51 protein-coding genes and 1 pseudogene (2 of these 52 only partly in view) are annotated in these 56,523 nt (G+C 71.5%); 20 read left to right on the top strand and 32 right to left on the bottom strand.

Translation table 11 applies throughout. The annotated features are described in order from the left end of the window. Window positions 1-483: the beginning of a protoporphyrinogen oxidase gene (gene hemG / locus ACIQMV_RS09580; RefSeq protein WP_402592198.1), read on the bottom strand. It extends 972 nt beyond the left edge of the window; 483 of the gene's 1,455 nt are visible here — the first part of the coding sequence; it begins with the start codon at window positions 481-483; the stop codon falls past the left edge of the window. 160 nt (window positions 484-643) lie between these two features. On the opposite strand from hemG, the gene ACIQMV_RS09575 reads away from it, so the two are divergent. After that, complete coding sequence (locus ACIQMV_RS09575) at window positions 644-1,648, top strand: DUF4349 domain-containing protein (RefSeq protein WP_402592197.1); 1,005 nt, start codon at window positions 644-646, stop codon at window positions 1,646-1,648. A 78-nt stretch (window positions 1,649-1,726) separates the two neighbouring features. Beyond that, entirely contained in the window at window positions 1,727-3,136 is a 1,410-nt protein-coding gene (locus ACIQMV_RS09570; RefSeq protein WP_402592196.1) for an FAD-dependent oxidoreductase, read from the top strand. Between the two features lie 3 nt (window positions 3,137-3,139). Here ACIQMV_RS09570 and ACIQMV_RS09565 read toward each other — a convergent pair whose 3' ends face one another. Next, on the bottom strand, window positions 3,140-3,436 hold the full coding sequence (locus ACIQMV_RS09565; RefSeq protein ID WP_141357224.1) for a hypothetical protein: 297 nt from the start codon (window positions 3,434-3,436) through the stop codon (window positions 3,140-3,142). Window positions 3,437-3,561: 125 nt separating this feature from the next. Between ACIQMV_RS09565 and ACIQMV_RS09560 the strand changes: the two genes are divergently transcribed. Further along, window positions 3,562-4,380 (top strand): rhomboid family intramembrane serine protease, encoded by an 819-nt coding sequence (locus ACIQMV_RS09560; protein WP_402592195.1) that lies wholly within the window; start codon window positions 3,562-3,564, stop codon window positions 4,378-4,380. A 61-nt stretch (window positions 4,381-4,441) separates the two neighbouring features. Here ACIQMV_RS09560 and ACIQMV_RS09555 read toward each other — a convergent pair whose 3' ends face one another. Next, window positions 4,442-4,879, bottom strand: a complete 438-nt coding sequence (locus ACIQMV_RS09555) for a cytidine deaminase (RefSeq protein ID WP_141357228.1) — start codon at window positions 4,877-4,879, stop codon at window positions 4,442-4,444. A gap of 183 nt (window positions 4,880-5,062) precedes the next feature. Here ACIQMV_RS09555 and ACIQMV_RS09550 point away from each other — a divergent pair, with 183 nt between their 5' ends. Then, the gene (locus tag ACIQMV_RS09550) at window positions 5,063-6,553 is read left to right on the top strand and encodes a catalase (RefSeq protein ID WP_402592194.1); all 1,491 of its coding nucleotides are present in this window, start codon (window positions 5,063-5,065) and stop codon (window positions 6,551-6,553) included. 64 nt (window positions 6,554-6,617) lie between these two features. Here ACIQMV_RS09550 and ACIQMV_RS09545 read toward each other — a convergent pair whose 3' ends face one another. Continuing rightward, entirely contained in the window at window positions 6,618-8,165 is a 1,548-nt protein-coding gene (locus ACIQMV_RS09545) for a sensor histidine kinase (RefSeq protein ID WP_402592193.1), read from the bottom strand. Between ACIQMV_RS09545 and ACIQMV_RS09540 the strand changes: the two are divergent. Then, window positions 8,122-8,244: pseudogene (locus tag ACIQMV_RS09540) on the top strand (antibiotic acetyltransferase); the annotation flags it as partial. The gene ACIQMV_RS09545 and the pseudogene ACIQMV_RS09540 sit on opposite strands and share 44 nt — an antisense overlap. 55 nt (window positions 8,245-8,299) lie before the next feature. On the opposite strand, the gene ACIQMV_RS09535 reads toward ACIQMV_RS09540, so the two are convergent. From ACIQMV_RS09535 to ACIQMV_RS09505, 7 genes are all read right to left on the bottom strand, one after another. Next, the gene (locus tag ACIQMV_RS09535) at window positions 8,300-9,274 is read right to left on the bottom strand and encodes a PDR/VanB family oxidoreductase (protein ID WP_402592192.1); all 975 of its coding nucleotides are present in this window, start codon (window positions 9,272-9,274) and stop codon (window positions 8,300-8,302) included. Next, window positions 9,274-9,774, bottom strand: coding sequence for a hypothetical protein (locus ACIQMV_RS09530; protein ID WP_402592191.1), 501 nt, complete (start codon window positions 9,772-9,774; stop codon window positions 9,274-9,276). The genes ACIQMV_RS09535 and ACIQMV_RS09530 overlap by 1 nt, the downstream gene beginning before the upstream one ends. Window positions 9,775-9,859: 85 nt before the next feature. After that, entirely contained in the window at window positions 9,860-10,648 is a 789-nt protein-coding gene (locus ACIQMV_RS09525) for an amino acid ABC transporter ATP-binding protein (RefSeq protein ID WP_281154323.1), read from the bottom strand. Further along, a complete protein-coding gene (locus tag ACIQMV_RS09520; protein WP_402592190.1) occupies window positions 10,645-11,586 on the bottom strand; it encodes an amino acid ABC transporter permease in 942 nt (313 codons plus the stop codon). Before ACIQMV_RS09520 ends, ACIQMV_RS09525 begins: the two co-directional genes overlap by 4 nt. 1 nt (window position 11,587) lies before the next feature. After that, complete coding sequence (locus tag ACIQMV_RS09515) at window positions 11,588-12,505, bottom strand: ABC transporter substrate-binding protein (protein ID WP_402592189.1); 918 nt, start codon at window positions 12,503-12,505, stop codon at window positions 11,588-11,590. A gap of 81 nt (window positions 12,506-12,586) precedes the next feature. Continuing rightward, window positions 12,587-13,600, bottom strand: a complete 1,014-nt coding sequence (locus ACIQMV_RS09510; protein ID WP_402592188.1) for a succinylglutamate desuccinylase/aspartoacylase family protein — start codon at window positions 13,598-13,600, stop codon at window positions 12,587-12,589. Window positions 13,601-13,605: 5 nt separating this feature from the next. Continuing rightward, complete coding sequence (locus tag ACIQMV_RS09505; RefSeq protein WP_402592187.1) at window positions 13,606-14,631, bottom strand: Rieske 2Fe-2S domain-containing protein; 1,026 nt, start codon at window positions 14,629-14,631, stop codon at window positions 13,606-13,608. A 191-nt stretch (window positions 14,632-14,822) separates the two neighbouring features. On the opposite strand from ACIQMV_RS09505, the gene ACIQMV_RS09500 reads away from it, so the two are divergent. Next, entirely contained in the window at window positions 14,823-15,479 is a 657-nt protein-coding gene (locus ACIQMV_RS09500; RefSeq protein ID WP_402592186.1) for a GntR family transcriptional regulator, read from the top strand. A 12-nt stretch (window positions 15,480-15,491) separates the two neighbouring features. Here ACIQMV_RS09500 and ACIQMV_RS09495 read toward each other — a convergent pair whose 3' ends face one another. After that, entirely contained in the window at window positions 15,492-15,959 is a 468-nt protein-coding gene (locus tag ACIQMV_RS09495) for an ATP-binding protein (protein WP_402592185.1), read from the bottom strand. Window positions 15,960-16,118: 159 nt separating this feature from the next. On the opposite strand from ACIQMV_RS09495, the gene ACIQMV_RS09490 reads away from it, so the two are divergent. Next, complete coding sequence (locus ACIQMV_RS09490) at window positions 16,119-16,964, top strand: Scr1 family TA system antitoxin-like transcriptional regulator (RefSeq protein WP_402592184.1); 846 nt, start codon at window positions 16,119-16,121, stop codon at window positions 16,962-16,964. Beyond that, window positions 16,961-17,164, top strand: a complete 204-nt coding sequence (locus ACIQMV_RS09485) for a DUF397 domain-containing protein (protein WP_402592183.1) — start codon at window positions 16,961-16,963, stop codon at window positions 17,162-17,164. Before ACIQMV_RS09490 ends, ACIQMV_RS09485 begins: the two co-directional genes overlap by 4 nt. A 55-nt stretch (window positions 17,165-17,219) precedes the next feature. On the opposite strand, the gene ACIQMV_RS09480 is transcribed toward ACIQMV_RS09485, so the two are convergent. Next, window positions 17,220-17,399 (bottom strand): hypothetical protein, encoded by a 180-nt coding sequence (locus tag ACIQMV_RS09480; RefSeq protein WP_402592182.1) that lies wholly within the window; start codon window positions 17,397-17,399, stop codon window positions 17,220-17,222. Window positions 17,400-17,512: 113 nt separating this feature from the next. Between ACIQMV_RS09480 and ACIQMV_RS09475 the strand changes: the two genes are divergently transcribed. Further along, window positions 17,513-18,385 (top strand): endo alpha-1,4 polygalactosaminidase, encoded by an 873-nt coding sequence (locus ACIQMV_RS09475; protein WP_402592181.1) that lies wholly within the window; start codon window positions 17,513-17,515, stop codon window positions 18,383-18,385. 31 nt (window positions 18,386-18,416) lie between these two features. On the opposite strand, the gene ACIQMV_RS09470 is transcribed toward ACIQMV_RS09475, so the two are convergent. Beyond that, the gene (locus tag ACIQMV_RS09470; RefSeq protein ID WP_402592180.1) at window positions 18,417-19,775 is read right to left on the bottom strand and encodes an APC family permease; all 1,359 of its coding nucleotides are present in this window, start codon (window positions 19,773-19,775) and stop codon (window positions 18,417-18,419) included. A gap of 94 nt (window positions 19,776-19,869) precedes the next feature. Beyond that, entirely contained in the window at window positions 19,870-20,751 is an 882-nt protein-coding gene (locus tag ACIQMV_RS09465; protein ID WP_402592179.1) for a carbon-nitrogen hydrolase family protein, read from the bottom strand. Window positions 20,752-20,834: 83 nt separating this feature from the next. Here ACIQMV_RS09465 and ACIQMV_RS09460 point away from each other — a divergent pair, with 83 nt between their 5' ends. Together ACIQMV_RS09460 and ACIQMV_RS09455 are read left to right on the top strand one after the other, a co-directional pair. Then, window positions 20,835-21,629 (top strand): FadR/GntR family transcriptional regulator, encoded by a 795-nt coding sequence (locus ACIQMV_RS09460; RefSeq protein WP_402592178.1) that lies wholly within the window; start codon window positions 20,835-20,837, stop codon window positions 21,627-21,629. A 222-nt stretch (window positions 21,630-21,851) separates the two neighbouring features. Next, window positions 21,852-23,198 carry a glutamine synthetase family protein gene (locus ACIQMV_RS09455; protein WP_402592177.1) on the top strand — a complete coding sequence of 449 codons (1,347 nt, stop codon included), beginning with the start codon at window positions 21,852-21,854 and terminating at the stop codon, window positions 23,196-23,198. A gap of 80 nt (window positions 23,199-23,278) precedes the next feature. Here the strand turns inward: ACIQMV_RS09455 and hemE are convergent, their stop codons facing one another. Then, window positions 23,279-24,349 carry a uroporphyrinogen decarboxylase gene (hemE, locus tag ACIQMV_RS09450; protein WP_401779582.1) on the bottom strand — a complete coding sequence of 357 codons (1,071 nt, stop codon included), beginning with the start codon at window positions 24,347-24,349 and terminating at the stop codon, window positions 23,279-23,281. A 125-nt stretch (window positions 24,350-24,474) separates the two neighbouring features. Here hemE and ACIQMV_RS09445 point away from each other — a divergent pair, with 125 nt between their 5' ends. The 3 genes from ACIQMV_RS09445 to ACIQMV_RS09435 all read left to right on the top strand — a co-directional run bounded on the left by ACIQMV_RS09445 (window position 24,475) and on the right by ACIQMV_RS09435 (window position 27,732). Next, window positions 24,475-25,158 (top strand): DUF3000 domain-containing protein, encoded by a 684-nt coding sequence (locus ACIQMV_RS09445; protein WP_141357274.1) that lies wholly within the window; start codon window positions 24,475-24,477, stop codon window positions 25,156-25,158. A gap of 347 nt (window positions 25,159-25,505) precedes the next feature. Next, complete coding sequence (locus ACIQMV_RS09440) at window positions 25,506-26,168, top strand: response regulator transcription factor (protein WP_100572546.1); 663 nt, start codon at window positions 25,506-25,508, stop codon at window positions 26,166-26,168. A 274-nt stretch (window positions 26,169-26,442) separates the two neighbouring features. Further along, window positions 26,443-27,732: a ribonuclease D gene (locus tag ACIQMV_RS09435; protein ID WP_402592176.1), complete on the top strand. Its 1,290-nt coding sequence runs from the start codon at window positions 26,443-26,445 to the stop codon at window positions 27,730-27,732. 90 nt (window positions 27,733-27,822) lie between these two features. On the opposite strand, the gene ACIQMV_RS09430 is transcribed toward ACIQMV_RS09435, so the two are convergent. The 3 genes from ACIQMV_RS09430 to ACIQMV_RS09420 are packed head-to-tail and all read right to left on the bottom strand — an operon-like array spanning window position 27,823 to window position 30,895. Beyond that, a complete protein-coding gene (locus ACIQMV_RS09430; RefSeq protein ID WP_141357278.1) occupies window positions 27,823-28,653 on the bottom strand; it encodes a carbohydrate ABC transporter permease in 831 nt (276 codons plus the stop codon). Next, a complete protein-coding gene (locus ACIQMV_RS09425; RefSeq protein WP_401779573.1) occupies window positions 28,650-29,585 on the bottom strand; it encodes a carbohydrate ABC transporter permease in 936 nt (311 codons plus the stop codon). The genes ACIQMV_RS09430 and ACIQMV_RS09425 overlap by 4 nt, the downstream gene beginning before the upstream one ends. Beyond that, on the bottom strand, window positions 29,585-30,895 hold the full coding sequence (locus ACIQMV_RS09420; RefSeq protein ID WP_402592175.1) for an ABC transporter substrate-binding protein: 1,311 nt from the start codon (window positions 30,893-30,895) through the stop codon (window positions 29,585-29,587). Before ACIQMV_RS09420 ends, ACIQMV_RS09425 begins: the two co-directional genes overlap by 1 nt. Window positions 30,896-31,064: 169 nt before the next feature. On the opposite strand from ACIQMV_RS09420, the gene ACIQMV_RS09415 reads away from it, so the two are divergent. From ACIQMV_RS09415 to ACIQMV_RS09400, 4 genes are all read left to right on the top strand, one after another. Continuing rightward, window positions 31,065-33,530, top strand: coding sequence for a glycoside hydrolase family 2 protein (locus ACIQMV_RS09415; protein WP_402592174.1), 2,466 nt, complete (start codon window positions 31,065-31,067; stop codon window positions 33,528-33,530). Then, complete coding sequence (locus ACIQMV_RS09410; RefSeq protein ID WP_402592173.1) at window positions 33,527-34,555, top strand: LacI family DNA-binding transcriptional regulator; 1,029 nt, start codon at window positions 33,527-33,529, stop codon at window positions 34,553-34,555. Before ACIQMV_RS09415 ends, ACIQMV_RS09410 begins: the two co-directional genes overlap by 4 nt. A 118-nt stretch (window positions 34,556-34,673) precedes the next feature. After that, entirely contained in the window at window positions 34,674-35,891 is a 1,218-nt protein-coding gene (locus ACIQMV_RS09405; RefSeq protein ID WP_402592172.1) for a thiolase family protein, read from the top strand. Further along, a complete protein-coding gene (locus tag ACIQMV_RS09400) occupies window positions 35,888-38,014 on the top strand; it encodes a 3-hydroxyacyl-CoA dehydrogenase NAD-binding domain-containing protein (RefSeq protein ID WP_402592171.1) in 2,127 nt (708 codons plus the stop codon). The genes ACIQMV_RS09405 and ACIQMV_RS09400 overlap by 4 nt, the downstream gene beginning before the upstream one ends. 104 nt (window positions 38,015-38,118) lie before the next feature. On the opposite strand, the gene ACIQMV_RS09395 is transcribed toward ACIQMV_RS09400, so the two are convergent. From ACIQMV_RS09395 to ACIQMV_RS09370, 6 genes are all read right to left on the bottom strand, one after another. Beyond that, complete coding sequence (locus ACIQMV_RS09395; protein ID WP_402592170.1) at window positions 38,119-39,507, bottom strand: GDSL-type esterase/lipase family protein; 1,389 nt, start codon at window positions 39,505-39,507, stop codon at window positions 38,119-38,121. 41 nt (window positions 39,508-39,548) lie between these two features. After that, window positions 39,549-41,552: a PIG-L family deacetylase gene (locus ACIQMV_RS09390; RefSeq protein WP_402592169.1), complete on the bottom strand. Its 2,004-nt coding sequence runs from the start codon at window positions 41,550-41,552 to the stop codon at window positions 39,549-39,551. 65 nt (window positions 41,553-41,617) lie between these two features. Beyond that, window positions 41,618-44,494, bottom strand: coding sequence for a stealth conserved region 3 domain-containing protein (locus tag ACIQMV_RS09385; RefSeq protein ID WP_402592168.1), 2,877 nt, complete (start codon window positions 44,492-44,494; stop codon window positions 41,618-41,620). Continuing rightward, the gene (locus ACIQMV_RS09380) at window positions 44,494-45,465 is read right to left on the bottom strand and encodes a hypothetical protein (RefSeq protein WP_141357298.1); all 972 of its coding nucleotides are present in this window, start codon (window positions 45,463-45,465) and stop codon (window positions 44,494-44,496) included. Before ACIQMV_RS09380 ends, ACIQMV_RS09385 begins: the two co-directional genes overlap by 1 nt. After that, the gene (locus ACIQMV_RS09375; protein ID WP_402592455.1) at window positions 45,462-47,177 is read right to left on the bottom strand and encodes a stealth family protein; all 1,716 of its coding nucleotides are present in this window, start codon (window positions 47,175-47,177) and stop codon (window positions 45,462-45,464) included. The genes ACIQMV_RS09380 and ACIQMV_RS09375 overlap by 4 nt, the downstream gene beginning before the upstream one ends. Before the next feature lie 323 nt (window positions 47,178-47,500). Then, window positions 47,501-48,541: a hypothetical protein gene (locus ACIQMV_RS09370; RefSeq protein WP_401779555.1), complete on the bottom strand. Its 1,041-nt coding sequence runs from the start codon at window positions 48,539-48,541 to the stop codon at window positions 47,501-47,503. A gap of 340 nt (window positions 48,542-48,881) precedes the next feature. On the opposite strand from ACIQMV_RS09370, the gene ACIQMV_RS09365 reads away from it, so the two are divergent. After that, the gene (locus tag ACIQMV_RS09365; RefSeq protein WP_402592167.1) at window positions 48,882-49,961 is read left to right on the top strand and encodes an LCP family protein; all 1,080 of its coding nucleotides are present in this window, start codon (window positions 48,882-48,884) and stop codon (window positions 49,959-49,961) included. A 134-nt stretch (window positions 49,962-50,095) separates the two neighbouring features. Next, window positions 50,096-50,497, top strand: a complete 402-nt coding sequence (locus ACIQMV_RS09360) for an NTP pyrophosphohydrolase (protein WP_402592166.1) — start codon at window positions 50,096-50,098, stop codon at window positions 50,495-50,497. Between the two features lie 42 nt (window positions 50,498-50,539). Here the strand turns inward: ACIQMV_RS09360 and ACIQMV_RS09355 are convergent, their stop codons facing one another. From ACIQMV_RS09355 to ACIQMV_RS09325, 7 genes are all read right to left on the bottom strand, one after another. Further along, window positions 50,540-51,268 carry a sulfite exporter TauE/SafE family protein gene (locus ACIQMV_RS09355; protein ID WP_402592165.1) on the bottom strand — a complete coding sequence of 243 codons (729 nt, stop codon included), beginning with the start codon at window positions 51,266-51,268 and terminating at the stop codon, window positions 50,540-50,542. 123 nt (window positions 51,269-51,391) lie between these two features. After that, entirely contained in the window at window positions 51,392-52,150 is a 759-nt protein-coding gene (locus tag ACIQMV_RS09350) for a GntR family transcriptional regulator (protein WP_141357308.1), read from the bottom strand. A gap of 110 nt (window positions 52,151-52,260) precedes the next feature. Then, on the bottom strand, window positions 52,261-52,974 hold the full coding sequence (gene deoC / locus ACIQMV_RS09345) for a deoxyribose-phosphate aldolase (protein WP_402592164.1): 714 nt from the start codon (window positions 52,972-52,974) through the stop codon (window positions 52,261-52,263). A gap of 116 nt (window positions 52,975-53,090) precedes the next feature. Continuing rightward, window positions 53,091-53,546, bottom strand: a complete 456-nt coding sequence (gene rbsD / locus ACIQMV_RS09340) for a D-ribose pyranase (protein WP_384177145.1) — start codon at window positions 53,544-53,546, stop codon at window positions 53,091-53,093. Window positions 53,547-53,591: 45 nt separating this feature from the next. After that, window positions 53,592-55,157 carry a sugar ABC transporter ATP-binding protein gene (locus tag ACIQMV_RS09335; protein ID WP_402592163.1) on the bottom strand — a complete coding sequence of 522 codons (1,566 nt, stop codon included), beginning with the start codon at window positions 55,155-55,157 and terminating at the stop codon, window positions 53,592-53,594. After that, window positions 55,157-56,188, bottom strand: a complete 1,032-nt coding sequence (locus ACIQMV_RS09330; protein WP_402592162.1) for a sugar ABC transporter substrate-binding protein — start codon at window positions 56,186-56,188, stop codon at window positions 55,157-55,159. Before ACIQMV_RS09330 ends, ACIQMV_RS09335 begins: the two co-directional genes overlap by 1 nt. Window positions 56,189-56,250: 62 nt before the next feature. Then, on the bottom strand, window positions 56,251-56,523 hold the end of the coding sequence (locus ACIQMV_RS09325) for an ABC transporter permease (protein WP_141357318.1). Its footprint extends 765 nt past the window's final position; 273 of the gene's 1,038 nt are visible here — the last part of the coding sequence; its start codon lies off the right edge, out of view; its stop codon occupies window positions 56,251-56,253.

Below are 56,523 nucleotides of genomic sequence, written 5' to 3'. Positions count from 1 at the left end.
GTCGACGACCTCGCGGCCCAGGCGTGCGGCCACGTACTCGCCGACCGCCACGTCGTCGCCGACCTCCGTGCGGGGCAGCTCGGCGTCGCGCTCGATGCGGGCCAGGCCCTCCTCGGACAGCACGCCGGCCAGCGCGGAGGCGGTGCCGGGCACGCCCATGACGTGTCCCTTGGGCATGGGCCGCAGGGCGCCGCGGGTCCAGAGGGAGGCGCTCGCCGTGGCGGGCGGCTGGAGGCGGCCGGCGAGTCCCGTCTCGCGCGCAAGGGTCACGGCCTCGGGCCGGCGGGCCAGCATCGACTCGGCGCCCAGGTCGACGCGGACGCCCGCGATCTCGCCCGGCAGCAGCTTGCCGCCGACCCGTTCCGCCGCCTCCAGCACGGTCACCCGCGCCCCGCGCTGCAACAGCCGGTGCGCGGCCGCAAGCCCCGCGATCCCGGCCCCGATCACGACGACATGGCCCGTGCCCGTACCCGTTGCGCTCATGAGCCCACTCTCTCAGACCTCTCCGGCGCTCCTCCCGCGCCCCGGTGTCCGCCCCGAGTCATGAACGTGACCGCATCGGAACCGTTTCCGGCCAACGTCTCGCACCGCCCGGGAGTCGAAGAAGCGTCAGTGGTCACGAGGACCCTCGGGGGTATGCCACATGCGCACACGACGTTCCGTCCGGCCCGCTTCCGCCCTGGCCGGGCTCCTGCTCGCCGCCGCCCTCGCGCTCACCGGGTGCGGCGCGGGCGACAGCGGCGGCGGCAGCACTGCCGACGCCAAGTCCGCCGCGGACGCGGCCGGCGGAGAGGCCCGGAAGGGCGCGCCGGACACCGGCGGCGGCCAGGCCTCCGAGGCGAGGGCCACCACGCCGCCCCGGGTCGCCGCGAGCCACATCATCCGCACCGCCTCGCTCACCGTGCAGGTCAAGGACGTGCCGAAGGCCCTCGACGAGGCCCGCACCACCGTCGAGAACGCCGGGGGCTACATCGGCGACGAGAGCACCAGCCGCGACGAGGACGGCCACGAGCGCACCCGCGTGGTGCTGCGCGTGCCCGCCGACAGGTACGCCGAGGTCCTCGGTGGCCTGGAGGGCACCGGCAAGCTGATCGAGCGCACGGCGAAGGCGCAGGACGTCACCGACCAGGTCGTCGACGTGGACAGCCGCATCAGGTCGCAGCGCGTGAGTGTGGCGCGGGTGCGTGAGCTGATGGACCGGGCGACCCAGCTCAGCGACGTGGTCAGCCTGGAGGGTGAGCTGAGCCGCCGCGAGTCCGACCTGGAGTCGCTGCTGGCCCAGCAGGCGTCGCTGAAGGACCGCACGAGCCTGGCCACCATCACCCTGTCCCTGTCCCGGACACCGGCGCCCGAGCCGGCGGTCGCCAAGGATGATCAGCCCGGGTTCATGGACGCGCTGGCGGGCGGCTGGCACGTGTTCGTCACCGTGCTCCGCTGGATCGCCCTGGCCATCGGTGCGATCCTCCCGTTCGCCGCGGCGGCGGCTCTCCTCGCGGCGCTGTGGCTGCGGGTCGTACGGCCCCGGCTGCCCGGGCGCCCCGCCGAAGCGACGCCCACCATGACCACGCTGGGAGCGGTGCCGGACTCCCGGCGGGCGCCCGCGCCCCCGGCCCAGAAGCCCGGCGGCGAACCGGACCCCCAGGACTGAGACGACCTCAGGACCGGGACGACCCCAGGACCGGGACAACCCCAGGACCGGGACGGCCCGTCCCCGTAGCGTGTTCGCATGGACATGAGCGCTGCGCGGGATGCCCGGGGTACGAAGGAACGCCTTGTCGTGATCGGCGGCGACGCCGCGGGGATGTCCGCGGCGTCGCAGGCACGACGGCTGCGCGGGCCGGACGAGCTGGAGATCGTGGCGTTCGAACGCGGCCACTTCACCTCGTTCTCGGCGTGCGGCATCCCCTACTGGGTGGGCGGCGACGTCGGCGAGCGGGACCTGCTGATCGCCCGTACGCCCGAGGAACACCGCGCGCGGGACATCGACCTGCGGATGCGCACCGAGGTGACGGAGATCGACGTGGCCGCCGGCCGCGTGCGCGCGCGGGACGTGGATTCCGGTACGGAGTCCTGGACGTCGTACGACAAGCTCGTGATCGCGACCGGGGCCCGCCCCGTCCGGCCCGACATGCCCGGCGCCGACGCGCCCGGCGTGCACGGGGTGCAGACCCTCGACGACGGTCAGGCCCTGCTGGACAGCCTGGCACGCGCGCGTGGCCGCCGGGCGGTGGTGATCGGGGCGGGCTACATCGGGGTGGAGATGGCCGAGTCGCTCATCAAGCGCGGCTACGAGGTGACGGTCGTCAACCGCGGCCGGGAGCCGATGTCCACGCTCGACCCCGACATGGGCCGTCTGGTGCACCGGGCCATGTCGGGCCTGGGCATCACCATGGTCGACGACGCCGAGGTGACCAAGGTGCTCACCGACGACGACGGCCGGGTCCGGGCGGTGGCCACCGCGGACGCCGAGTACCCGGCGGACGTGGTCGTGCTGGGCATCGGGGTGCGCCCCGAGACCGCGCTCGCGCGGGCGGCCGGGCTTCCGCTCGGCACACGCGGCGGGCTGCTCACCGACCGGGCGATGCGGGTGCGCGGCCACGAGAACATCTGGGCGGGCGGCGACTGCGTGGAGGTCCTGGACCTGGTCTCCGGACAGCTGCGCCACGTGCCGCTGGGCACTCACGCCAACAAGCACGGCCAGATCATCGGCACCAACGCGGCCGGCGGCTACGCCACCTTCCCGGGTGTGGTCGGCACCGCGGTGAGCAAGGTGTGCGACCTGGAGATCGCGCGCACAGGGCTGCGCGAGAAGGACGCCCGCCGGGTGGGCCTGAAGTTCGAGACGGTCACCATCGAGTCGACCAGCCGCGCGGGCTACTACCCCGGCGCCTCCCCGATGACCGTCAAGATGATCGCCGAACGCCGTACCGGCCGCCTGCTGGGCGTGCAGATCGTCGGCCGTGAGGGCGCGGCGAAGCGGGTCGACATCGCCGCGGTCGCCCTCACGGCCGGCCTGACGGTGGAGCAGATGACGGCCCTGGACCTGGGCTACGCGCCGCCGTTCTCCCCGGTGTGGGATCCGGTGCTGGTGGCGGCCCGGAAGGCCGCGGCGAAGGTCCGCGCCAGCATGGCGTGAGCCCTACGCCGTTCCGTTCAGCCTCGGCAGGGAGGAGACCGAGCCGCTGGACGTCACCGCCGACGCCGTCGCGGCCGGCTGCTCCCCGGCCGGCCGGGCGTGCGTGGCCGTGGTCCGGGTGGAGCGCAGCCGGTGCCCGACTGCCTCGTCCAGCGTCACCGGGCGCTTCATCTGGGATGCCAGCCGGCCGGCCTCCTGGCCGAGCCGGGCGACGTCCTCCCAGGGCAGTCGCACCACCAGGGTGAGCTCGGCCTCGCCGTCGGGCAGCGCGTGCACCGCGGGAGTGACTCGGTCGTTCATTGCCTGTTCCTCACGTCGTCCCCGCGGCCCGCCTTCCCCGGACCGCGGGTGGTTGAGGAGGCATACGTACACGCGGACGGCGGCGTTCACCGGTTCGGCGAGCGCATCTCGGGCAGAACTTCTCCGTGGTCATTCCCGTCCATGACGTGAACCCGGCGCGGCGCACTCCGTGGGTGACGTACGCCCTGATCGCCGCGAACTTCGTCGTGTTCCTGCTCACCCCCGGCATCGCCGGGTCCTTCACGGGCAGCAGCACGCTGGCGCAGTTGTGCCACCTCCAGGCCTTCACGGAGCAGTACGCGCTGGTGCCGAGAGAGTTGATCCACCATCAGTTGCCGTCGCTGGTCCCGACGGGCGTCGTCGGGGTGGGCGTGCACGGCCCGGGCTGCGTGGTGGGGCCGCCCGCCTACGACAAGTCGCCCGTGCTGTCGGTCCTCACGGCGATGTTCCTGCACGGCAGCTGGCTGCACCTGCTGGGCAACATGCTGTTCCTCCTCATCTTCGGCAACAACATCGAGGACCGCATGGGCCATGTGCGGTTCCTGCTGTTCTATGTGGTCTGCGGGTACGCGGCCGCATACGGATTCGCTCTCACGAACTCCCAGTCCGCCACTCCCCTGATCGGCGCCTCGGGAGCCATCGCCGGCGTCCTCGGCGCCTACCTGCTGCTCTACCCGAGGGCACGGGTCTGGGTGCTCGTCCCCTTCCTGATCTTCCTGCCGCTGCGACTGCCGGCCTGGGTGGTCCTGGGCTCCTGGTTCGTGCTCCAGGCGTTCTACTCCTCCGGCCAGGCCGTCGCCGAGGCGGGCACCGTGGCCTACCTGGCCCACGTGGTCGGCTTCATCGTGGGCATGCTGCTCGCCTGGCCCCTCAAGCCGGGTACTCCCCCACCGCCCGAACCGCCCCGCATCCTCTTCGGCCGGCAGACGCGACGGGCCTGGTAGGGCCACACGCCGGAAGCCGGTGCCGTGGCAGGCGACGTTTGGCCTGCGACCGCCTGAGGCGTCAGCTCGTGCCGAGGGGTGCGCCCTCCTCGGCGTCGAGCTGGTGGTCCGCCCAGATGTAGCTTTCGGGAAGCAGGTCCGTGACGGGCACCATCCGGAGGCCATCGTCCGTCCCGACGATGACCTCGAGGGCTGGGAAGTAGTCGAGAAGGACCTGGCGGCAGCGGCCACAAGGGGGCACGACGCCTCGGTCACGGTCACCCACGGCGACGATGGTGTCCAGGTCATAGGCCCCCTGGGCGGCAGCGGTGCCGATGAGGACCAGCTCCGCGCAGGGGCCTCCGGTGAAGTGATAGGCGTTCACCGCGGTGACGATCCGGCCGTCCCTGGCGCGGGCCGCAGCCGCCATGGTGTGGTTGTCACCCCGGCAGCGTGTGGCCGCGACGTGCGCCGCTGCCCGGATCAGTTCGTGGTCGACACGGTCGGTCTGTGTGGTCATCTTCTCCGCTTTCTTGCACGGTCGGGCGACGTCGGCCCTGTCTACGACGGAGCCTGGGCGCCGGTCCTGGACGTGGATTCGACGGTGTCACCCATAACGTGCGACTCGGTGTGTTTAGTACGGGTTCTTACGGTCACGCGCAGGGAAGGGCATGGAGGACCGGCACGACGAAAGGGCAGTCTCATGACGGAGTTCCTTCCCGCCACCACGACGGACTCCGGCGCGCCCGTGGAGAGTGATGAGCACTCTCTCACCCTGGGCCCGGGCGGGCCGGTCCTGCTGCAGGACGCCTACCTGATCGAGCAGATGGCCCAGTTCAACCGGGAGCGGATTCCCGAGCGCCAGCCGCATGCCAAGGGGAGCGGCGCCTTCGGCCACTTCGAGGTGATCGAGGACGTCAGCGCCTACACCATGGCGGCCGTGTTCCAGCCGGGCACCCGCACCGACCTGGTCATTCGCTTCTCGACGGTCGCCGGCGAGCGGGGCAGCCCCGACACCTGGCGTGACCCTCGCGGCTTCGCGGTGAAGTTCTACACCACCGTGGGCAACTACGACATGGTCGGCAACAACACGCCGGTGTTCTTCGTGAAGGACCCGATGAAGTTCCAGCACTTCATCCGCTCCCAGAAGCGCCGCGCGGACAACAACCTGCGCGACCACGACATGCAGTGGGACTTCTGGACGCTCTCGCCGGAGTCCGCGCACCAGGTGACCTGGCTGATGGGAGACCGCGGCATCCCCCGTACCTGGCGCCACATGAACGGCTACACCTCCCACACCTACATGTGGATCAACGCCAGGGGCGAGCGGTTCTGGGTGAAGTACCACTTCAAGACCGACCAGGGGATCGAGTGCTTCACCCAGCACGAGGGCGACCAGATGGCCGCCGTCGACACGGACTACCACATGCGCGATCTCTTCGAGCACATCCGTGACGGCGACTTCCCCAGCTGGACGCTGTACGTGCAGGTCATGCCGTACACGGAGGCCGCGCACTACCGCTTCAACCCGTTCGACCTCACCAAAGTGTGGCCGCACGGTGACTATCCGCTCATACCGGTCGGCCGGATGACCCTGGATCGCAATCCGACCGACAACCACGCGGAGATCGAGCAGGCGGCGTTCCAGCCCAACAACTTCATCCCCGGGATCGGGCCGAGTCCGGACCGCATGCTGCTGGCCCGGCTGTTCTCCTACGCGGACGCCCACCGGCACCGCATCGGCGCCAACTACCAGCAGCTTCCCGTGAACGCGCCCATCGTCGACGTCCACACCTACTCGAAGGACGGGGCGATGGCGTACCGGAAGACGACGGATCCGGTGTACGCCCCGAACTCCAAGGGCGGTCCCGCCGCCGACCCCGCCCGCTTCGGCCCGCCGCCCAGCTGGGCGGCCGACGGCGAGATCATCCGTGCCGCGTACGTCTCCCACGCCGAGGACGACGACTGGGGGCAGCCCGGCACCCTGGTCCGGCAGGTCCTGGACGACGCCGCCCGGGACCGTCTGGTCGACAACGTCGTCGGGCACCTCCTCGACGGGGTCAGCGAGCCGGTCCTGGAGCGGGCCTTCACGTACTGGTCGAACATCGACGAGACGATCGGCAAGCGCATTGCCGACGGCGTGCGGTCCAAGGCCGACGAGAAGGACGCCGGCCAGGGACCTGGCCGGCGCTGATCCCGCTGGGACGACCTCGCCGACGCCGGTGCAGTGTGGTGGGTCGCGATGGGGTCGTGGCCCCTCAAGCCGGGCGCTCCCCCACCGGAGGAGCCGCGCCGCGTCCTCTTCGGACGGCCGACGTGTCGGGCCCGGTAGGGGGCGAGTCGGGGAGCAGCAGGCGGAATGTGCAGCCTTCGCCGGGGCGGGTGTCCAGTTCCAGGCGTCCGTCGTGTCCCTCGGTGATGGCCGCGGCGATGGCGAGGCCGAGGCCGGAACCCGGTTGGGGCCGCGACCCCTGCGGTTCGGCCCGGAAGAAGCGGTCGAAGACACGGGCTGCCTCGTCGGGGTCGAGGCCGGGGCCGTCGTCGGCGACCTCGATGACGCAGACGGGCGTGCCCGGCGCCGGAGGCGGGCCGGCGCCGGTGCGGTCGGGGCGGTCTGTGCCGTAGCCGTGTTGGCCGGCGTGAGCGGCGCCGACCCTGACGCGGACGCAGGTGTCGTCGGGGGTGTGGGTGCAGGTGTTGGAGAGGAGGTTGCCGAGTACCTGGGCGAGTTGGTGGGGATCGCCGGACGTCTCGACGATGTCGAGACCGCGCTCGTGGCCGCCGGGGTGGGTGAGGAGCGGTTCGAGGGTGATGGTGCGCCGCGGGTGGCGGACGGCGGTGGTGGCGATGGCGTCGGCGGCCAGGGAGAGCAGGTCGACGGGCTCGCGGTGCGGAAGGGGGGTGTCGCCGAGTGTGGCGAGGAGGAAGAGGTCGTCGACGAGGCGGCTCATCCGCTCCGCGTTGTGGTTGATCAGGGTGTGGGCTTCGTGCCGTCGCAGGTCGCTCATCCGGGGTTCGTCGAGGAGGAGTTCGGCGAAGCCCTGGATCGCGGTGAGCGGCGTGCGCAGTTCGTGACCGGCGTCCGCCATGAAGCGGCGCAACTGCTGTTCGGAGGTCTCCGTGCGATGCAGCGCGGTGCGCAGGCGGTCGAGCATCGTGTTCAGTGCCAGGCTGAGCCGGCCGACCTCGGTGTCCGGGTCGGTGACGGGAACGCTGAGTTCCAGGGCGCCCTCGGTGATGCGCTGGGCGGTCCGCTCGACGCGGGTGAGGGGGCGCAGGCCGAGGCGGACGGCGACGTTGCCCAGGATGACGACTCCGCCGGCGACACCGATGCCGAGAACGACGCTGAACCAGAGCAGTTTGGTGGTGGCGCCGTCGACGGTGTCCAGGGGAAGGGCGACGACGGCGTGCATGTCGTCGGGCCCCGAGTGGTCGATCACCCGCCACCCGGATCCGGACGAGTCCTCGGACTCGACCGTCCTGGGCTTCTCCGTGTCCAGGTGCAGGTCGGCCGCCTTCTCGGGCAGGCGCGGGCCGGGGCTGTCGCCGTTTCCCAGGGAGGCGCGCAGCAGGTGTCCGTCCTGGCCGTAGAAGTGGACGCGGTAGTCCGAGGGCAGGGCGTCGTTCCCGCCGGGGGGCCGCAGCGCGCCGTCGCCGCCGATGTCGCGGTAGACGTCGGGCGGGGGACGGAAGTGGGTGAGCCGGTCGTCGACCTGGTCGGTGAGCCAGGAACGCACGACGGTCAGCCCGGCGATCTTGCACAGGACGACGGCGGTGGCCTGGTGGGACTGGCCCGCGGAGCACATCACCGAGCATGTGCGGACGATCATGTCGGGCAGCATCGCCGATCTCGAAGCCGTCGCCCCGGACGCCCCGCACAGGTGACGCGCACACGGCGAGGCCCGCGCCGAGGACCGTGCCCCGGCGCGGGCCTCGACGGTCAGAGGTCCAGCACCAGCCGGGGGCAGCGGGCGCGGCCGACGCAGATCATCATCGTGTCGTTGGCGGCGCGTTCCTCCTGCGACAGGAGGCTGTCCCGGTGGTCGGGCACGCCCTCGACGACCTTGGTCTCGCAGGTGCCGCAGATGCCCTCCCGGCAGGAGTTCGAGGCGTCGATCCCCTGGTCCTCCAGCGCTTCGAGGATCGTCCTGCCGGCGGGCACGGTGACGCTGCGGCCGGAGCGCTGGAGCACCACCTCGAACTCCCCGTCGGCGTCCGCGGCGCCGGGCTCCCGGGGCGCCGCGGCGAACCGCTCGGTGTGCAGGGCGCCGGGAGGCCACGGGACGCAGAGCCGCTCGACGGCGGCGAGCAACGGCTCGGGGCCGCAGCAGTAGACCGCCGTCCCCTCCCGCGGCACACCCAGGAAGGGCTCCAGGTCGAGCAGGCCGAACTCGTCCTGCGGGCGCACCAGCACCCGGTCGCCGTAGCGGGCCAACCGCGGCAGGAACGCCATGCTCACTCGCGTCCGCCCGCCGTACAGCAGCGTCCAGCGGGCGCCGGCGGCGGTGGCCCGGTCCAGCATCGGCAGCAGCGGGGTGATCCCGATGCCTCCCGCCACGAACAGGTACTCGGGGACGTCGACCAGCGGGAACCGGTTGCGCGGCCCGGTCACCTCGACCTCCTGACCGGGGCGCAGGGTGTCGTGCACGGCCCGGGAGCCGCCGCGGGACGCCGGTTCCCTGAGCACGGAGACCCGCCAGACGGACCGGTCCGCGGGCGATCCGTTGAGCGAGTACTGCCGGGTGAGGGAGCCGGGCAGGCACAGGTCCAGGTGCGCTCCCGGCTCCCACGCCGGCAGGTCGCCGCCGTCGGGCCGCCGCAGGTGCACCGAGACCACCCCTTCGGACTCCCAGACCAGGGCGGACACACGCAGCCGCAGCCGCCGCTCCCCGTCCGCGACGGGTGCCGCCGCCATCAGGGCACCCAGCTCAGGGTGCGGCCCCGGGCGGAGCCGAGGCGGACCACGGCGACCCGGGTGTCCAATCCGTCCGAGGTGCCTGGGCCGTCCGGGTGCCGGACGTCCACGTGCAGGGGGTCGTCTCCCGCCAGCACCATCGCGTCCGCGTCCGCCAGCAGGTGCCGTTCCTCCACCAGCAGCCGTCCTCCGGTGGACACCAGGACCAGCACATCGTCCTCGGCGCGGTCCACGGTCGTCCCGGCGCCGGGGTCGAGTACCTCCACACGGGCACGGACCGCCGCGGGGTCGGCCGCGACCTCCAGCAGCGCCCCGTCCGGCAGGGCTTCGGTGATCCGCGACGCTCCGGGCAGCGGGGCGGTGCTGGGGCCGTTTCCTTCGGCGAGCAGCCGCACCTGCCACTGCCAGGGCTCACGGCGGGGCGTGTCCGGTGCGGCCGCGACCTCCCGGCAGCCGCCGTCCACCTGCCGGTGGGCGTTGGCGCGGAGCAGGAGCCTCATCGGTCGTCCTCCTTCGTCGTCACTCGGGGAACTCGAGGGGATTTCTCACTCGAGGGCGTTTCTCAAGGGTGGGTGCCGGAGGCGCTCAGCGCACGGCGGCCAGGAAGGCTTTGGTCCGTTCGTGCCGGGGTGCGGTGATGACCTGCCGGGCGGGTCCGGTCTCGACGACCTGGCCGCCGTCGAAGAAGACCACCCGGTCGGCGACCTCGCGGGCGAAGCCCATCTCGTGGGTGACCACGATCATGGTCATGCCGGACGCGGCCAGGTCCCGCATCACCCTGAGCACGTCGCCGACGAGTTCGGGGTCCAGGGCGGACGTCGGCTCGTCGAACAGCATCAGCTTGGGCCGCATGCACAGCGCCCTGGCGATGGCCACGCGCTGCTGCTGCCCGCCGGAGAGGTGGCGCGGGTAGGCCTGGGCCTTGTCCTTGAGTCCCACCTGGTCGAGCAGGTCCAGCGCCCGCTCGGTGACGACCGCCTTGGGCTCCTTCAGCGCGCGCCGGGGCGCCTCGACGAGGTTCTCCAGCACGGTCATGTGGGGAAAGAGGTTGAAGTGCTGGAACACCATGCCGATCCCGGTGCGCCGGCGGCAGATCTCCTTGTCGCCCAGTTCGTGCAGCCTGGTCCCGCGCTGCTCGTAGCCCATCACCTCGCCGTCCACCCACATCCGGCCGCCGTCGACGGTCTCCAGATGGTTGATGCAGCGCAGGAAGGTGCTCTTGCCCGAGCCGGACGGGCCGATGAGGCAGACCACCTCGCCCCGCCGGACCTCCAGGTCGACTCCCTTGAGGACCTCCAACCGCCCGAAGTGTTTGCGGACCTTCTCGGCCCGGACCATCGGGGCCGGTTCCGCGGTGGCACTGCCGGTGGTCATGACTGCCTCCCGGTGGCGATCGGCGCGTGGGTGCTGAGCATCTGCCTCAGCCGCTGGAGCGGGGTGGGCGGCAGCGTGCGGTTGCCGCGCGCGAACCGGCGCTCGACGTAGAACTGCCCGATGGTGAGGACGCTGGTGACGACCATGTACCAGATGCTGGCGACGATGAGCAGCGGGATGGTCTGGAAGTTGCGCGAGTACAGGATCTGCGCGGAGTAGAGCAGGTCGGGCACGGCCAGCACGCTCACCAGGGCGGTGGTCTTGAGCATGCCGATGGTCTCGTTGCCGGTCGGCGGGATGATCACCCGCATGGCCTGGGGCAGGATCACCCGGCGCATGGTCTGCATCCGGGTCAGGCCCAGCGCTCCGGCGGCCTCGGCCTGGCCGTGGTCGACGGACAGGATGCCGGCCCGGACGATCTCCGACATGTAGGCGGCCTCGTTCAGGCCGAGGCCGAGGACGGCCGCGACCAGCGGGGTGATCAGCCGGTTGGCGTCCAGGGACAGGCCCGGGATGCCGAAGGTCAGCGTGGGGTAGAGCGCCGCCAGGTTGTACCAGAACAGCAGTTGCACCAGCACGGGCGTACCGCGGAAGAACGACACGTACAGGAACGCCGCGGAGCGCACGACGGGGTTGACCGACAGGCGCATCACCGCCAGGACGATGCCCAGTACGACGCCGAGGACCATGCAGATCGCGGTGAGTTCCAGTGTGACGGCCAGTCCGCGGCCGATGGACACGTCCCGCAGATAGGTGTTGACGACGTCCCAGCCGAAGCGGGGGTTGGTGAACACCGACCGCAGCGTCGCCGCGCCGATCAGCAGCAGCGCGACCGCCGTCAGCCAGCGGGCCGGGTGCCGTTTGGGGACGACGGTCGGCTCGGCGTCCGGTGTCTTCGCCTCGGTCTCCTGGGCGAGCGGGGTGGGCGGGGCGCTCATGTCAGCTCCCGGACTTCAGGTGCAGGCCGGCGGGAATGTCCCACTTCTTCATGAGCGACTCCATGGTGCCGTCGGACAGGAGGGCCTTCATGGCCGCGTCCAGGGCCGGCTTGAGCGCGGAGCCCTTGGGCACCGCGATGGCGATGGGGGACGGCTCGTAGTCGGCGCCGGGTGCGAGCTCGAACTTGCCGTTGGACGCCTTGGCCTGGAGCGCGAGGGAGACCGAGTCGGCCATCACCGCGTCGACCCGGCCGCTGACGACGGCGAGGTTGGCGCCGTCCTGGGAGGGGAAGAGCTCGGCCTTCACCGGGGCCTTGCCCGCGCCGGTGCACTGCTGGGAGACCGCGGGCAGCTGGTTGAGGCCCTGGAGGCTGCCCTTCTGGGCCGAGATGGTGTGCCCGCACAGCGACATCGGTTCCATCGCGAGGCCCAGCGGGTTGCCCGCCTTGACCGCGATGCCGGAGCCGCCGTTCAGGTAGGGCACGAAGTCGACGGTCTTCGCCCGCTCGGGGGTGCTGGAGAAGGCGGAGGCGCCGATGTCGAACTTGCGGGCGGCGAGGCCGGGCAGGATGCCGTCGAATCCGGCGTTGACGTGCGTGACCTTCAGGCCCAGCCGGGCGCCGAGGGCGTCCGTCATGTCGACGTCGAAGCCGATCATCGTCTTGTTGTCGGTGTCGAAGTACTCGAACGGCCGGTAGGACGCGTCGCTCGCCACCGCGAGCACGCCCTTGGACTTGACGTCGGCGGGGAGCAGCGCGGCGGCCGCGGCGTCCACCGCCGCCGTGCCGGCACCGCCGCCGGACGCCGCCGCGGACGGCCCCGGACCGGCGGAACCGCCTTCGGCCGATGCGTTGGTACAGCCGGCGAGAGCCAGCGCGACGACTGCCGCGAGGAGGGGAAGACGTATCGGATGGCGCACGGGATCGTCCTTCTTGAGGGAGGGCAGGACAGGGGTGGGTGGTGCGTCAGTGGGAAGGGTCGGAGCGGCGGCCCCGGACGGTCAGCAGGCGGCCGGAACGGTGGTGTCGGGGCGGTCGGCGGCCAGGTGGTAGAGGGCGTCGCCGAGGTCCACCAGCGGTGGCCGCCGGACGACGGCGACGATGCCGGTGCGGTGTGCGAGGACGGGGACGGAGGGCCGGGCGAGTTCCTCGACGGGGTGGACCCGGCCGATCGGATCGCCCTCCTCGACCTGTTGGCCGATGCGGGCGATGGGCTCGAAGAGCCCCCGTGCGGGGGTGTACACGGCGCCGTCGGCGAGCAGGTCGATCCAGCGGGTCGGTGGGGCGGGCGGGGTGTCCGGCTCCGCCGGGAGGATTCCGGCTCCGGCCAGGACCCGGCGCAGTCCGTGGACCGCGTCGGACACGAAGGCGGGATTGACCTCACCGCCGCCGCCGAGCTCGGTGGAGATCATCGCGACCCCGGCGTCGTCGGCGGCGGTGGAGAACGAACCGGGTTCGAACCGCGCGGGCACGACCATCGTCCAGGGCAGCCCCATCTGCTCCGTCAGCCGCCGCTTCGCCTGCCACGCCTCGGGGGTCGGGCCGTCGTAGACGAAGACCGACGGGAGGTAGTGGCTGCTCGATCCGCCGGAGTGCAGGTCCATCACCAGGTCGGCGTGCGGCAGCAGTTCGCCGGCCAGGGCGTGGGCGACCTGGTCGGTGGGGCCGCCCTTGTCGTTCCCGGGGTAGCTGCGGTTGAGGTTCCCGCCGTCGAGCGGGGAGACCCGGGACGCGGTACGGACCGCGGGCAGGTTCAGCGCCGGCAGGACGATGAGCCGGCCGGTCAGCCGCTCGGGATCGGTCTCGCGCAGCAGGCGGTGCAGGACCACCTGCCCCTCGTACTCGTCGCCATGGGTACCGGCGACGAGCAGGGCCGTCGGGCCCGGCGCGCCGGAGAGCACCGCGACCGGGACCGGGACGACGCCGTTGTCGTGCCGGTTGTCCGAGTGGGTGAGGTGGATGGCACCGATCCGGCGCCCCGGCGCGTCGAGGTCGATGCCGTGCAGCCGCGTCACGGCCCTCAGCCCTTCGCGGTCTGACCGGCGGCCTGCTCGGCGGCGAGCAGCCGGCCCAGGATCCGGCGGGCCTTGGCGACGCCGGCGTCCTGCCCGATGAGCACGTCGTGCTCGCCGTCGGGGCGCTCCCGCATCCCGATTTCCTGCTCGCGCAGCGCGTCGGCGTCCTCGCGCAGCACGGTCTCGAGGCCGACCTCCAGTTCCTTGGTGGCCCACTCGGCGTCGACCGCGAAGTTGCGGCTGAAGGCGTAGTAGTACCAGGTGGTCCGCTCGTCGACCGGGGTGATCCCGTTGAGCACCTTGATGAGGTGTCCCTCCTCGCGCGGGCGCCCCTGGGCGGTGATGCCGGAGTGCAGCACGTGGTAGCTCGGGATGTGGAACTCGGTGGCGTGGAACCGGTCGTACAGGCCCTCGGTGCCCATGGTCCGCGCGTACAGCGGCGGCGCCTCGACACCGGGCATGAAGCGGTCCACGGTCACGACGGTGCCGTCCACCTCGACGGTGATGCCGTACTCGGGGATGTAGTCGTCACCGACGGTCGTCTTGTGCAGGAACGTTTCGTGGGTGAGGTCGAGCAGGTTGTCGTGGATGAGGTCGTGGCGGCACTCGAAGAGCATCGTGTGGGTGACCGTCGCCCACGCGGGGTCGTTCATCCAGTGCGTGTCGGGGATCAGGCTCTCGTCGGCGAGGTCCTCGTCACCGGTCCACACCCAGATCCAGCCGTCCTTCTCCACTACCGGGTAGCGGCGCACGCGGGCCCGGGCGGGGATGGCGGCCTGGGCGGGGACGCGGGTGCACACGCCGTCGGGCCCGTAGGCGAAACCGTGGTACCCGCACTCGACGGAGTCCCCCACGGTGCGGCCGGCGGACAGCGGGTAGGCGCGGTGGGCGCAGCGGTCGGCGAGAGCCACGGCCGCGCCGTCCTGGGTGCGGTACAGCACGAGGGGTTGCTTGCAGACGACCCGGCGTACGGGCTTGCGGGTGACTTCGGTGGACCAGGCAACGACATACCAGGTGTTCAGAACGAACACGGCCAGACCTCCTCTGGATGCAGTGCGCACACCGTATACAGTGAGTTCAGGGAAGACAACGGTCCGCGCGAGGTGGAATTCTTCGGCGGAACGGAACCGAAATCCCGGTCCGGAACGGCGCTCAGGACGGAGACACAGAGGTGGAGCCTTTGCGGAGCGACCCCAGGGACACCCGGCCGTTGGGAGTCCGGGTGTACGAACAACTCCGCGACGAGATCGTCTCGGGCGACCTGGAAGCCGACGCCACCCTGGTGCAGGAGCAGGTGGCGGAGCGGCTCGGCGTGTCCCGCACCCCGGTACGGGACGCGCTGAACCGCCTTGCCCACGAGGGACTGGTCACCTGGCTTCCCGGCAGCGGATACATCGTCAACGCCCTGCAGCCCAAGGACATCGCCGAGGTCTACCAGGTGCGGCAGTCCCTGGAGACGCTGGCCCTGCGGCTGGCCTGCGGTCGGCACGACCGGGCCCGGCTGGCCCGGCTGGCGGCGGTGATCGAGGAGATGGCGGCCACGGATCCGGCCGACGCGGCGGCGCAGTTCGAACTCAACCGGTCCTTCCACCGGCTGCTGATCGAGCCCTGCGACAACGCGCTGCTCCTGCGGATGACCGACACCCTCTGGGACCACCCGGTCAACCGGCGCATCACCCGCTCCTACGTCCATGAGGCGGGCAACGTCCCGCTGATGGTGAGCGAGCACCGCGCCATCCTGGAGGCCGCCCGCACGGCGGACGAGGAGCTCCTGGTCCGCCTGGCGACCGAGCACATGTACACCGGCTACCGCGAGACCCTGCCCGCTGACAGCGGCCTCGACCTGGTGCCGCGGCCGGAGTCGGAGGAGCCTGGCTGAGGACGGGCCGCCTCACGCGGAGGGCAGGTCGAGTTCGGCGCGGACGGTCTTGCCGGGCAGGGCCACGCCCCGGGACACGCGGTCCAGCACCTCGCACCGGTCGGCGAGCGCGTCGACGAGGAACAGGCCTCGGCCCGCCTCGTCGAGCGGCGCCGGGGCCGTGGCCTCTTGACGCGCGGGCGGCCGGCGTTCACCGCGGGTGTCGGACACCTCGATGCGCAGCAGGAGGCCCGGGGTGTGCGTCAGGCGCAGTTCGAAGTCGCGGCCTGGTACGCGGCCGTGGGTCACGGCGTTGGCGGCCAGCTCGCCGACGATCGTGGCGGCGGCGTCGGAGAGCGGGGTGCCGTGCGGGACGCCCCAGGTGTGCAGCTGGACGAGGGCGAGGTGCCGGGCGAGGCGGGCGCCGAGCGGGGTGGAGCTGAAGCACTGGGTGAACATACTTACAGTAACCGGCCGTTGAGGCGCCGATGGTGCGGTCATGGGCCCAATCTGGTGCCCCGGAACAGCCTTTCACCAGGCAGACACTGCGTACGCCGCGACGGCGTACACGGTCACGGCGCAGGCAGTACATGTGACTATCCGTGAGAGCGTTCGTTGCTCGATGTGTACGGCGGGGCGCGGGTGCACGGGAGGCGGCCGATGGCGGCGGACAGCTTGGCGGGAACGGGCACGGGCGGCGAGCCCGAGTGCTCGGACAGTCTGCGGACGTTCGGGGCGGTCGTCCAGGCGTTGCGGGAGCACGCCGGTCTGAGCCGGGCGGAGCTGGGCGAGCTGGTCCGCTTCTCCAAACACACAGTGGCATCGGTGGAGTTGGGCCGCCGCATGCCGGACCCGGTCTTCGTGGAGCGGGCGGAACAGTCCCTGGGCAACACGGGCGCGCTGCGGAAGGCCGCGAGCCATTTGACTCGGCAGCCGGGACTGGCGGCATGGTTCCGGCAGTGGGCGCGGCTGGAGGCGATGGCGATCAGTCTCATCACGTACGAGTGCCGTCTGATTCCGGGACTGTTGCAGACGGAGGCGTATGCGCGCACGCTGTTCGTGAACCAACTGCCACCGCTGGGCGATGAGCAGATCGAGGCCCAGTGGGTGGCGCGAGCGGAACGGCAGAGGCTTCTGCGGGAGCGGCCGAACACGGCGTTCAGCTTCATCCTGGAGGAGCACCTGTTCCTACGGCGCACGGGCGGGGTGGACGTGACACGGGAGCTGATCGACCACGTGCTGGAGCTGGCGGAACTGCGCAACGTCGAGGTGCAGGTGATGCCTCAAGTCCGTGAGAACCACGCAGGGCTTGATGGCCCGATGCAGTTGCTCGAGACTCCGGAGAACCGGTGGTTCGCGTACAACGAAGGCCAGCGTGGCGGCCTGTTTGTGTCCGATGCCAAGGAGGTCAGTGTCCTGCAGATGCGGTATGCCAGGATGCGCTCACAGGCTCTTACCCTCGAAGACTCCGTGAGCCTGTTGCAACGGATGCGAGGAGCCCAATGAGCACCAGTGACCTGGCTTGGTTCAAGAGCAGTTACAGCAGCGGCGGAGACGGTGACTGCGTCGAGGTGGCCGTCTCCTGGCAGCAGCCGGCAGCCGCCGCGGCGGTGCGCGTCCGGGACTCGAAGGACAGGCGCGGCCCGCAGCTTGCCCTCTCCCCCGCCGCGTGGAACGACTTCGTCTCGTACGCCGCCCACGCCTGACGACTTACGACAACGCGCCCCGCACCGGTCGGCTCCGGTGTGGGGCGCTTTGCATTCACTTGCCGTTGGCCTGCGCATCCTTCAGCCGCTTCTCGAAGTAGGTGTGCGCGGTGCGCATCTCCTCCTCGCGGTTGGCCTCACAGAGGGGGCGATGCAGCCCTCGGGAGTAAACGTGCACCACACCCACCGCCAGCGACCGTTCCCAGTCGCTGATCTTCTTGATGGCGAGTCGCATGGGATCATCCCCGCGGGTGCAGCAAGCAGGTCCTGAGGAAGGTCGCGTCCCCGCCCGAGGCGGGACCATCCCCGCGGGTGCAGGGAGCAGCCGGCCCCGGTTGACCTCCTGTCGTGGGAGCAGGGACCATCCCCGCGGATGCGGGGAGCAGCAGCCCAACGGCACCGGGCGGCCCTGGCCATCCGCCGAACCCGGAGGCGACGCGCTCTCCCACGACAGCCACCACGGAGCCGGAGAGAACGCGCCCTCCCACGACGGCCGGGGCGACCCCCGGCACGCCTCGAAAGGTCCTGTGGCGGCCGCGCCCCGGACTGGCCTGGCAGTGGCAGCTCAATGGCAGGGCCGATCCCTCGGTCGACGTGCCCGTCTACGACATCGACGGCTTCGAGAACTCCGCGGCGGACGTGGCCCGTCTGCACCGGGCCGGCCGCAAGGTGATCTGCTACGTCAACGTCGGCGCCTGGGAGGATTTCCGGCCCGACAAGGACGCCTTCCCGCGCTCGGTGCTCGGCGCGACCAACGGGTGGGACGGCGAGCGCTGGCTCGACATCCGCCGCCTCTCCGTCCTGCGCCCGATCATGGAGCGGCGGTTCGACATGTGCCGGGACAAGGGCTTCGACGCGGTGGAACCCGACCTGCTGGAGGCTTACTCCAACCGGACCGGCTTCCCGCTCACCGCGCGCGACCAGCTCCGCTACAACCGGATGATCGCCGAAGTCGCCCACGAGCGCGGCCTGTCGGTGGGTCTCAAGAACGACCTCCCGCAGATTCCGCAGCTCGTGGGCGACTTCGACTTCGCCGTCAACGAGGAGTGCGCGCAGTACCGGGAATGCGAGCGGCTCACCCCGTTCGTGAAGGCCGGCAAGGCCGTCTTCCATGTGGAGTACGCGGTGCCCGCCGACGGCTTCTGTCCGCTCTCGCGCAGACTGGGCCTGTCGTCGATGCGGAAGAAGCTGGAGCTGGGGGTGTGGCGCGAGCCCTGCTGAGCCGGTTCGTCGAGGGCCCGCGGCCTCCAGGTCAGACCGTTTCGGGGGTCCTGGTCTCCTCGGTGAAGTCGATCTCCGGCGGCGGGATCCGGAACAGGCGGGTGAGGTAGGCGAGGTAGAGCACGCCCACGGCGAGCCAGATCAGGCCCAGGGTGATGGCCTTGCCGTCGAGGCGGGTCAGCAGCCAGATGTCGACCGCGGCGCCGATCGCCGGGAAGGCGACGTAGGTGAGCGGGTTCAGTCTGCTGCCCGCGCGGCGCTCGCGCAGGAAGGTGGCGATCACGCTGAGGTTCACCGAGGTGAAGGCGGTGAACGCGCCGAAGTTGATGAACGACGTGGAGGTCGCCACGTTGAGTCGCAGCGCGATGAGCCCGATGACGCCCGTCAGCACGATGTTGACGGCCGGGGTGCGGAACCGGGGGTGGACGAACCCGAAGAAGCGGCGGGGCAGCACCCCGTCCCGGCCCATCGCGAACAGCAGGCGGGAGGCGCTGGCCTGGGCGGCGATGCCCGAGGCGAACTGAGCGACCACCAGACCGGCCAGGAAGATCGAGGAGAACAGGCTCCCGGCGATCGTCCTGGCGATCTCGAAGGCGGCCGAGTCCGGGTCGGCGAAGGTGCTCCCCGGGTGGACGAGCTGGGTCGTGTACGCGAGCAGGACGAAGATTCCGCCGCCGATCAGGGCGATGAGGATGATCGCGCGGGGGATGGTGCGCCGCGGCTCGACGGTCTCCTCGGTGAGGGTGGTGACGGCGTCGAAGCCGAGGAAGGAGTACGCGGCGATGGCCGCTCCGGCCGAGACGCCGACCAGGGTGCTGTTGTCGTTGAGGAACGGCGTGGCGCTGAACAGCCCTCCGGCGCCCGAGTGACGGAAGACGTGGAGCAGCGAGAAGAGCGCGAAGAAGCCGATGACGAGGACCTGGAAGATCATGAGCAGGTCGTTGGTCTTCTCCGCGGTGCGGATGCCGCGCACGTTCAACGCGGTGGTGATCGCGATGAAGCCGACGATCCAGACCCAGAAGGGCACGCCGGGGAACTGGGCGTGCAGGTAGGCGCCGCCGATCAGCCAGATGACCATGGGCAGGAAGAAGTAGTCGAGGAGCGTCGCCCACCCGACGAGGAAGCCCGCCCTGGAGTCGATGGCCCGCCGCACGTAGGTGTAGGCCGAGCCCGCCACCGGATGGGCCGCGGCCATCTTGCCGTAGCTGTGCGCGGTGAAGATCATCGCGACCATGGCCAGCAGGTAGGCGGTCGGCACGGTGCCGTTGGTCGTCTGCGCGATGACTCCGTACGTGCCGAGCACGATCAGGGGGGTCATGTAGGCGAGGCCGAAGGCGACGACCGATCTGAGGGTCAGGGTCCGGTTCAGCGTCGGGGTGGGCTGTTCCATGGCGGGGCTCCAGGGGGCGCGTAGGGGCCGGGCGGGCTTCCGGGGATGTGTCGGCGGGCGAGGGGGACGGGGCGGAGGCGAATGTGCCGGGCGGTCAGCCGCCGGCGCGGCGGTCCGGATTCCAGCGGCGGGGGTCGATCCGCCCCTGGTACAGCGGCAGTTCGATCGGGGCGTCACCGTCCTGGAACTGGTCCCACACACGGTTGAGGCCCGCCGTGCCGTGGGTCCGGACCCGGGTGACGTCGTCGAGGTCGAGCACATCGGTGAGGACGGTGGGCAGGGCGTCGGGGGCCTCGACCCGTACCCGGCCCTCCGGGTCCACCACGAGACTGCGGCCGGTGCCGACCGGGCCCGCGGTGTTGACGCTGATCACGTAGACCTGGTTCACCATGGCGTTGGCCCGGGCGAGGACCAGTTCCTGGGCACGGTCGGCGGTCGTCGTCATGACCGGATTGACGATCACTTCCGCGCCCATCCAGGCCAGATGCCGGGAGACCTCGGGGAACCACGCGTCGTAGCAGATCGCGAAGCCGATCCGGCCCGCCTCGGCCAGGTCGGCCACGACGAAGCGGTCGCCGGGGTCGTACGGCTCGTAGGGGCGCCAGGGGAAGACCTTGCGGTAGGAGGCCGCGAGCCGGCCCTCGGGCGAGAAGGCCAGAGCGGTGTTGAACAGCTCGCCCCGCGGACCACGCTCGCACACGCTGCCGGGCAGCAGCCAGATGCCCAGGTCACCCGCCAGTTCGGCGAGCATCCTGGTCCGGGGGCCGTCCAGCGGCTCCGCGGACTCCCTCAGCTGGGCGTCCCGCTCCTCCCGGGAACCCTCCACGCCGCACAGGTGCAGCTCGGGATGAACCACCAGACGGGTCCCGGGGAACCTCGCGAGGAGGTCCTGGACCTCGTCGGCGAAGCCGGCCAGCGGCGAGCGGGAGGAGCGCGGAGGGGCCTGCGCGAGGGCGATGGGCAGGGGCCGGGACACGGGAGTCACCACTTTCGGACAGCAGGTGGCCTGATGGCGAAAAAAAATAGAGCACGATGAGCACTTAAACAAGAGTGTTCAAGATGAGCACTTTTGAGTACGGTGTCGCCATGCCCGGCTCCCCCGTGAACTCCCGCCCGGCGCGCGCGGAGCAGGCCACGCACGGCCTGAACGCGCCGCCGCTCACCGCCATCCGGCGGCTGTCCGCCCTGGACGTCGTACGGGCCCGGATCGCGCTCGCCGTCGATCTCGGCCTGCTGGCGCCCGGTGAGCGGCTGCCGGGCAGCGACCGGATCGCCGAGGCCCTGGGCGTTTCCGAGATCACGGTCCGCCGGGCCCTGGTGGCGTTGTGCAAGGAGGGCGTGCTGGAGCGCAGACGCGGCCGCACCGGCGGGACGCTGGTGGCCGAGCGGCCCGCGCACTCGACGGTCGGGGCCATCGAGACGTACCGGGCGGCATCGGCCGACGTGCACCAGCTGATCGACCACCGGCTCGTCCTGGAGTGCGGGGTCGCCCATCTGGCCGCGGTCCGCGGCCTCGGCCCGGAGTCCGCGCGGGAACTGGACCGGCTGGTCGATGAGATGGACCGGGCCCCGAGCTGGGCGGAGTTCCACGGCTGCGACGAGCGGTTCCACATGGCGGTGGCCGCCGCGACCGGACTCGACTCCGTCGCCGAGCCCTACGGCGCCGTGCTACGGGAGCTGTACCGCTACTACCTGCCCTACCCGCTGGACTTCCTGCGCCACTCCAACGACGAGCACCGCGCCCTGGTGAAGGCGATTCTGCGCGGGGACGCGGCGGAGGCGGCCGAGGTGGCGCGCCGGCATGTCGAGGAACTCCACAAGAGCATGTTCATGGACCTCCTCGACCGACGCTGACCGGAACGGGCGGTCCACTGCCGCGCCGGGCGCACCCCTGCCCCGGCCGGCCCGGCGCACCCGCGGCCGGCCCCGGCACCCGCACCCGGCCGCCGCGGCGTTCGCCCACATCAGCGAAGTGATCCGGGGCAGGGGCCTCGGCCGTCGGCGCCCCGGCGGCGATCACACTCAAGAGCACGACCGCGGAGCCGATCACGGCCGCACGCGGTGAAGGAGGATGCCATGTCCACCGCGCGCGAGGAGCGGGCCCGGGCGGCCGGGGAGGCCGACCGGCTGACGGCGCAGGGAGTGACCGGGGTCGTCCTCACCATGGTGGACACCGCGGGCATCACCCGTATCAAGACCGTGCCGGTCTCGGCGCTGCCCGACGCCGTGCGGTGGGGTGTCGCCATGCCGCCGGTCTTCGACCTGTTCCTGGCCGACGACTCCGTCACCGGCGGCGGGCTCACCGGCGCCCCCGAGGGCGACCTGCGGCTCCTGCCCGACCTCGACCGGCTGACCCCGCTGGCCGCGCAGCCCGGCTGGGCCTGGGCGCCTGCCGACCGCCACGACCAGCGGGGCACTCCGTACCCCGGCTGTCAACGTCTGTTCGCCCGGCGGATGACCGAGCGGGCCGCCGAACGCGGTCTCGCCCTGCGGATGGGCTTCGAGACCGAGTGGGTGGTCGGCCGGGACGCGGACCCGTCCCCGTCCCGCCCGGCCGCGGGCCCCGCGTACGGCATGGCACGCTTCGTCGAGCTGTCCGACTACCTGCGCGACGTACTGGACGCCCTCGTCGCGCAGGGTGTCGCCGTGCAGCAGCTGCACCCGGAGTACGCGCCCGGCCAGTTCGAGGTGTCCGTGGCACCCTCGGACCCGGTGGGAGCGGCCGATCTGGCGGTGCTCGTGCGGGAGACGGTCAGGGCGGTCTCCGCGCGGCACGGGCTGACGGCGTCGTTCGCCCCGGTCGTCGAGGCGGGAGCGGTCGGCAACGGTCGCCACCTGCACCTCAGTCTCTGGCAGGACGGCCGGAACCTGTGCCGGGACGGGGACGGCCGGCACGGCATGACGGCGGTCTGCGAGGCGTTCCTCGCGGGCGTCCTGCGGGAGCTGCCCGCGCTGCTCGCCCTCGGTGCGCCCTCGGCCGCCAGCTATCTGCGGCTCGAACCCTCGCGCTGGGCCGGCGCGTTCCAGTGCTGGGGCCCGGAGAACCGGGAGGCCGCGATCCGCTTCGTCGCCGGGGCGCCGGACGCCGACTGGGCGGCGAACGCCGAGATCAAGAGTTTCGACGCGGCGGCCAACCCCTACCTGGCGGTGGGCGCGGTCATCGCCGCCGGCCTCGCCGGAATCGACACCGCCGCGACCCTCCCGCCGCCCGTCGTGGGTGACCCCGCCGAGGTGGGAGGGCACAAGCGGCTGCCCACCTCGCTCACCGAGGCGCTGGCGCACTTCGAGCGGTCGGCGGTGCTGCGCGAGGCGCTCGGGGAGCCGCTGTTCGGCGCGGTCGTCGCCGTACGGCGTGCGGAGGCCGCGCGGTTCGAGGGGGCGACCCCGCAGAGCATCGTGGCGGCCACCCGCCTGCGGTACTGACGGCCGGCGACCGGCCGCCGAAGGGCCCGCGCTCTGTCCTTCCTCCCGGTGCGCCTGGCACCGGGAGGAAGGGCGGCGGGTCAGCGGGCGGTCTGCGTGTGGACGTACTCGACGAGGTGGGTGAGCGCGTCGGGGTCGGTCGAGGGCATGACGCCGTGGCCGAGGTTGAAGATGTGGCCCTCCAGTCCAGCGGCCGCGTCCAGCACCTCCTGGGCCTTGGCCTCCATGGCCTTCCGGGGCGCGAACACCACGGTCGGGTCGAGGTTGCCCTGGAGCGCCTTGCCGGGGCCGACGCGGCGCGCGGCCTCGTCGAGGGGGACCCGCCAGTCGACGCCGACGACGTCCGCGCCGGCCTCGCCCATCAGGCCGAGCAGCTCGCCGGTGCCGACGCCGAAGTGGATGCGCGGGACGCCGTACCCGGCGACGGCCTCGAAGACCTTGGCGGAGGCGGGCAGCACCGAGCGGCGGTAGTCGACCGGCGAGAGGGCGCCGGCCCAGGAGTCGAAGAGCTGCACGGCGCTCGCGCCCGCCTCGATCTGCACCTTCAGGAAGGCGGTCGTGATGGCGGCGAGGCGGTCGAGCAGGTCGGCCCACAGCTCGGGGTCGCCGTACATCATCGCCTTGGCGTTCTCGTACGTCCGGGAGGGGCCGCCCTCCACGAGGTAGCTCGCGAGGGTGAAGGGGGCGCCGGCGAAGCCGATGAGCGGGGTGGACCCGAGTTCGCGGGTGAGCAGGCCGATCGCCTCGGTGACGTAGGAGACGTCCTCGGGGGTCAGGTCGCGCAGCCGCGCGAGGTCCTCACGGGTGCGCACCGGACGCTCGACGACCGGGCCGATGCCGGGCTTGATGTCGAGGTCGATGCCGATGGCCTTGAGGGGCACGACGATGTCGCTGAAGTAGATCGCCGCGTCCACGTTGTGCCGGCGGACCGGCTGGAGGGTGATCTCGGTGACCAGCTCCGGGCGCATGCAGGACTCGAGCATCGGGATGCCCTCGCGCACCTTGCGGTACTCGGGCAGGGAGCGCCCGGCCTGCCGCATGAACCACACGGGCGTGTGCGGCACGGGTTCACGCCTGCACGCCTTCAGGAAGGCGGAGTCGTAGGTGGCTGTCTGCGGCTGCCGGCTTGCGGGCGTCTGGTTGGCACTCACGCCCGCAAGTCTCGCATGCCCCCGATGACGCGAAGGCCCCGGTGTGCGGCCCCCGGACGGCGCCGCCGACGGCGGCGGGGTGTCTTGCCCTGCACAAAGGCCCGGTTCCCCTTAATCTTCCCGGCATGGCTGCGGCTCAGGGACGACTGTCGGACGGCACTGGCGGAACGGACGATCCGAAGGATCCGGGAAAGGGGGACTGCGATGCGAGCAGGGCGGCTCAGGCCCCGTTGCCCTTCCAAGCGGCGGTCGAGGCGCTGAGGTCCGCGCGGTTGCGGCCGCAGCTGGAGATCGAGCAGGTCCCGCCGCCGCAGCGGCTCGCCCCGTTCACGTACGCGCTGGAGGCCGCCGTCGTCGACGGGGAGCAGGACCTGGCCGACGGCCGGCTGGTGCTGCTGCACGACCCGGCCGGGCACGACGCCTGGCGGGGCACCTTCCGGCTGGTGACGCTGGTGCGCGCGGAGCTGGAGCCGGAGATGGCCTCCGACCCGCTGCTGCCGGACGTGTGCTGGTCGTGGCTGACCGGGGCGCTCCAGGCGCGCGGGCTGTTGTACGGCGAGCCGAGCGGGACCGTCACGCGTGCGAGTTCGCACTACTTCGGCGGGCTGTCGTCCCGACCGGCCGCCTCGCAGATCGAGATCCGCGCCTCCTGGACGCCCCGGGAGGGGCTGGGCGGGGTGCCGGACACCGCGGCGCACCTGGCGTCCTGGTGCGATCTGCTCGCCCAGGTCGCCGGGCTGCCGCCGGCCGGTCCGGGGGACGCGTCGGTGGTGACGCTGCCGCAGCGGCGCGGCCCGCAGTCACGCTGACGGCGGAGCCGTCCTCGCGCTGACGGGAAACGGGCACCCACGCTGACGAGGCCCCGCACCCGTGCGCGTACACCTGTCCGGGCACCTCACCGGCTTCTTGCCGTTTCTTTGTCGATACGGCCACTTTCAGGCAGGTATCGCTCCCGAACGACACCCAAGTGAACCGATTCGACCTTCGGATTATCGACAATGCGTTCGAATTAAACGCTCGGTCACTCACCAGATCGTGATCATTCTCTAAAGGACAGCGGGTTTGGTGCCGAAGACCACTGTGACCTTGCAAGCACGGTTCTTCCCGGCTTCATCCCCACAAGCCGGCCCCGTCCCCCCACCCCCCAGGAGGCCTGGTGTCCGTTCTCCTCGAGCAGCCCGCAAGCCTGGTCGCCTACCGCCCGAACAAGCCGACCGCCATGGTCGTCGTGGCGGACCCGCGCGTCCGTTCCACCGTCACCCGTCATCTGTGGGCGCTCGGAGTCCGTGACGTCATCGAGGCGTCGTCCGTCGCGGAGGCCCGTCCCCGTATCGGTAATCCGCGTGACATCTGCGTGGCCGATGTCCACCTGCCCGACGGCTCCGGGCTCACGCTGCTGTCCGAGACCCGTGCCGCCGGATGGCCCAACGGCCTGGCCCTGTCCGCCGCCGACGACATCGGGGCGGTGCGCAACGCCCTGGCCGGCGGTGTCAAGGGCTATGTCGTCACCGGCACCCGCACCAACGTCGGGCTACCCACCCGGCCCGGCGCCGCCCCCATCGGCGCCGCTGCCGCCCGACTGCACCGCCGCCCCCCGGGCGCCCCGAGCCATCCGGGTGGTTTCCGTGAGCTCTCCGGCCGCGAGGTCGAGGTTCTGCGGCTGGTCGCGGAGGGTCAGTCGAACAAGGCGATCGGCGTCTCGATGGGCCTGTCCGCGCTGACCGTCAAGAGCCACCTCGCCCGCATCGCCCGCAAGCTCGGCACCGGCGACCGGGCCGGCATGGTCGCCGTGGCCCTGCGGACCGGCATCATCCACTGACCGCCCCGACCAGCCCTTTCCCGGCTTGTCCGTCACCATCCCCGATCCCCCGCTCACCTCTCCCCCGTCCCCCCGTCAGCACGTTCAGCACCCGATCCGTCCACCCGAGAAACCGTCCCCTCCCCCCGGTCGTCCCCCCGGTCGCGCTCCGCGCGTGCCCCCTGCCGGTCGTGCACCGGACGTATCACCTGCCTGACCGGTTTACGACCCCCCGGCGCCCGCCGACGGAACGTTCCGTCGGCGGGCGCCGTCCATCCACGGATACTCTTGACATGTGACCGACGCCCAAGAGACCGCAGCAGACAGCTCACTGCGAACCACCGGAGGCGCCCCTCCGGACGACGGCGGATCTTCTGGCACCGGGGCGCCGATCCCCCTGCTCGAACCCCGTGAGGGCATCCCGCCCGTGATCGCCGACGCGGACGCGCTCGCCGAGGTGACCGCCGCGCTCGCGGCCGGCTCCGGCCCCGTCGCCGTCGACGCCGAACGGGCCTCCGGCTACCGCTACGGCCAGCGCGCCTACCTGGTGCAGCTGCGTCGCCAGGGCGCCGGCACGGCGCTGATCGACCCCGTCGCCTGCCCCGACCTGTCCGGTCTCGGCGGAGCGCTGGCCGGTGTCGAGTGGGTGCTGCACGCGGCCACCCAGGACCTGCCGTGCCTGCGCGAGATAGGCATGCTGCCGACCAGCCTGTTCGACACCGAACTGGCCGGCCGGCTGGCCGGGTACCCGCGGGTCGGGCTCGGCGCGATGGTCGAGGGCGTGCTGGGCTTCGTCCTGGAGAAGGGCCACTCCGCCGTCGACTGGTCGAACCGGCCGCTGCCCGAGCCGTGGCTGCGGTACGCGGCGCTCGACGTGGAGCTGCTCGTCGACCTGCGCGACGCCCTGGAGAAGGAGCTGGACCGGCAGGGCAAGCTGGAGTGGGCGCTTCAGGAGTTCGACGCCATCGCCTCGGCGCCGCCGGCCGAGCCGCGCAAGGATCCCTGGCGGCGCACCTCCGGAATGCACAAGGTGCGCCGCAGGCGGCAGCTCGCCGTCGTGCGGGAGCTGTGGCAGACCCGGGACCGGATCGCCCAGCGGCGGGACGTGTCGCCCGGCAAGGTGCTCTCCGACGCGGCCATCGTGGAGGCCGCGCTCGCCCTGCCGGCCAATGTGCAGGCGCTCACCGCGCTGAACGGCTTCGGGCACCGGACCGGCCGGCGGCAGCTGGAGCAGTGGCAGAGCGCGGTGGAGCGGGCCAAGGCCCTTCCGGAGTCGGCGCTGCCGCAGCAGGGGCAGCAGGTGACCGGGCCTCCGCCGCCGCGGGCGTGGGCCGACAAGGACCCGGTGGCGGCGGCGCGGCTCGCCGCCGCCAAGACCGCGGTGTCGGAGCTGGCCGAGCGGCTGAACATGCCGCAGGAGAACCTCGTCGCGCCGGACACCGTACGGCGCCTGTGCTGGGAGCCGCCGAAGGGCGCCGACGCCGAGTCGGTCGGCGACGCCCTCGCCGGGTACGGTGCGCGGCCCTGGCAGGTGGAGCAGGTCACGCCGGTGCTGGTGAAGGCGCTGGCGGCCGGGGGCGCCTAGGACTGGTCGGCACTGGCGGCCAGGGGCGCCCGAGACCTTCAGGACCTGTCCGGCCGAGCGTGCCTCCCCCGTCGCCCGGGTGCCCGTGCCCTACCTGGTCGCCCCCTTCATGAAGCCGTTGTAGATGAAACGCTGGAGGAACAGGAAGACGATCAAGGTCGGCAGGATGACGAGAACCGCTCCTGCCGAGATCGTCTCCCAGTGGGCGCCGAAGGGGCCGCGGAAGCGGAACAGGGACGTCGAGATCACGCCAAGATCCTCGGAGGGCATGTAGAGGAAGGGGATGTAGAAGTCGTTGTAGACGGTGATCCCCTTCACGATCACGACCGTCGCGATCGCGGGCTTCAGCAGCGGAAAGATGATCTTCCGGTAGATCGTGAAGGCGTTGGCGCCGTCCAGGCGGGCCGCCTCGTCCAGGGACAGGGGGATGGACCGGACGAACTGGAGGAAGATGTAGATCGACACGATGTCCGTGCCCATGTAGAGGGCGATCGGCGCCCAGCGCGTGTCGAACAGGCCGAAGCCGTTGACGATCTGGAAGGTCGCCACCTGGGTGGTGACACCGGGGACCAGCGCGGCGACCAGGAACAGCGCCACCACGAGCTTCCTGAAGCGGAAGGTGAAGCGGTCGATGGCGTAGGCCGTCATGGAGCCGATCAGCACGGTGCCGCCGATGGCGAAGACCAGGATGAAGGCCGTGTTGCCGAACGCGGAGAGCATCCGGCCGTCCTGGAACGCGGTGGCGTAGTTGCGGAAGTTCAGCGGATCGCCGGGGAGCGTGAGCGCCCCGCCGTCGTCGGCCATCTCCTCCGGCGTCTTCAGCGAGGTCATCAGGACCACACCGAGCGGGAGCAGCACGACCAACGACGCGGCGGCCAGCGAGGTGTACACCAGGGTCCGGGCGACGATGCGGCGTGTCATACCAGGTCCACCCTGTCGTCGGGGACGAGGCGCCGCTGGGCCCAGGTCACCGCCAGGATGATCAGCAGCAGCACGACCGCGGCCGCCGAGGCGAGCCCCGTCTTGTTGAACTGGAAGGCCAGCTTCACGGTCTGGATCACGAAGGTCTCGGTGCCGGTCGCCCCGCCGGTCATGATGTACGGGATCTCGAAGGCCGACAGCGAGCCGGAGACGGACAGGATCACGGTCAGGGTCAGCACCGGCTTGATGCCGGGCGCGATGATGTGCCGGAACTGCTGCCAGCGGTTCGCCCCGTCCAGTTCGGCGGCCTCGTACAGCTCCCCCGGGATGGACTGGATCGCGCCCAGGAACAGGACGAAGTTCAGGCCCAGGTAGCGCCAGACGGAGACCCCGGCGAGCGACGTGTTCGCGGAGACGGGCGTACCCAGCCAGGCGTGCGAGGAGTGCCGGCCGAACAGGGCCAGGACGGAGTCGAGGGTGCCCCCGTCCTGGAAGAAGTAGAGGAAGACGAAGCCGATCGCGACGCCGTTGATCAGGTACGGGAAGAAGAGCACGCCCTTGAAGAAGTTCCTGAACCGCACGTCGAAGCTGAGCACGGTGGCGAAGTAGAGGGCGGCGGCGATCTGCACGGCGGAGGCGGCCAGGTAGTAGCCGCTGACGAAGAACACCTCGAACAGCTCGGGGCGGGTGAACAGTTCGGTGTAGTTGTGGCCGCCGGTGTAGTGCAGCTCGGGGCTCACCCCGTCCCAGTCGGTGAAGCTGTACGCGACCATGTTGGCGACCGGCGCGTAGGTGAAGGTGATCAGCAGGGCGAGCGGGGCGAGCAGGAAGAGCCAGGGGGTCAGCCCCCGCCGCACGCGCGCGCGGCGCGGGACGGGGGCCGGGGCGGCGGCGACGGGCGGCGCGGCCGGCCCGGCGGTGGTGTCCGTCATCAGGACCCCGCGTTCTTCCGCGCCGCCGTCCACTTCCCGCCGAGGTCGTCCAGGAAGCCGTCGAGGCTGCCCTTGCGGGCACCGCGCGCGAGGTCGACGAGGTTCTGCCGGTAGCCGGGCTTGTAGATGCCGATCTCGGACTCGTCGTCGATCAGCTTCACCCGGGCGCCGGCGGTGTCGTCCAGTTCGATGAGCTTCACGCCCGCGTCCCGGTACGGCGTGAGGACCGCCGGCAGGGGCGCGTCCTTCAGCGGCGAGATGGCGAGGTTGTCCTTGTCGTAGCCGGACTGGTCGGTGAACCAGTCGATCCAGGCACGGGCCGCGGCCTTGTGCCGGGAGTGGATGTTGACGGCCTGGTTGTAGTCGGGGCCCACGACCCCGCAGAACGTGCCGTCCGTCTGGGCCGGGAAGGGCATGAACCCGATGTCGCCGGGGTCCACTCCGGCCTTCTCGGCCGCGTCCTGGAACTGGATGATCGCCCAGGTGCCGAGCCACTGCGTGGCGATCTCGCCCTTGGCCAGCCGCGCCTTGGAGGCCTCCCAGTTGGTGGTGGTCGGGTCCTTCTCGGCCAGGCCCCGACGCACGATGTCGTACAGCAGGGTGTCGCCGACCCGCAGGTCCGCGCCCCGCGCCCAGGGGTCGCCCTCGGCCAGCTTCGTCGTCGCGCCGGTGTCGCAGTGCACGGAGCCGTTGACGTAGGTCCAGGAGGTCAGCGGCCACTGGGCGGCGAAGTTGGTGTAGTACGGGGTCGCGCCGGTCCTGTCCTTGATGGCCTTCAGATCGGCCAGGAACTGGGCGGACGTGGTGGGCCACTCGGTGATCCCGGCCCGCTCCCAGACCTTCTTGTTGTAGACGAAGCCGGGCATCACGCCGATCGGGCTCTGCCCGTAGACCTTGCCGTCGACCGTGGTGAAGTCGGTGAACCGGTACTTCTCGGCGCGCTCGGCCCGGGTGCCGAGCGAGGCGAAGAACTTCGGGTAGTCGCTCTTCTTGATCACCCCGGGGATCATCAGGACGTCGCCGTAGTTCTCGGTGTTCATCCGGATCTTGACTTCGGACTCGTAGTCGGTGAGCGCCTGAAACTCGACCTTCACCTTCGGGTACGTCCGGTTGAACGCGGCGGCGTACTTCTTCATCGTGCCGTCCTGCACCAGGTCGGTGCGCTGGGTGAGGACGGTGATGGTCCCGCTCACCTTCGCGGGGTCGTCGGGTGCCTCGGCGTCCTGTCCCTTCGAGACGCCTCCGGTGCCGGTGCACCCGGTGAGCAGCAGGGCCGCGGTGGTCGCGGCGAGAAAAGTGCGGCGGTTCATGTGCGTCAGCTCCGTTCTGCGGACGGACGAGCACTGCGGATGGGCCGGCCGGACGGCCGGGTTGGCTGGTTCGGCACTCTGACAGCGCTTTCTCAACCGGTAAAGTCCGAATCTCGCCAACGCTGCTACACCACAGGCCAGTTGGGTTGGACCGGTTTAGGGAGAGCGCATGCTTCGGGCCACACCGCTCACCGAGGGATGGATCCTGCGACACCCCGACGACGCGGGTGCGGCGCTCCCGGCGGCCGTGCCGGGCTGCGTGCACACGGATCTGCTGGCCGCGGGGCTCGTCCCGGATCCCTTCCTCGGCCGGAACGAGGCGGACGTGGCCTGGGTGGGCCGCCGGGAGTGGACGTACGAGAGGCGGCTGGAGACCGGCTCGGAGCACGAGCGGACCGACCTGGTCTTCGACGGGCTCGACACCGCCGCCGAGATCACCCTGGACGGCGGGCGGCTCGGCCGCGTGCGCAACATGCACCGCTCGTACCGTTTCGACGTGACGGACCGCCGGGGGAACCTGTCGGTGCGCTTCGACTCCGCGTACACCGAGGCGGAGGCCGTGCGCGCACGTGTCGGAGAGCGGCCCTCCGCCTATGCCGAACCCTTCGCCCACATCCGCAAGATGGCCTGCTCCTTCGGCTGGGACTGGGGACCGACGCTGGTCACGGCGGGCATCTGGCGCCCGGTGCGGCTGGAGTCGTGGTCCACGGCCAGGATCGAGCGGGTGCGCCCTGTCGTCACCGTCGAGGACGGCACGGGCGTGGTCGAGGTGCACGTCGGGGTGGAGCGGACCCGTTCCGAGGCCGAACTCGCCGTCGAGGCCCGGGTGGGAGGGGTGCGGGCACGGGCGGCCGTCGACGGCACGGCCGCCGTCGTACGGCTCCGGGTGCCGGACGCCCACCTGTGGTGGCCCCGGGGGTACGGCGGACAGCCGCTGTACGAGCTGGAGTTGACGCTGCTGCACGGCACGGAGGTGCTGGACGCGCGGCGTCACAGGATCGGCTTCAGGACCGTGGAACTGGACACCTCCGCCGACGAGCACGGCAGCGGCTTCACCCTCGTGGTCAACGGGGAGCGCCTGTTCGCCCGGGGCGTCAACTGGATCCCGGACGACGTGTTCCCCTCCCGGATCACCCGCGAACGGTACCGGGAGCGGCTGGGCCAGGCGGCCGCGGCGGGGGTGGACCTCGTCCGGGTCTGGGGCGGCGGCATCTACGAGAGTGAGGACTTCTACGACGCCTGCGACGAACTCGGCCTGCTGGTCTGGCAGGACTTCCCGTTCGCCTGCGCCGCCTACCCCGAGGAGCAGCCGCTGCGCGGCGAGGTGGAGGCCGAGGCCCGCGAGAACGTCGTACGCCTGATGCCGCATCCCTCGCTCGTGCTGTGGAACGGCAACAACGAGAACCTGTGGGGCTTCCGGGACTGGGGCTGGGAACCGCGGCTGGCCGGCGACTCGTGGGGCGAGGGGTACTACCTGGGGCTACTGCCCCGGGTGGTGGCCGAACTCGACCCGACCCGGCCGTACACGGCGGGCAGCCCCTGGTCCGGGTCCTGGGCGCACCACCCCAACGACCCGGCGCACGGCACGCACCACTCGTGGGAGGTGTGGAACCGGCGCGACTGGGCGGACTACCGGCTCAACGTGCCGCGTTTCGTGGCCGAGTTCGGCTGGCAGGCACCGCCCGCGTACGCGACCTTGCGCCGCGCGCTGCCCGGCGAGGAGCTCGCCCCGGACTCCGCCGGCATGCTGCACCACCAGAAGGCCGACGACGGCAACGGCAAGCTGGAGCGCGGGCTGGCCCCGCACTTCGCCCCGCCCGAGGGGGACTTCGGCCGCTGGCACTACCTCACCCAGCTCAACCAGGCGCGGGCCGTGGCCGCCGGCATCGAGCACTGGCGCTCGCACTGGCCGGTGTGCGCGGGCACCGTCGTGTGGCAGCTCAACGACTGCTGGCCGGTGACGTCCTGGGCGGCGATCGACGGCGACGGGCGGGAGAAGCCCCTGTACCACGAGCTGAAACGGCTCTACGCGGACCGGCTGCTGACCCTCCGGGCGCGGGACGGCGAACTGGTGCTGGCCGCGGTCAACCAGTCGGGTGCGCCCTGGGCGGGTGAACTGACCCTGCGCCGGATGAACGTCGACGGCGAGGTCGTCGCCTCCACGCGCACGGCCCTGCGCGCCGCGGCGCGCACGGTCGCGGACGTCGCCGTCCCGCCCGAACTGGTGCCGGCCGGCCCGAAGGAGTTCCTGGTCGCGGACGCGTGGGGGTCCCCCCGGTCAGGGGGGTCCCCCCTGTTCGAGCGAAGTCGAGAACTTGAGGCAGAGACCGAGAGCGAAGGAGGCCTGCGCGCCCTGCACTTCCCGGTGCCTGACCGCGAATTCCTCTTTCCGAGGCCCGAGTATGACGTGTCCGTCGCCCCGGACGCGGTCACCGTGACCGCCCGCACCCTGGTGCGGGACCTGCTGCTCCAGGCCGACCGGCTGGACCCGGCCGCGCGGGCCGACACGGGGCTGGTCACCCTGCTCCCCGGTGAACGGGTGACCATCGGTGTCGACGGCTGGAGGATCCCCGGCGGCCGGGAGGCGGCCGACGCCGTCCGGTCGGCCCTGTACTGCGTGGAGCCCGCGCGATGACGGCACCCCGCGTCACCATCAAGGACGTCGCCGCCCGTGCCGGGGTGTCCAAAGGGGCGGTGTCGCTGGCGTTCAACCGCAAGCCGGGCCTTTCGGAGGCGACCCGCGACCGCATCTTCCGGGCCGCGCGCGAGCTGGGCTGGGCGCCGAACCCGGCCGCCCGGTCGCTGGCCGGCTCGCGCGTGGACGTGGTCGGGCTCACGATCTGCCGGCCGGCCCGGCTGCTCGGGCTCGAACCCTTCTACATGGAGTTCATATCGGGGGTGGAGAGCGTCCTCGCCGAGCACTCCTGCTCGCTGCTGCTGCGGCTCGTACGCGAATCGCGGGAGGAGGCGGGCCTGCTGGAGACGTGGTGGAAGGCACGGCAGATCGCGGGCTCGATCCTGGTCGACTTCGGCACCGACGATCCCCGCCCGGCCGTGGCGCGGCGGATCGCACTGCCCGCGGTCGCCGTGGGACACCCGTCGCTGACCGGCGGGCTCACCTCGGTGTGGACCGACGACGCCACCGCGGTCGCCGAGGCCGTGCGCTACCTGGCGGCGCTCGGGCACCGGCGGATCGCCCGGGTCGGCGGCGCGGCGGCCCTCGGGCACACGGCGATCCGCGCGGCGGCGTTCGACGCGGCGGCGCGGAGCCTTCGGCTGGCCGGGGCGTGGCAGGTGGCGACCGACTTCTCCGGCGAGACGGGGGCGCGGGCGACGCGCTCGCTGCTGTCCGCGGCCCCGCCGGAGCGGCCCACGGCGATCGTCTACGACAACGACATCATGGCGGTGGCCGGACTGTCGGTGGCGGCGGAGATGGGCCTGCGCGTCCCGGCCGACGTGTCCCTGCTGGCCTGGGACGACTCCCAGCTGTGCCGGCTGACCCACCCGACGCTGTCGGCGATGAGCCACGACGTGCACGGCTTCGGCGCGGACGTGGCCCGCACGCTGTTCGGCCTGTTGCTGGAGGAGGGTCCGGGCTCGCATCCCGTGCCGACTCCGGTGCTGACGCCGCGGGGTTCGACGGCACCGCCGGCAGTGTGACCTTCGCCGCTGTGGGCGCGGGGACTGGGCAGTCACATTACCCACGAGTAGCATGGAGGCTGAGCGCGCGCTCAGCGCTGCGCGGCAGTGCCGTCCCGCACCCTGGAGGAGAGCCATCGTGCCTCGTACCGTCAAGGACGTCGTCTTCGTCGACGGCGTCCGCACCCCGTTCGGCAAGGCGGGCCCGAAGGGCATCTACCACGAGACTCGCGCCGACGACCTCGTCGTCAAGGCGATCCGGGAGCTGCTGCGCCGCAATCCCGGCCTGGACCCGAAGAAGATCGACGAGGTCGCCATCGCCGCGACCACGCAGATCGGTGACCAGGGCCTGACTCTCGGCCGCACCGCCGGCATCCTCGCCGGTCTGCCGCAGTCCGTGCCGGGCTACTCCATCGACCGGATGTGCGCCGGCGCGCTGACCGCCGTGACGACCACCGCCGGTTCGATCGCCTTCGGTGCCTACGACGCCGTCATCGCCGGTGGTGTCGAGCACATGGGCCGCCACCCGATGGGCGAGGGCGTCGACCCGAACCCGCGGTTCGTGAGCGAGAAGCTGGTGGACGAGTCGGCCCTGTTCATGGGCATGACCGCCGAGAACCTGCACGACCGCTACCCGAGCATCACCAAGCGGCGCGCCGACGAGTACGCGGTGCGCTCGCAGGAGAAGGCCGCCAAGGCGTACGCCAACGGCAAGATCCAGCAGGACCTGGTGCCGATCTCGGTGCGCCGCACCAGCCCCGAGGCCGGCGAGACCGGCTGGGGTCTGGTGACCGCCGACGAGCCGATGCGTCCGGGCACCACCGTGGAGAACCTCGCGGGCCTGAAGACGCCGTTCCGTGTGCACGGCCGGGTCACCGCGGGCAACGCGGCCGGTCTGAACGACGGTGCCACCGCGTCGGTCATCGCCAGCGAGGACTTCGCCCGCGAGAACGGCCTGCCGGTCAAGATGCGCCTGGTCTCCTACTCCTTCGCCGGCGTGGAGCCCGAGGTCATGGGCTACGGCCCGATCCCGGCCACCGAGAAGGCGCTCGCCAAGGCGGGCCTGTCCATCTCCGACATCGGCCTGTTCGAGATCAACGAGGCCTTCGCCGTCCAGGTCCTGGCCTTCCTCGAGCACTACGGCATCGCGGACGACGACGCGCGCGTCAACCAGTACGGCGGCGCCATCGCCTTCGGTCACCCGCTGGCCTCCTCCGGCGTCCGTCTGATGACGCAGCTGGCCCGCCAGTTCGAGGAGCAGCCGAACGTCCGCTACGGCCTGACCACCATGTGTGTCGGCTTCGGCATGGGCGCGTCGGTCATCTGGGAGAACCCGCACTTCGAGGGGGACAAGTGAACACCACCGAGCTTCTGAAGCAGGCCTCGGGCCTGTTCCCCGACGAGGTCGTCACCAGCGCGCACGTCCGCCACTTCGACCTCCCCTTCGGCGCCGGCCGCTTCGCGCTGATCACACTGGACAACGGCCTGGACCACACCAAGCCGACCACCTTCGGCCCGGCCTCGCTCGCCAACCTGAACGCCGCGATCGACCAGGTCGAGAAGGAAGCGGCCGAGGGTGCGATCGCCGGCATCGGCATCACCGGCAAGCCGTTCATCTTCGCGGTCGGCGCCGACCTCAAGGGCGTCGAGCTGCTGAAGGAGCGCGAGCACGCGCTGGCCATCGGCACGGGCGGCCACGAGGTCTTCAAGCGGCTGTCGGAGCTGGCCGTGCCGACCTTCGCCTACTACAACGGCGCGGCCATGGGCGGCGGCGTCGAGGTCGGTCTGCACTGCACCTACCGGACCGTCTCCAAGGCGATCCCCGCGTTCTCGCTGCCCGAGGTCTTCCTCGGTCTGGTCCCCGGCTGGGGCGGCTGCACCCTGCTGCCGAACCTGATCGGCGCCGACAAGGCCGTCTCGGTCATCATCGAGAACTCGCTGAACCAGAACAGGCAGCTCAAGGGCAAGCAGGTCTTCGAACTCGGCATCGCCGACGCCCTCTTCGAGGGTGCCGACTTCCTGGAGCAGTCGCTGCTGTGGACGGCCAAGGTCCTCAAGGGTGACGTCACGGTCGAGCGCCCGGAGATCGACCGCGGCGAGGGCTGGGACCAGGCCGTCGCCAAGGGCCGCTTCATCGCCGACTCCAAGGTGCACGGCGCCGCCCCGGCCGCCTACCGCGCCCTGGAGATCATCGAGGCCGCCAAGAACGGTGACCTCCAGCAGGGTTACGACGCCGAGGACCAGGCGCTCGCCGACCTGATCATGGGCGGCGAATTGCGCTCCGGCATCTACTCGTTCAACCTGGTGCAGAAGCGCGGCAAGCGCCCCGCCGGCGCCCCGGACAAGAACCTGGCCCGCCCGGTCACCAAGGTCGGTGTCGTCGGCGCCGGTCTGATGGCCGGCCAGCTCGCTCTGCTCTTCCTGCGCCGCCTCGAGGTGCCGGTCGTCCTGACCGACATCGACCAGGAGCGCGTCGACAAGGGTGTGGGCTACGTCCACGCCGAGATCGACAAGCTGCTCGGCAAGGGCCGTATCAACCAGGACAAGGCCAACCGCCTCAAGGCGCTGGTCACCGGTGTCCTGGACAAGGCCGAGGGCTTCGCGGACGCGGACTTCGTCATCGAGGCCGTGTTCGAGGAGATGAGCGTCAAGCAGAAGGTGTTCGCCGAGGTCGAGGCGGTCGCCCCGGCGCACGCGATCCTCGCCACGAACACCTCCTCCCTCTCCGTGTCGGAGATGGCGTCGAAGCTGAGGCACCCCGAGCGGGTCGTGGGCTTCCACTTCTTCAACCCGGTCGCGATCCTCCCCCTGCTGGAGATCGTGCGCGGCGAGCAGACCGACGACGCCTCCCTGGCCACCGCCTTCGCGGTCGCCAAGAAGCTGAAGAAGACCGCGGTGCTGGTCAAGGACGCCCCGGCGTTCGTCGTGAACCGCATCCTGACCCGCTTCATGGGCGAGATCCAGAACGTCATCGACGAGGGCACCCCGGTCGAGGTGGCGGAGCGGGCGGTGGAGCCGCTCGGCCTGCCCATGTCCCCCCTGGTCCTGCTCGAACTGGTCGGCCCGGCGATCGGCCTGCACGTCTCGGAGACCCTCAACCAGGCGTTCCCGGACCGCTTCACGGTCTCCCCGAACCTCAAGGCGGTCGTCGAGGCCGGCAAGCGCGGCTTCTACGTCTACGACAGCGGCAGGCCCGAGCTGGACCCGGAGGTCGCCGCACTGCTCAAGCAGGGCGACACCGTCCTGACGGAGGAGCAGGTGCGGGCGCGGGTGCTCGACGCGGTCGCGCAGGAGATCGGCCTGATGCTGGCCGAGGGCGTCGTCGCCGAGGCCCAGGACATCGACCTCTGCCTGATCACCGGCGCCGGCTGGCCCTTCCACCTGGGCGGCATCACGCCGTACCTGGACCGCGAGGGCGTGTCGGAGCGTGTGAACGGCAGGCGGTTCCTGGAGCCGGGGGTGGCGAGCGTCCCGGCGTAACGCCTCTCGCCCGCCACGGCACTCCCGTCCGCCCCTGTCGCCCACCGCGGTGGCAGGGGCGGACGCGTACCGCCGGTCGTTCGGCGGCGGAGGGAACCGTCAGGTCACCAGGTGGGCATCGCCGGGTAATGGGCGCACGTCCCGGAGCAGGGTTCACGGGAGGACAACGACGTGTGCAGCCAGTTGTCCTCGGGAACGCCGTGCACGCGCACCGTCAGCGAGGCGGGCGCCGAGTGGATGGCGCTGAACACCGTCACGAACTCGACCGTGTAGGAACCGGGCCGCCACGCGTGGGCGTGGGTGACCCGCCAGGTGCCGTCCTCCTGGACGGGTGCCTCGGCGATGAGCCGGCCCTGCTCCAGGACCATGACCTTCTGGGCGCCGCGCGGCGCCTTGCCGGAGAAACGGGGGCGCGGGCCGGTCCAGGCGTTCGGCCGCGGGCCCACGACCTGCGGCGGGTCGATGCGGTCGAGGACGTGGAAGTCCACCGTGGAGGTCCGTGAGACGGCGTTGCCGTCGGCGCCGAGCACCTGGACGGTGTGGGGTCCCGCGGTCCAGTTGACGACTCGGCGCCACTGCCAGGTCCCGGCGGCGGAGACGGCGGTGCCTCCGAGGTAGCGGCCCTCCTCGTAGAAGAGGACGTAGCCCGTGCCGGCGGGTGCCTTGCCGGCCAGCTTGCGTGCGGCGCCGATCAGTTGGCCGGGGGCCGGCGAGGTGACGACGGGCGCGTCGGGCAGGCTCGGCGCCAGGGTGAGCGCCGTCTCGGGGTGGCTCATGGTGAACTCGGCGAGCACCGGGGGCATCGTGCCGGGGGTGAGACGCCGGGGGTCGACGATGTCGGGCGGCAGGTCCGGCGAGTCGGCGACGACCATGGCCATCCGGCGGGCGACCTCGCGCGCCCCCAGGTCGTTGTAGTGGCTCGCGTCGATGATGCCGTCGGGGTGGTTCGGGTGCTCGCCCGGATCCAGCCACCGGTAGAGCCTGCGTGCTCGCGTGGGCCCCAGTTCGGCGAGCATCGCCGTCGTGAAGGCGGTCATGTCGATCAGGGGGACCCCGTTCTCCGCCGCCGCCTCCCGGGTGAGTTCGGGATATCCGTCATGGGTGTCCAGGACGTTCCCGGCCTCGGAGAAGGTGCAGCGGGCCGCCGGGGTGAGCAGCACGGGGACGGCGCCCTCGCCCCGTACGGCGTCGACGTACAGGCGCAGGTACTCCTTGTACTCGCGTGGCCCGTGGTGGCGGTTGAGCTGGTTGATGCGCTGCTCGACGTTGCCGAAGGCCATCAGGACCAGGTCGCCGGGGTTGAGGACGCTGAGGAGGGTGGCGAACCGCTCGGTGAAGTAGCCGCGCAGGGTCATGGCGTCGCGGGCGTAGTTGCGTACTTCGTAGTGCTCGGTCAGGAATTCGCCGAGGTACTGCCCCCAGCCGGCGAGCGGTGCCTCCTCGGCGGTGCGCGACGCGGCCACCGAGTTCCCGATGATGCAGATCTTCCTCAAGTCTTCCTCTGTTCCGTCAGGCCGTGCTGTGGTCGGCGGGATCAGACGACGGTCGACGGCCCGAAGCCGGCGGCGGCGTCCGGTGCGTGCTGCCGCATCACGCGCAGCCGGGAGTCCGTGCCCAGCACCGCCACCACGACCCGTCCGGCGTGGTCGAGGGCGAGGGCGGGCGGACGGGCCGTCAGCACGTCGTGGTCCGTCCACTCCGGCGTCTGCTCGCGGCCCTGCGCGGCGAGGACCGCGGTGCTCAGCCGGTTGCGGCCGTTGCGGCGGGCGAGGACGACGGCGTCCTGCCGGTCGGTGGGCTGCCGCAGGGCCGCGATCCTGCCGGTTCCGCCGTGCCCGCCCAGCCGTTCGACGCGCTCGTTCCACCGGCCGTCCGGTCGCTGCCGTACCCACATCACTTCGCCGGACTCCTCCTCGCGGTAGAAGACCGCCATGCGGTTGCGCCCGATCTGCAACGGCGTGAGGCCGCCGACGGGCCGCCAGGCGTCCGGGTCGGCCGACGTCACACCGTCCTGGAGCTTGTACGGGCCGTAGACGTCCTCCTGGAACCAGTGCACTGCGCCGGTGCGGTTCGCGGCGAACATCTGGATCCGGCCGGTGGACTTCAGCACCGCGCTCAGGCAGTCCTGCATCCCGCGGCCGCCCAGGTCCTCCCAGGCGCCCCAGCCCTCGCCGGTCTCGCGGCGGGCGCTGATGCCGGATCCGAAGTTGCGCAGGAAGACGTGCAGCCGTCCCGAGGGGTCGACCACGGCCTCCGGGACGCCGGCCTCCCGGCAGCGCCGCCAGTCGTTCGACCGCTCGTTGGGGTTGCCGAGGCTCTCCCAGGGTGTCGTCGCCCCGGTGTGCGCCTGCCGCCACATGCGTACGACCTCCACGTCCACCTGCCCGCCCGGTCCCGGGGTGCGGCGCAGGCCGACGAGGTGCACTCCGCCGTCGCGGTCCGCGGCCACGGACAGGGCCGGGCCGAGGCCGGCACCCGGCAGGAAGGCCGGCCCGCCCCAACTGCCGCTGCCCGGCGCACTCTCGGTCCAGACCGCGACCCGGCCGCCGAGGACGGCGTAGGCGGCGAGCCGGCCGTCGGCCTGGAGGTGGAGCCAGTCGGTGCCGCCCTCGTACCGGGTCCGCGTGCTCCATCCGTAGCGGCGGATGTCGGAGCCGTCGGACAACTGCCGGTCACCGCAGTAGCGGTGGCGGCAGTCGTGTCCGTCGGCGGAGGTGTACACCTCGATCACACGCTTCTTCTCGTCCCAGGCGTGCTCGGTGAGGTTGCTGGGCCAGAGTTTGTTGCCGTAGCCGACGCAGTGGTCCACGAGCGGAGGTGTACCGCCCTGCTGGATGTACTGCTCCAGGGCGGCCAGGGCGAACTGCGCCGTCGCGGTGTGGTCCTGGTGGTCGCTGGACGCCGGCCCGCGCTTGTCGTCCCAGGCGGTGTGCCACGGGTCGGGGTCCATGGTCCAGAACTGGGCGGGCCGCGTGTGGTGCAGCAGCTCGACCAGGGAGCGCAGCAGCCCGTCCCGGGTGATCTCCTGGGGCCGGCGCAGCGGGGACTCGGCGGAGATCAGGGTGAGCTGGGCGGTCGCCTGCTCGGTCCAGAGCGTGGCCAGCCGGGCGGTCGGCACGTCGGCCGCGAATCCGTGCTGGGCGTCGACCATGCGCAGTCCGAAGAAGAACAGCTGGACGTGCGGTGCCGCGAGCAGCGTCGAGCGCTCGGCCATCACTCCGGTCGAGAACGAGACGACGTCGCGCGCCCACTCGCTGTCGCGCTTGCCCGTCACCATGGCCGCGTACGCGGCGCGCAGTCCGTGCTGGCGCGCCTCCGCGTACCCCTCGTAGTCCGGCGGGCTGTCCAGGCGGTCCGGGTCGCGGGTGTCGATGTTGCGCCCGTCGGCCTCCGCGGCCGTCAGGTAGACGCTGGTGACCCGGTGGCCGGCCTCCAGCGCCCGTTGCAGGTCGGGGTTGATGAAGTAGAGGTCGTCGTCCGGATGCGCCAGAACCTGGATGAGCGAAGCCTGTGACGTACTGCCCTCGGCGGACTGCATGGCGGTCTCCTCGGTCGCGGACGGGCGGGCGGTGGGCGGTGCGTGCGGTTCCGGGCTGCCGGAGGTCACAGCGGCCAGTCCGGCAGGCGGCCCTCGTGGGCGAGCTGGTTGCGCTGCGATCCGGTCTCGAACTGGCTCGGCACCGGGAAGTAGCTGGGCAGGAACGCGGCGAGGACGGCGTCCTGCTCGTCCTCGGGCACGTCGCCGTCGTGGTAGTCGTTCAGGCAGAACACGTCGTGCGGGCGGACGTTGAGGATCCGGTTCAGCCGGGGGGCGTGCTCGCTCAGGCCGACGTTGACGAAACCGCACGAGATGCTGCCGGGGACGCTGCGCAGTGTGTGGAACCCGTAGTAGTGGTGCAGCGAGGACGCCACGGACACGTCGCTGTGGCTGCGCAGCCGGTTGGCCGCGGTGGTCGCCACCGCCTCCTGGTAGTGCTCCTCGATGTCGGCCAGGACGCTGCGGCGCAGCGGGTGCGGCGCGTGCAGGAACGAGTGCACCAGCGTCTGCCCGAAGGACTCCTCGACAAGCGCGCGGTTGTTCTTCGCGGCGCTGATGTTGAACTCGTCCTCGTAGGAGGGCGGGGCCATCGGGACGGAGGTGGGCGACATGAAGTGCTTCGCCTGCCCGTTGCCGTGGAAGAACGTGCTGGGCTGGAGGGTCCGCCCGACGAACACGTCGTCGTTGAAGTAGAGGAAGTGCTCGGCCAGGCCCTCGATGTGGTGCAACTGGCTCTCGATGGCATGGGAGTTGTACGTGGGCAGCGCGCCGCGCCCGGCGAAGATCTCGGTGTGGTCCACGACGCGCACACGCGGGTGCGAGAGGTCGAGCCAGGACGGTACCTGCTGGTCGGTGACGAGGTAGATGTTCCGGATCCAGGGCGCGTACATGTCGATGGAGCGCAGGGAGTAGCGCAGTTCGTCCCGGTCCCGGAACCGGGCCGCGCTCGTGGCCGCGTCCTCGGTCTCCATGCCCATGGCGGCCAGGGCGGCGTTCTTGCGCTCCAGCCACGAGACGTCGGCGCCGTTCACCCAGGTGTAGACGGCGTCCACGGGGAAGTCGACGTCTCCGTGCAGCACGTGCTGGAAGGCGTCGATCGTCGGGTAGTGGCGGTTGCCGAGAGTGATCGGGCGCCGGCGCAGGGCGCTGTTCGGCACCCGGTCTCCGATGAGCGTGCGCGCGGGAGCCTTCAGGTGCGCCCCGGACTCGTCGTCGGGGTCGGTGTCCCAGAAGGACACGGTGCAGCCGTAGACGGCGCCGAGCCGCAGGATGCGCGAGTGGGAGACCACGTTCTGGTACACCCGGACACCGGACGAGGGGGTGTCGGCGTACGGCGCGACGAGACCGGCGAGGACGGTGGCGACCGTCTTCTGCCCCTCGTTGAGCACGGCGGCGTACACGGCTTCCTTCGCGTACCGTTCGGCGAGGGCCTTGAAGACCGCCTCGCGGTGCACGGCGTGCACCGCGACGGTGTGCCGTACGAGGTGGTCGCGTACGACGAAGTAGGGGATGTCGGCCTCTTCGAGCGCGTCGGCCACCAGGGCCAGGTTCTGCTGGACGACGTCCCACGGGGACTGCCACTCCATCAGACGGCAGACCTGGCCGCCGTCCTGCACCAGGCCGCGCCGCTTGAGCAGGCGTCCTTCCAGCGCGCGCTGGTCGGAGGTGCGCACGGTGGTGGCCGGAGTGGCGGCCGCCGCGGGCACGATGCCGTCGGACCCGCTGCGGAAGGCGTGCAGGGCCTCGCGTTCGGCCTTGAGGACCGCGCGGGCGCCGCTGTCCCGCTGGGCCACGAGTTCGTGGAAGACGCGCTCCCAGTGGGCGGTGACCACGGTGGGCGAGAAGCGGTTGACGGACGCCAGGGCCGCGGCGCCCATCCGCTGCCGCAGCTCGGAGTTCTGGATGAGCAACATCAGCGCGGAGGCGAGGGCGTCGGTGTCGCCGGGCGGGACGAGGACGCCGGTCTGCCCGTCGATGACCACCTCGCGCGGGCCGTTGGGCGCGTCGTAGGAGACCACCGGGACACCGGCCGCGTGCGCCTCCGCGAGGACCAGGCCGAACGCCTCGTTGCGGGAGGTGAGTGCCGCGATGCTGGCCTTGGCCCACTCCTCCGCCAGATGGGGGGAGTTGCCGTTGAGCTGCACGCAGTCGTGCAGTCCGAGCATCTCGATCTGGCGGCGCAGGGCACCGCTGAGCGGCCCGTCGCCGAAGATCCGCAGCTGCCAGTCCGGGTACGCCTGCGCGACGGTCGCCCAGGCCGTGACGGCGTGGTCGATCTGCTTCTCCGCCACGAGCCGGCCGGCGATCACCACCGTCCGGGTCTTCAGCGTCGAGCGGGGCCGGAAGCCGCTGGGCAGGGCGTTGGGCACGACCTCCAGGCGGGGAGCGGCGTCGCCCAGGGTCTCGGCGAACCAGTCCCGGGTGCGCTCGCTCAGCACCGCCAGCGCGTCCAGCCGGGAGGCGTAGCGGCGCAGCGGCTCGCCGCTGGTGCCGCGCAGTTCGGAGACGCGGTGCTCCTGGTGGACGGTGACGACGTGGGCGGGGACGAGGTGGACGGCCAGCGCCATCAGCGCGGGCGTGGTGGTGACCAGGATGTCCGTGTCGGTGTCCTGGAGCGCGAGTTCGAGTTCCAGGTCCGACAGCCGGTTGAACGCCGACTCCCAGGAGGGGTCGACGATCCGGCTGGGCTGGGCGGCCAGTCCGGCCCACACCGAGTCGTCCACCGAGGTCCGGCGCACCGGGCGGGGCGGACGGGAGGTGAGGTCGACCAGGTAGTCGACACGGACCCGCTCGTCGGGCGTGAAGAACTGCTCGCGCCTGCTCCTGAAGACGCTGAGCACCCGCACCTCGTGCCGGGCGGCGAGCTCGGAGGCCTGGTTGAAAACGGCCCGTTCGGTGCCGCCGACGGCGTCGGCCGTGGTCAGCAGAAACGTGATCTTCATCAGTCGGTCCGGCCCGCCTCGGGCATGCGCGTGCAGGTGACCCGGAAGTTGCCGGCGGGGGTGTAGCGCGGCTGGACGATCAGCGGCGCCTGGCCGGGCGGTGTGATGGCGAGGCTGCGCATGGCGAAGACGCGCAGCGGGTTGCGTACGTCGTGCAGCCTGCGTCCCAGCCGCATCGAGCGTCCGTCGCGGTCGCGCAGGACGACGTCCCAGTGGTCGGGGCGGCTGCCGCGGGGCGGCATCTCCCCCAGCGGGACGGTGACGCGGAAGCCGTCGGGGCCGAGCGCGGTGACCGCCTGCTCGATCCGGCGGCCGGAGGCGACGAAGTCCACCCAGGGCGCTTCGACCCGGGTGCCCAGGACGCGGAAGTCGACGGTGACCCCGGCGTGCGTCAGGTGCACCTTGGCCACTTCCACGGCGGGCCGGGCAGCGGTGCTGACCACCCGTGCGCTGCCGCGGAAGGAGCGGCCGAGCCGGTGGCGTTCGCCGGTGACCGGCGAGGCCGTCATCGGCTTGGTGGGTCCTTCGTAGGGCACGGGCGGCTGAAGCAGCAGCAGCGGGAGCGTGCGCGAGCGGCGGCCGGTGTGCACCCGCAGCCTCAGCCGCCAGCGTCCGGTGCCGACGGGCACACCGCCGACGTCGGCGCCCAGCAGGACCGCGGCGTCGACCAGGATCTCGCCGGCCGGGCCCTCGTGGAGACGGGCCTCGCCGGGGTAACGGCGGCGCCCGCGCTGCAGGACGACCTCCGCCCGCTCGGGCAGGCCCGCGCGGGCGGGCAACTCGGCGTGCAGGTTCACCGTCTGGCCGTCGAGGATCGCGGCGTAGCGCAGTTGGGCCGCGCGCCTGCTGCGCAGCGGGACGAGGACACCCAGCAGCCGGTTGCGCAGGGCGACGGCGCCGGCGCGCAGGCGGCGGCGCGGGCGACCGGCCCCGCCTGCGGTCGTGGCGGGGCGCTTGGATCGGGAGGTCATGAGCCCGCGTACCCCAGTTCTGCCGCAGGGGCCGGCCTGCGCGGCGCCACGGCGCCGGAGGCTGTCTCGAAGGGACTGGCTACTGGGAAGTAGTTTTCCAGGAAGGTGGCGACCATGCGGGACTGGGCCTCGGGGTCTGCGGCGGTGACGGTGTCGTTCATGCAGAAGGTGTCGAAGTTGCGGCGGGCCAGGAGGGTGTCGAGCCGGCGCTTGGCCAGCCCGTCCGCCAGGTCGATGTAGACGTAGCGGATGTCACCGACCGTGGCGCGTGCCGAGTGGTAGGCGTAGTAGTGGTGCAGGGAAGAGGCGATCGGTACGTCGCTGGGCGAGCGGAAGCGGGAGTGCTGGGTCACCCGGTGCGCCTGGTTGTAGACCTGCTCGATCTCGGCCAGCACACTGCGCCGCAGCGCGTGCGGCGTGTGCTTCATCTTCTGGGAGATGACGGTGCCGAAGTACTGGGCGATCAGGCCGCGGCTGTTCTTGCCCGCCGCGTTGACGGGCAGGTCCTCCGCGCTGGTCCGCCCGGACGGGATCAGGGCCTTGGACTGGAAGAACTTGGTCAGCCCGTTGGCGTGGAAGAAGTGGCCCGGATGCACGGGTCGCCCGAAGAAGACGTCGTCGTTCAGGTACAGGAAGTGCTCCGAGAGCTCGGGTATGTGGTGCAACTGGCTCTCGATCGCGTGGGAGTTGAACGTCGGCAGCGCACTGGGGTCGGAGAAGATCTCGCGGTGGTCCACCACGCGGATCCCGGGGAAGTCCGTGTTGAGCCACGACGGCACCTGGCCGGCCGTGACCAGGAAGATGTTGCGCACCCAGGGCGCGTACTGGTGGATCGAGCGCAGCGAGTACCTCAGCTCGTCCCGGCTGGTGTAGCGGGCGTCGTTGGCCGCCTGCTCGTGCAGAGCGCCCTCCCGGGCGGAGGTGAGCTGCCCGCGGGCCGCGTCGCGGCGGGCCCGCCAGACCGTGTCCGAGTCGTCCACCCAGGTGTAGACGACGTCGATCGGGAAGAGGTGGTCGTCCGGCAGCGCGGCCACGAACTCGGGCAGGGTGCGCGCCCGGCCGGTGGTGTAGGGGCCGGGCACCGCGCTGAAACGCTTCTGCTCCGCCCAGCAGCGGCCCGCGTCCAGCGGGACCTCGGTCGCCACCTTGTTGGGCCGCGGCGCGACGAGCAGGCCGTCCCGCTCGGTCCAGAACTCGATGTCGCAGCCGTACTCGCCGCCGAACACCAGGCGCGCGCTGGGGTCGCAGACGACCCACGTCACCCGCAGCACGTCCTGCCCGCGCAGCGCCCGCCAGCTTCCCGGCGCGGACCCGGGACGCAACTGCGCCGGGGAGGTCCCGATGTATCCGGGGTGCTCCACGAAGGCGAGCTGGAGCAGTTCCTCGAAGTCGGCCCGCCGCCGGGCGGGAACGGCCACGCACGGCACCACGGACGACTTCGCGCCGCGGACGCAGAAGTAGTCGATCCCGGCTTCCTCCAGCAGGGAGACCACAATGTGGAGGTTGCGCGCACGGGCGGCCCACGCGGTGGCGCCGGGCACCTCCACCGCGCGCAGATGCTTGCCGGCTTCCCGTACGACGCGCAGAGGACCGTCGGACGTGCGCTTGCCGCCTCGGCCCTGACCGCCCATCGCCCGCACCATGACGGCGGAGCGCACGGCGTCGGCGGAGGCGAGCGAACGTTTCACCGACGTGCGCAGTGGGCCCGGTATCCGGCGCCGGGCCCCCACGGGAACCAACGACCGATACGCCGACACGAGCGCACTCGCCTCGGGATTGTTGAGGCTCACCCGACTTCCGCACCCACCCAGCTCGAGGCCGGCACAGAATGCCCGGCGCACGTCCCCCGCCCTGCCCGCGGCCTCCACCTCATGTCGACCAGCGGTACACCTGAGGCTTACCGATCGGACAGAATGTTTACATCTGCTTCTCAGACTGTCCAGAAGTAATCGGTTTCTGCGAACCGTCTGTCATAAAGGCCACATCTGTACAACCTTTTTGCGGAACGCCTGCTCAACGGCCTCCGGACGGTATGTCAGACCCGCACCCAGTCCATGAGCACCAGGCCCGGTTCGGGTGCCTGCCGGGCGAGACGGAGCGCGCCGTCCGGGCCGAAGGCCGCCACCACCACCCGGCCGTGCCCGTCGTGCGCCAGGGCCGGCGCGCCGGCGGCGTTCCCGCCGGCGTCGGTCCACCACATGCCCGACGACTCGGCCTCCGTGCCGCACACGCCGAACAGGATTCCGCCGGCCGCGCCACGATGGGCGATCACCGTGCAGTCGTATCCGTCGACAGTGGTGCGCAGCACCGCGTTGGCGCCGTCCGAGGGAGTGCCGCCCAGCGTGATGAGCCAGGAGCCGCGGCGGTGAGAGAGCAAGCCGGATCCGGACGCGTCCGTCCAGAAGCAGGTGAGCCGTCCTGGAGCGGTCTCGACGGCGGTGACGGACCCGGGCAGCGGGCCCGGCCGCATGTCGTGGGAGCGCTGCGGCACGGCGCCGGGCTCCGGCTGGATCCAGTGCGCGAGCGCGTCGGCGGTGGGCGCGAACACCTCGACATGGCCGGTGGACGTGACCGCGGTGGCCAGTCCGTCCCGCAGGTCCGAGCCCCGGAGATCGGTCCAGGGCTCCCAGCCGCCGCCCTTGCCCTCCCGGCGCATCATCAGCCCGCCGCCCGCGTTGCGCACGAAGACGTGCACGGTGCCCATGGCGTCCACGGCACCCGCGGGCGCCCCGAGCCGGGCCGCCCTGTCCGGCTCGCGGTGCGGATTGCCCACGGAGCGCCATTCGGTGACGGGACGCCCGCTCTGGTACTGGATCGCGTGCACCACGTCGACACGCACCGCGCCGTCGGCGCCGCGCCGTTCCCGGCGGCCGAGGAAGTGGACGTAGGTGTCGGCCCCCTGGGCGACGGTGAGATGCGTGAGGCCGGCGACCGGAAACAGGTCGGGTCCCGACCAGTCCGGGCCGCCCGGCCGGGTCTCGGTCCAGCGCAGCAGTCCGTCCGGGCAGCGGGCGTAGGCGGTGAGCCGTCCGTCCTCGCCCCGCACGAGCCAGCTTCCCTCAACGGCACCGGTCACGACGGGAGATGACACGGCCTCGGCGGACGGAGCGGAACGACGCCCCTGCGCCACCCGCGCCGGCCGGCCTCGCATCGCCATGACGGACCCCCTGGAAGAACCCGCCCGAATTCGACGCGGGGACATGAAACTCTCACATCACATGAACAATACATACGCGTTTCCGGCGTGAATCGGTCCCGGAACGCGGCGCCGCGACCCCGGTCGGCAGTCACTTCAACACCCGTCGGCACGGTGTGTGATGTATGCCACTGCCGTACAACGCCCCCCATGGGTCACGGGTCTGTCCGATAGCCCGAGCGCTCCCTGCCCGGGCACGAGGAGACGAGGACAGCGCGCCATGACAACCCCAGCCGTCGAGAGCCCCCGCAGCCCGCACCGGCCCGACCAGGACGGGACTCCCCGTCGCCGGCGTCGCACCGGCCGGTGGATCCTGCTCTCCATGGCCGTGCTGGTCGCGGCCGGGGCGGGGACCGTGTACTGGCTGTACAGCGGCCTGAACGGCAACATCAAGGGCGTCGACATCGAAAACGCCATCGGCGACGACCGGCCCGAGAAGCTGCCCACCTCCGGACAGAACATCCTGATCCTCGGCTCCGACTCCCGCGCCGGCGACAACGCCGCGCTCAACACCGGCAAGGTGGCCGGCGCGCGCTCCGACACCGCGCTGATGATGCACATACCCGAGGGCCGCACCGAGGCCGTCGCCATCAGCATTCCGCGCGACACCCTGGTGACCCGGCCCGAGTGCACGAAGTCCGACGGCACCACGGTGGCGTCGGCGAAGCGCGTGATGTTCAACTCCATCTACGGACAGGTCGGCCCGGCCTGTGTGGTGAAGACCGTGGAGCAGATGTCCGGCATCCGCATGGACCACTACATGGAGATCGACTTCGCCGGCTTCCAGGGGCTGGTGGAGGCGATAGGCGGGGTCACCGTCACCGTGGACCAGGACATCCACGACAAGTCCAGCGGCCTGGACCTCACCGCCGGCACCCACCGCCTGGACGGCACCCGGGCCCTGCAGTTCGTCCGCACCCGGCACGGCATCGGCGACGGCAGCGACCTCGGACGCATCAGCCTCCAGCAGCAGTTCATGCTGGCCCTGCTGGGCGAGATCAAGAAGCAGGACCTCCTGGGCAGCCCCACCAAGACGTACAAGATCTCCGACAAGCTCACCGCGGCCCTCACCACCGACTCCGATCTCGCCTCTCTCACCAAGCTGGCGGAGTTCGGGCGCAGCCTGAACGGGGTCGACCCGTCCAGCATGGAGACGATCATGCTGCCGGTGACGTACGACAAGATCGACCCCAACCGCGTCGTGGCCGCGGAGCCCCAGGCGACGGAGCTGTGGAAGGCGCTCCGCAACGACTCCACCATCCCGGAGTCCGCCAAGAAGTCCCCGGCGACGGGCGGTTGATCCGTCCAGCGAGGCCGCACGCATCCACGGGCCGGCCTCCGCCGGTCGGGACGGGCCGGGCGAGAAGCCCACGGGCCCACGACGTCACGGACACTGGTACCGCGTCTGATCCCGACCGGAAGGACCGACCCAGGATGCCGACCCTGCTGATCGTCGACGGGGCCAACGTCGTCGGCTCCGTCCCGGACGGGTGGTGGCGCGACCGGCGGGCCGCCGCCGAACGCCTGCGCGACCGGCTCGCCGGGTACGTCGAGGAAGGCGTTCCCGGCGTGCCCGGTCCGCTGGACATCGTCCTGGTCCTGGAGGGCGCCGCGCGAGGCGTACCGTCCGTACCCGGCGTACGGGTCGAGGAAGCCCCCGGCAACGGCGACGACCACATCGTCCGACTGGCCGCCGCCACGGCGGACCGGTCCCGCGTGGTCGTCACCGCGGACCGCGAACTCCGCCGCAGAGTGACCGCGACGGGCGCCACCACGGTGGGTCCCCGCGCGGTGTACGGCCCCGGCGACCAGGACACCTCCGGTCGGGAACGTTGACCGCGGGTCAGGGCAGGGCCGGAATCCCGGTGCCGCGGCGGGTCAGTTCAGCGTGGCCTGGTACAGGGCCACACAGGCGCTGGCCACCAGGACGCCCAGAACGATCCGTTTGAAGCGGGTGGGATCCGTACGGGCGAAGAGGCGGTCTCCCAGCCACCAGCCCACCAGCAGGCCGGGAAGCCCCGCACCGGTCAGCAGGAGGCTGTCCGTGGTCAGCCGGCCGACGGCGAGGAATCCGGCGAGGGCCAGGGCGTCCTGGACGCAGAACGTGGCCTGGAGGGTCGCCCGGAACTCCCGGGGCGCCAGGCCCATGGCCTGGAAGGTGGCGACCAGCGGCGGCCCGTTCATACCGGTCGCGGTCAGCAGCGCCCCGCTGGCGAAACCCGAGGCGATGGTGGGACCCGTACCGCGGCGGAAGGTCAGGCCGCGGCCGATCAGGACGGCGAACACCAGCACCACACAGGCGATGAGGGCCGACAGCGAGCGGGCCCCGAGCACCGTCACCGCGAGCAGCCCGAGCGGCATGCCCACCAGTCCCGCCGCGCTCACCAGGCCCGCGGTGCGCACACTGACGTGCTCTCTCTGATGGACGCAGACCGCCAGCGAGAGCACCCCGCCCAGCGCGGTGACCACGACGATGGCGTTCTGCGGGCTGGTCAGCAGGGTCAGCAGCGGCACCGCCACCAGCGCGAACCCGAAGCCGCTCAGCGCCTGCGCGAACGACGCCAGCGTGGTGACCAGTGCCACCTCGGCGATCAGGGTCGTCGTCACCCGCTCCCCCTCCGGCCGCTGCCGCCGGGGTGGCCCGTCCGTCCCCGTACCTGCCCGAACCCTACCGAGCAGAAGAGCGCCGGCCGCCCGGGGGGTGCTCGCCGAACGGCCCCGGCGCCGTCGTCATCTGCGCAGCAGCAGCGAGGTGACCCTCAGCCGGCCGCTGTGGATCCACACGTCCGAGTACTCCACCGGACGGTCGTCGGCGAGATAGGTGACCTGCTGGAGGTACTGCACGGGGGCGCCCTCGGGCAGTGCCAGGGCATCGGCGACATCGGCGGTGGCGGCCTCCGCGCTGAAGGTCCGGCGGGCCGTGGCGATCTTCAGTCCGTAGGTGCCCTCCAGGACCCCGAAGAGACTGGAGGTGGTGAAGTCCACCTCTTCGATGCCGGGCGCGACATCCGTGCGCACGAAGTTGAACAGCAGCGCGACCGGCCCCTCGCCGGTGCTGCGCACCCGCACCAGGCGCAGGACGCGGGTACCGGGGGCGACGTCCAGCAGGGCCGCGACGGGCCGGGGCGGAATGATCAGCGAGCACTCCCGCACCGACGTGGTGGTGACGACTCCCTGGCTGGCGAAGTCCTCGGACAGGGTGCTCAGCTTCTGGGCGATGGCCGGTTCGATCGTCGTCGAGGTTACGAACGTGCCGCGCCCGCGCACCTGCCGCAGCAGGCCCTCCTCGATGAGCGTGGTCAGGGCGCGCCGCAGGGTGCCGCGGCTGACGCCGAACTCCTGAGCCAGTTCCGGCTCGCTCTTGAGGCGGTAGTGCGCCGGCCACTCGCCGCTGGCGATACGCAGTCGGATGTGTTCCGAGATCTGGACGTGGATCGCCGTGGGGACGTCACGCTTGATGCCCGGAAGCCCCCCTTTGTCGGCCGTCACAGTCGTCGCATCTCCTTCTCCGGTCTCACCGGAGGACGGGCGTCGCTCCGGAAAATGGGGAGCCGCACCCCGGCCGCGGGGTGCGGGCGGGGTGCGGCGGCAGTGGCCGGTCAGTAGCTGACGGTCGACTCGTCACCGGTGTCGGTGACGATCGCCAGACCGGCGCTGGTCCCGAGCAGCGAGGCACCCGCGCGCAGGAGTTCCAGGCCCTGCCGGTAGGTCTTGATGGACCCGGACGCCTTCACCTGAACCCCGTTCCGCGCCCGGTCAACAAGGTAGCGAACGCTCGTCGGGTTCGCAGTCTCGATCTGTCCGCTGCTGGCGTTCTTCAGGAAGGCGGCACCCGCCTCCATGGCGAGCTCGACGGCGGTCTCCTTCTCGTCGTCGGTGAGCAGCGGCAGTTCCAGCATGACCTTGACGGGCAGGCCCGAGGCCCGGACCACGCCCGCGATGTCCTCGCGGAAGTCGTCGTAGCGGCCGCTCTTGAGCCAGCCGACCTGGACGCCGATGTCGAGCTGGGTCGCGCCGAGCCGTGCTATCTCCGCGGCCTCGGCGGCCTTGCCCGCGCTGGTCATGACGCCGACGGTCGGGAAGTCCAGGGCGGAGGCGACCCCGACCCCGGTGCCGCGCAGCTCGGCCACCACGACGGGAAGCCAGGAGGCGGGAACCATCGCGGCGTTGAAACCGTGGGTGACCGCCTCCTGGGCGTGGGCGACCATCTCGTCGCGGGTCGCGTCCGGATCGATCTTGGTGTGCTGGATGTAGGGGGCCAACTCGGCGGGGGTGAGGTCGAGTTCGGCAGAGGTGACGGTCGTGGTGGACACGGAGTGATCTCCCTGTGTGGAGGGCGGTGGGGCACCCGGCGATACGGCCGCCGGGTGCGTTCGACGGACGGGCCGTCGCGGAAAACGGGAGCCGGGACGTGGGGTCCGGCGGCGGCTCAGAGCTTGGAGGCGTAGTGGTCCGGGACGACGACGCCCTCGCCGCCGAACCACCGGGGGGCGTCGACGCCGCAGAACAGGCCGATGTTGCCCCAGGGTTCGAAGGCTCCGGTGCGGACGACGACCTTGGCCTGCCGGGCCAGTTCGCCGAGTACCTCCGCGTGCGGACGGGTGGTGAACTCGGCGTCGGAGAAGCGTTCGCGCAGCCACGCGTCGAGCCGGGGGTTGTGGGTGGGGACGTCCTCGGCGCGGACCACGCCCTCGACGACCAGTTCGTCGGCGATCAGCCCGAGCACCGTCCGTAGATCCGGGAGGTTCTCGGCGAGGGCGAGATCGACGCGGTGCGCGTCCCGGGGGATGGGGAAGCCGGCGTCCACGACCAGCAGCAGGTCGGTGTGGCCGAGCGTGGCCAGGGCCCCGCTCAGTTCGGCGTTGAGGATGCCGGAGCGTTTCACGGTGGGTTCCTTTCGATGGGGTCTTCGCAGGTCGGGCTGTGGGTCTCAGGCCGCCGCCGGCACCGCTCCGGTCGCGAGGGCCATGATGGATTCCTCGGTCGCCTCCGCGGTGTCGACGCAGCTCACCAGCCGGCCCTCGCTCATCACGGCGATCCGGTCGGTCAGGGTCAGCAGTTCGGGCAGGTCGGAGGAGGAGCAGAGGATCGCCAGGCCCTGCCGGGCGAGGGCGAACAGCTGCTCGTAGATCTCGGCCTTCGCCCCGATGTCCACACCGCGCGTGGGCTCGTCGAGGATCAGCACACCGGGGTTGATCGCCAGCCAGCGTCCGAGGACGGCCTTCTGCTGGTTGCCGCCGGACAGGCTGGTGATGGGCTGGCTCATGGTGGCGGTCTTGACCCGCAGCCGCTTCGCCTGGTCGGCGGCCTGCGCGTCGAAGGCACGGCGGCGGACGATCCCGAGCCGGCTGAACGTCCTCGTGGTGAGCGCGCCGATGTTCTCGCCGACGCTCATGGTGGTCAGCAGCCCCTGGGCGCGGCGCTCGCCGGGCACGAACGCGAGCCGCCGTTCGACACTGGCGATCGGGTTGCGCCGTTCGTAGGGCCTGCCCAGCAGTTCCACGGTGCCGCCGGTCCCGCGGTCCCCGCCGAAGAGGTGGTGCAGCATCTCCACCCGGCCGGAGTCCGGCAGTCCGGCCACGCCCAGGATCTCGCCGGGGCGCAGGTCGAAGGAGACGCCGCTGTGCCGGCGTCCGCTCAACTCCCGTACCTTCAGAACGGGTTCGCCGCTGGACTCGGTGCCGCGCTCCGAACGGCGGGTGAACTGGCCCAGTTCACGACCGACCATGGCGGCGACGGCCTGGTCGGGGGTGGTCTCCGCGCTCCGCCAGGAGGCGACGTGGGTGCCGTCGCGCAGCACCTGGATGTGGTCGGCCAGGCGGAACACCTCGGGCATGCGGTGCGAGACGTAGAGCATGGTCGTCCCGGCCGCCTTGAGCTTGTCCATCAGGGCGAACAGCCGGTCGGCCTCGGCCGGGGTGAGCATGGCCGTGGGTTCGTCCAGGATCAGCACGCGGCAGCCCCGGGCGATGGACCGGGCGACCACGATGAGCTGCTGGGTGGCCAGGTCCAGGGTCCGCACGGAGGCGTTCGGGTCCAGGCGGAGGTCGAGTTCGGCGAGGAGTTCGGTGGTGCGCTCCAGCATGCGGCGCCGGGAGGGGAACCAGCGGTTGCCCGGCTCGACCCCGCTCAGCACGTTCTCCGCCACACTGCGGTCGGGCAGCAGGGACAGCTCTTGGGGGACGATCGCGACGCCGTGCCGGCCGAGCATCGTGCTCGGGTCGAAGGACGTGACCTCCTCACCGAAGACGGTGACGCCGCCGTCGCTGGGCGGCTGGAGGCCGGCCAGGATCTTGAGCAGGGTCGACTTGCCGGCCCCGTTCTCCCCCAGCAGGGCGGTGACCTCGCCCGCGGGGACGTCGAAGGAGACGTCGCTGAGGGCGCGTACCGGGCCGAAGTTCCGGGACAGGCCCCGGATCCGGACGGCCGGGGCGGCGGCGGGCGGGGTGCCGGGAGGTGCCGAGCCGCCCGTGGCGGCGTCGCGGGCGGCGGCCATCAGTCCTCCACCGTCGCGGCGTCGAGGTTCTTGCGGGTGATGAACTGGGCGCCGGTGTCCACACCGGTGATCTCGGTGCCCTTGGTGAGGAAGTCGTACAGCACCTTGACCGCCTGGTAGCCCTGCTCGGACGGGTTCTGGCTGATGGTGAAGTCCAGGACCCCGCGGTCGATGTACTCGGCGGTCTGGGTGAGCAGGTCGAAGCCGCCCATCGTGATGGCGTCGGCGCGTCCGGACTGGGCCACCCACTTGGCGGCGGCCGTGGTCGAGCAGCAGTCGAGCCCGGCGACGGCCACGACACCGGACTGACCGGACATGGTGGACTCGACCGTGTTGTAGGCGGCGTTGGGTTCGTTGCCGACGTTCACCGGCCCGACGACCTTCAGATCGCTGCCCGCCAGCCCTTCCTTGAAGCCGTTGAACCGGTCGTGCGACCAGCCGGCGCCGGTGTCCACGGAGAACACGACGACGGACTTGCCCTTGCCGGTGCCCTTCAGGTCCTTGAGCAGCTGTTCGGCCTCGGCCTTGCCGGAGGCCTTGAGGTCCTGGCCGACGAAGCCCATCTGCTGGGAGTCGGGGTTGTCGGTGTTGAACGAGATGACCGGGATGCCCGCCTTGTAGGCCTGGCTGATGACCGGCTTCAGCGCGTCGCTGGAGGCGGAGGAGACGGCGAGCCCGTCCACGGCCTTCTGCTGGATGAGCGTCTGGAGCTCGGAGACCTGCTTGGCGGCGTCGCCGCCGGTGGGGCCGATGAGGGAGACCTCGGCCCCCAGCTCCTTGCCGGCCCGCTTCATGCCACTGCCGATCGGTGTCGCGAAGGCGAGGGACGGGTCGTGGTAGCTCAGCTTGATGCGCATCGGCTTGTCGTCGTCGATCCGCTGCTGGATGTACGAGGCGAGCTTGAAGGAGCCGTCGCCGGAGCCGGAGCCGGCGGCGTCGCCGGCGGTGACGGCGCCGCACGCGGTGAGGGTGAGAGCCGCGGCGGCGGCCGTCGCGGCGACGAGGGATCTGAGGAGGGTGCGCGGGGACATCGTGACTCCCTTGTCGTGTCCGTGGGTCTGTGCGTCTGCGTGAGGTGGGAAGCGGACGGCGGTCAGGCGCGGGTCTTGCGCTTGCGCTGCCAGGTGTCGGCCGCGACGGCGGCGACGATGACGAGGCCGGTGACGACGGTCTGCCAGAAGGAGGAGATCCCCTTGATGTTGAGGATGTTCTGGAGCAGGCCGATGAAGGCGACGCCGATGACGGTGCCCCACATGGTGCCGGAGCCGCCGAAGAGGGCCGCGCCGCCGATGATGACGGCGGAGATGACGGTGAGTTCCAGCCCCTGGCCGGTCACACCCTGCACGTAGGAGAGGAAGGACAGGCC

Origin of the sequence: Streptomyces sp. NPDC091412 (assembly GCF_044756885.1) — a bacterium.
Taxonomy (GTDB): domain Bacteria; phylum Actinomycetota; class Actinomycetes; order Streptomycetales; family Streptomycetaceae; genus Streptomyces.
This window is presented reverse-complemented; position numbering and strand designations above follow the sequence as displayed.

Excerpts from the sequence above, each read along its gene's own strand:
- ACIQMV_RS09365 (WP_402592167.1), top strand. The coding sequence starts at position 48,882 with ATGACAACCCCAGCCGTCGAGAGCCCCCGCAGCCCGCACCGGCCCGAC.
- ACIQMV_RS09545 (WP_402592193.1), bottom strand. The coding sequence starts at position 8,165 with ATGTGCTCCGCGGGCCAGTCCCACCAGGCCACCGCCGTCGTCCTGTGC.
- ACIQMV_RS09535 (WP_402592192.1), bottom strand. The coding sequence starts at position 9,274 with ATGGCGGCGGCACCCGTCGCGGACGGGGAGCGGCGGCTGCGGCTGCGT.
- ACIQMV_RS09525 (WP_281154323.1), bottom strand. The coding sequence starts at position 10,648 with ATGACCACCGGCAGTGCCACCGCGGAACCGGCCCCGATGGTCCGGGCC.
- ACIQMV_RS09430 (WP_141357278.1), bottom strand. The coding sequence starts at position 28,653 with ATGACACGCCGCATCGTCGCCCGGACCCTGGTGTACACCTCGCTGGCC.
- ACIQMV_RS09570 (WP_402592196.1), top strand. The coding sequence starts at position 1,727 with ATGGACATGAGCGCTGCGCGGGATGCCCGGGGTACGAAGGAACGCCTT.
- ACIQMV_RS09495 (WP_402592185.1), bottom strand. The coding sequence starts at position 15,959 with ATGACCGCACCATCGGCGCCTCAACGGCCGGTTACTGTAAGTATGTTC.
- ACIQMV_RS09490 (WP_402592184.1), top strand. The coding sequence starts at position 16,119 with ATGGCGGCGGACAGCTTGGCGGGAACGGGCACGGGCGGCGAGCCCGAG.
- ACIQMV_RS09425 (WP_401779573.1), bottom strand. The coding sequence starts at position 29,585 with ATGACGGACACCACCGCCGGGCCGGCCGCGCCGCCCGTCGCCGCCGCC.
- ACIQMV_RS09360 (WP_402592166.1), top strand. The coding sequence starts at position 50,096 with ATGCCGACCCTGCTGATCGTCGACGGGGCCAACGTCGTCGGCTCCGTC.
- ACIQMV_RS09555 (WP_141357228.1), bottom strand. The coding sequence starts at position 4,879 with ATGACCACACAGACCGACCGTGTCGACCACGAACTGATCCGGGCAGCG.
- ACIQMV_RS09455 (WP_402592177.1), top strand. The coding sequence starts at position 21,852 with ATGTCCACCGCGCGCGAGGAGCGGGCCCGGGCGGCCGGGGAGGCCGAC.
- ACIQMV_RS09480 (WP_402592182.1), bottom strand. The coding sequence starts at position 17,399 with ATGCGACTCGCCATCAAGAAGATCAGCGACTGGGAACGGTCGCTGGCG.
- ACIQMV_RS09335 (WP_402592163.1), bottom strand. The coding sequence starts at position 55,157 with ATGGCCGCCGCCCGCGACGCCGCCACGGGCGGCTCGGCACCTCCCGGC.
- ACIQMV_RS09445 (WP_141357274.1), top strand. The coding sequence starts at position 24,475 with ATGGCTGCGGCTCAGGGACGACTGTCGGACGGCACTGGCGGAACGGAC.
- ACIQMV_RS09460 (WP_402592178.1), top strand. The coding sequence starts at position 20,835 with ATGAGCACTTTTGAGTACGGTGTCGCCATGCCCGGCTCCCCCGTGAAC.
- ACIQMV_RS09415 (WP_402592174.1), top strand. The coding sequence starts at position 31,065 with ATGCTTCGGGCCACACCGCTCACCGAGGGATGGATCCTGCGACACCCC.
- ACIQMV_RS09520 (WP_402592190.1), bottom strand. The coding sequence starts at position 11,586 with ATGAGCGCCCCGCCCACCCCGCTCGCCCAGGAGACCGAGGCGAAGACA.
- ACIQMV_RS09550 (WP_402592194.1), top strand. The coding sequence starts at position 5,063 with ATGACGGAGTTCCTTCCCGCCACCACGACGGACTCCGGCGCGCCCGTG.
- ACIQMV_RS09410 (WP_402592173.1), top strand. The coding sequence starts at position 33,527 with ATGACGGCACCCCGCGTCACCATCAAGGACGTCGCCGCCCGTGCCGGG.
- ACIQMV_RS09330 (WP_402592162.1), bottom strand. The coding sequence starts at position 56,188 with ATGTCCCCGCGCACCCTCCTCAGATCCCTCGTCGCCGCGACGGCCGCC.
- ACIQMV_RS09575 (WP_402592197.1), top strand. The coding sequence starts at position 644 with ATGCGCACACGACGTTCCGTCCGGCCCGCTTCCGCCCTGGCCGGGCTC.
- ACIQMV_RS09420 (WP_402592175.1), bottom strand. The coding sequence starts at position 30,895 with ATGAACCGCCGCACTTTTCTCGCCGCGACCACCGCGGCCCTGCTGCTC.
- ACIQMV_RS09470 (WP_402592180.1), bottom strand. The coding sequence starts at position 19,775 with ATGGAACAGCCCACCCCGACGCTGAACCGGACCCTGACCCTCAGATCG.
- ACIQMV_RS09485 (WP_402592183.1), top strand. The coding sequence starts at position 16,961 with ATGAGCACCAGTGACCTGGCTTGGTTCAAGAGCAGTTACAGCAGCGGC.
- ACIQMV_RS09385 (WP_402592168.1), bottom strand. The coding sequence starts at position 44,494 with ATGAAGATCACGTTTCTGCTGACCACGGCCGACGCCGTCGGCGGCACC.
- ACIQMV_RS09565 (WP_141357224.1), bottom strand. The coding sequence starts at position 3,436 with ATGAACGACCGAGTCACTCCCGCGGTGCACGCGCTGCCCGACGGCGAG.
- ACIQMV_RS09390 (WP_402592169.1), bottom strand. The coding sequence starts at position 41,552 with ATGCAGTCCGCCGAGGGCAGTACGTCACAGGCTTCGCTCATCCAGGTT.
- ACIQMV_RS09380 (WP_141357298.1), bottom strand. The coding sequence starts at position 45,465 with ATGACCTCCCGATCCAAGCGCCCCGCCACGACCGCAGGCGGGGCCGGT.
- ACIQMV_RS09530 (WP_402592191.1), bottom strand. The coding sequence starts at position 9,774 with ATGAGGCTCCTGCTCCGCGCCAACGCCCACCGGCAGGTGGACGGCGGC.